Source organism: Lacrimispora xylanolytica (assembly GCF_026723765.1).
Taxonomy (GTDB): Bacteria; Bacillota; Clostridia; order Lachnospirales; family Lachnospiraceae; genus Lacrimispora; species Lacrimispora xylanolytica.
Window position 1 is genome coordinate 632795 of sequence record NZ_CP113524.1, and the last position, 57671, is coordinate 690465.

Genomic DNA, 57671 nt, shown 5'->3' on the forward strand with positions numbered 1-57671 from the left:
TACCCAATTACCCATATGTGCTGTGGCTCATCCCAGGCATAGTACCCTGGTTCTTTTTCAGTGAGGTACTGAACCTTGGAACCGGCTGCCTGCAGGAATATAATTATCTGGTGAAAAAGGTGGTTTTCCGCGTGGAGATTCTTCCGGTCATCAAGCTGATTTCCTGCCTTATGGTACATGGAATCTTTGCTCTTATCATGATCGTAGTATTCTTATGCTATGGCGTGTTTCCAAAAGCAAGCTGGATTCAAATCGCTTATTACTCCTTTGCAAGCTCCATGTTTTCCCTTGCAATTGCTTATTTTACAAGTGCCATACAGGTTTTCTTCAAGGACATGGCACAGATCATCGGCATTTGCCTGCAGTTTGGCATGTGGATGGTTCCTATCATGTGGGCACCGGAAATGTTTAAAAATTTCCCTTCCTGGCTGCCGACTTTGCTTAAATTAAATCCTTTCTATTACATTGTAGCAGGATACAGAGACAGCATGCTGTCCGGAAACTGGCTGGTAGAAAGACCCACCCTTGGACTTTATTTTTGGACCGTGACAATCGTGATCATGCTCCTGGGGTTAAAAGTATTTAAAAAGCTGCGTCCTCATTTTTCAGATGTGTTGTGACAAGCTTAGTATGGAGGATTCAATGTCCGTAGAATCGAACAATCATGCAATATCAGTTAATAACGTAACAAAAATATATAAGCTATACGAAAAGCCCATCGACCGCTTAAAGGAAGCCATGAGCCCGACCCATAAAAACTATCATCGGGATTTCTATGCCTTAAACGGCATTTCTTTTGATGTGAAAAAAGGACAGACCGTAGGCATCATCGGAACCAATGGTTCCGGAAAGTCAACCATTTTAAAGATCATCACAGGAGTCCTGACCCCTACCGCCGGAACTATGGAGGTAAATGGCGTTATCTCAGCCTTACTGGAGTTAGGCGCAGGCTTTAACATGGACTATACCGGAATCGAAAACATCTATATGAACGGAACCATGATGGGATTCTCCAGAAAAGAGATGGATGACAAGCTTAAGGATATCCTGGATTTTGCAGACATCGGCGATTTTGTATACCAGCCTGTAAAAACATATTCCAGCGGTATGTTCGTCCGTCTGGCCTTCGCTCTTGCCATCAATGTAGAGCCGGAGATACTGATCGTCGATGAAGCCCTTTCCGTAGGAGACGTATTCTTCCAGGCAAAATGCTACCGCCGTATGGAAGAAATCCGCCAGAATGGAACCACTATTTTAATGGTTACACACGACATGGGTGCCATTATTAAATACTGTGATCAGGTAGTGGTATTAAACAAGGGTAATTTCATAGCTCAGGGCGAACCAGGAAAAATGGTGGATTTATATAAGAAAATCTTAGCCAATCAGATGGATGATTTGTCTCTGGAACTGGAGGAAATAAGGAGCGGAGAGTTAAATGACTTCTCCGGAGAACATGTGAAATCCAGAAAAGAAGCAAAGGCAGCCCAGGAAGGCTTTATGAAGGATAAGCTGACCGTGAATCCAAACCGTACCGAATACGGAGATAAAAAGGCTGAAATCGTAGATTTCGGTCTCCTTGATGAGCGGGGAAATGTTTCCAATCTTCTTTTAAAGGGCGAGTATTTCACCATCAAAGAAAGAATCCATTTCCACGGAGACATCGAAGCTCCTATTTTTACTTACACCATAAAGGACAAACGGGGAGCCGATTTGACCGGCACCAATACCATGTATGAAGCTTCAGACGTTGAGCCAGTGAAAAACGGCGACGAATATGAGGTGGAATTTAAACAGAAAATGACCCTTCAAGGAGGGGAATATCTGCTTTCCATGAGCTGTACCGGATTTGAAAACGGAGAACATGTTGTTTACCACCGTCTGTATGATATTGTGAACATAACGGTTATTTCCAACAAGAATACAGTGGGTATCTATGATATGGAACCGGAAGTAAGTCTAATGCTGCACCGGGACAGAGTGTGAGGAGGAAGCATCAATGAACGATTTAAGCCCTGAAATCAGAAATTTATATGTAAAATATCAGGGAGACACAAAGGCGATTTTAAAAGACAATCCCAACCTGGATTATATGTATGCCCTTTCCGACATCCGGGAAAATCTGCTGGAATGGTACCAGTTTGAAGAAAACGCCTCCCTCCTGCAGATTGGTTCCGATTACGGCGCTCTTACCGGTTTATACAGCCGCAGAGTAAAAGAGGTGACTGTCTTAGAATCCAATCAGAACAATTTATCCTTTAACCGCCTTCGCCACCAGAAACGGGATAACATCAAATACGTTACCGGAAGTCTTGATACCTTCCCCGAAGAGCATTTTGACTATGTGGTCATGGTGGGATCTTTAGAAGAGCCTTATAAGGAACAGATTAAGAAAGCTAAGACTCTTTTAAAGCCAGAAGGAAAACTGATTCTTTCCCTGTGCAACCGCTTGGGCTTAAAGTATCAGGCAGGAGCTGTCTCCGATCAAACAAAACTTTCCAGACAGGAGCTTTTAGAACTGTTATGTGGAGAGGAAAAATGTCAGGGAAACGTAGAATTCTATTATCCCATGCCGGATTATAAGCTTCCTGTTACCATATATTCCGATTCTTATCTTCCCTCGAAGGGGGATCTGACCCATGCTATTTTAGCTTACGATTATCCCAAATACCTGCGTTTTGATTTAGGAAAGATGTTTGATGAAGTATGTGAGGGAAAACAGTTTCAGACATTTGCCAATTCATTTTTAACCATTTGGAGCCGCCATGAAGAAGATTAACTTTGTAAAATACAATAAAACCCGCAGGGAAGCCTTTCAGATCCGAACCAGTCTGGTGGAGGAAGGCGGAGTTCCCTATGTGGAAAAATCAGCCCTGACCCCGGAAGGCACTGCACATATCCGGTCCCTGGGCGACAAATATAAGAGTCTTATGGAGCAGAACCAGAGGTTAAAGGTGGCAGAGGTTTCTGTAAGCCCTGATGGGCGGACCGCCCGATTTGAATTCTTAAAGGGAGAGACCTTATCTGAAATTTTAGGCAGGGAGATTAAGGACGGAAAGGTTTCCGTCTCCAAGATGGAAGACGCCATTTCCATGATCTTAAGTGTAAAGGAAGATTGTATGCTTCCATTTCACTTAACTCCTGAATTTAAGGAGGTCTTTGGTGACCTATCCCAGGCCGATGAGAAAATCAAAAAAGACTGGACCTTCCAGGCATCCAACATAGACTGTCTCTTTGAGAATATTATGTTAACTGAAAATGGTCCTTATTGTCTGGATTATGAATGGGTATTTACCTTCCCGGTTCCAGTTAACTTTATTAAATTCCGGGTACTCTACTATTTCTATGAGCAGTATAAAAGCATCCTGAACTACGATTCCATGGAAGCATTTTTAGAGGAATTCGGAGTAGATGGGGATCGTCTGTCCCTCTATCAGGAGATGGAACGCAGCTTCCAGGAATACGTCCATGGAGAAAACCAGCAGATTTATCTGGTAAACTACATGCATGAGACCCATGCCATTCCAGATGATATGTTTGAAGTATCCCAGATCATTGATGATACCAAAGAGCAGATTTCCCAGATGGAAATGGAGCTTCATGAAAAAGATGTGACCATCACAAAACAGCAGGAAGTAAAGCGCCTGACGGATAACCATGTGACCAATCAGGATATGATCATCACCACTCTTCGGAAAGACTGCGAAAACATGGAAGAGATCATCAACCGATTAAGACGCCACGAGGCTTTGTTCTACCGGGTGGGAAGAAGGCTGAAACGCCTCTTTAACGAGAAATTCCCGGAAGGCACAAGAAAGCGAAAGCTGCTTTATTATACGAAAAATACATTGCTTCATCCCATAAATTCCATCCGCCTTTATACCACAGAGGAAGGCAGGAATTTAATAGAAGGAGATATGAAGATCGGGGAAGCTTACAGAAAGCATGGAAAGCTGCGGTTCGTAAAAGAAGGCCATCCCATGGTCTCTATCATCATTCCGGTATACAACCAGATTCATTATACCTACGCTTGCCTTGCCTCTATCTTAGAGCATACCAAAGATGTGGTATATGAGGTAATTATCGCAGACGATGTTTCCACAGATGCCACTTCGGAGCTTACCAAATTCACCGAGAATCTGGTGATCTGCAGAAATGAAACAAACCAGGGCTTTTTAAAGAACTGTAACCAGGCAGCCAAGGCCGCCAGGGGAAAATATGTCATGTTCTTAAACAATGACACCCAGGTAACAGAAGGCTGGCTGTCCAGTCTTGTAAACTTAATTGAATCCGACTCCACCATTGGTATGGTAGGCTCTAAGCTGGTGTACCCAGACGGACGCCTTCAGGAAGCCGGAGGAATTCTCTGGAGTGACGGTTCCGGCTGGAATTACGGACGTTTGGATGATCCGGAAAAGCCGGAATACAATTATGTAAAAGATGTGGACTACATTTCAGGCGCAGCCATTTTACTTTCCAATGAACTTTGGAAGCAGATCGGTGGCTTTGATGAACGGTTTGCCCCTGCTTACTGCGAGGATTCCGACCTGGCCTTTGAAGTAAGAAAAGCAGGACTTCGGGTGGTATATCAGCCTCTTTCCAATGTCATTCACTTTGAAGGTATCTCAAACGGCACCGATGTCAATGGTACCGGCCTAAAGCGGTATCAGGTAGAAAACAGCCGAAAGCTTCAGGAAAAATGGGCAGAAGAATTTAAAAAGCAATGTGAAAATGACGGAAACCCAGACCCCTTCCGGGCGAGAGAGCGAAGCCAGAATAAGGACATCATACTTGTGGTGGATCATTATGTCCCCACTTACGATCGGGATGCCGGCTCCAAGACCACCTTCCAGTATCTCCAGATGTTTGTGGAAAAAGGTTACGTGGTAAAATTCCTTGGGGATAACTTCCTTCATGAAGAACCTTATTCCACCGTTTTACAGCAGATGGGAATCGAGATTCTTTACGGCCCAGAATACCAGGCCGGAATCTGGAACTGGTTAAAGGACCATAGCGATGATATTAAGGTGGCTTATTTAAACCGTCCTCATATCGCAGCCAAATATATCGACTTTATTAAAAACAAAACCAACATAAAGGTAATCTACTACGGCCATGACCTTCATTTCTTACGGGAAGGAAGAGAGTACGAGCTGACAGGAGACCCGGAAAAGAGGGAGTCCTCGGAGTACTGGAAATCCATGGAGCTGCGCCTCATGAGAAAGGCATCTGTTTCCTATTATCCTTCCTATGTAGAACGGGAAGCCATTCATGAAATAGAGCCTTCCATTCACGTAAAGGCCATCGTCGCTTACGTGTTTGAAACATTTTTAAGCCGCATTCCCGATGATTTTTCCAAGCGGGAAGGACTGCTGTTTGTAGGAGGCTTTGCCCATCCGCCAAACATTGATGCTGTCTTGTGGTTTGCTAATGACATATTCCCATTAATCCGTCAGGTGCTTCCGGTGAATTTCTACATCGTAGGCTCCAAGGTAACGGATGAGATCAAGGCCCTAGAGCAGCCGGGGAATGGAATCATAGTCAAAGGCTTTGTATCCGATGAAGAGCTTTCCAGACTGTATGCCTCCTGCCGAGTGGTAGTAGTTCCCCTCCGCTATGGAGCTGGCGTAAAAGGAAAGGTCATTGAAGCCCTTTATCATGGATCCCCTATCGTAACGACCTCCATCGGAGCTGAAGGAATCCCTGATGCAGAAAAGGTTATGGCTGTTACCGATGATCCTCAGGGCTTTGCCCAGGAGGTAGTTTCCATGTATCGGGATACAGAACGCTGCAAACAAATCTGTGAAGAGACCCAGAATTACATCCGCAGATACCACAGCATTGATGCAGCCTGGAGCGTGGTTGGGGAAGATTTCTAGACCTGTTAAAATCGGGATAAGAGACTGGACCGCAAAAAAGGTGGCTGAGCCTTTTTGCGGACGGTCTTTTCCAGCTTAATGGGAATTATAGTGGATTGTTCCAAAGGAATTATGATATAATAAGAATGTTTCGACGTTCGAACCAATGATGAGTATAACAGGAGGAATCCGGTATGCAGGCAGTATTGCTGGCAGGCGGTCTTGGCACACGGCTCCGTTCCGTGGTAAATGACAGGCCAAAGCCAATGGCACTGATTGAAGGCAAGCCCTTCATGGAATATGTGGTATTGGAGCTTAAAAAGCATGGAGTCAAAGAGATTATATTTGCCGTAGGCTATAAGGGCTCTATGGTTGAGGAATATTTTGAAGACGGTACAAGATGGGGAATTAAGGTTTCCTATGCCTATGAAGAAGAGCTCTTAGGCACAGCCGGAGCGATTAAGAATGCAGGGCGTCTCGTGACCGACGACCGGTTTCTGGCACTGAATGCAGATACCTTCTATCAGATTGATTATGAAAGACTGACCTCCTTAAGTGAGGAGCGGAATCTCCATATGGCTCTGGTATTGCGGGAAGTACCTGACGTATCCCGGTATGGACAGGCCCTTTTGGAAGATGGCTGGTTAAAATCCTTTGACGAAAAAACAGAAGAATCCGTAAGAGGAACCATCAACGGAGGCGTTTACTACCTTCGCCGTTCCCTTCTTGAAGAAATTCCGGAAGGAAAGGTTTCTTTAGAACATGATATGATACCCAAGTGGCTGTCAGAGGGAAAGAAGCTTGGCGGCTTTGTCAATGACGGCTATTTTATTGATATTGGAGTTCCAGAAGATTATTACCGGTTTGATGAAGATGTAAGGAAAGGAACGGTGACCATATGATTATCAGAGGACGTGCGCCCCTTCGGGTAAGTTTTGGAGGAGGCGGAACCGATGTGGCCCCCTTCTGTGTGGAACAGGGAGGAGCTATCATTGGAAGTACCATTAATAAGTACGCCTATTGCTCCATAGTTCCAAGAGAAGACGACCAGATCATCGTCCATTCCCTGGACTTTGACATGACGGTTAAATACAACACCAATGAAAACTATGTCTACGATGGCAGGCTGGACCTTGTAACGGCAGCCTTAAAAGCCATGGACATCAAACAGGGCTGTGAAGTTTATTTACAGTGTGATGCGCCTCCAGGCTCAGGCCTTGGAACCTCATCTACCGTTATGGTGGCACTTTTGACCGCCATGGCCAAATGGAAGGGCATTGAGCTGGACAGCTATGCCATGGCTGATTTAGCCTATAAAGTGGAACGAGAGGATTTAAAGATCGACGGAGGCTATCAGGATCAGTACGCAGCCACCTTCGGCGGCTTTAATTTCATTGAATTCCACGGTCGTAACAACGTAGTGGTAAACCCACTTCGAATCAAAAAGGAGATCATTCACGAGCTCCAGTATAACCTGCTTTTATGCTACACCGGCAATATCCATGTATCCGCCAACATCATAAAAGACCAGGTATCCAACTATGAAAAGAAAGATCCCTTTGATGCCATGTGTGAGGTAAAAGCACTTGCCTATGCCATGAAAGATGAGCTGTTAAAGGGAAATTTATATAGCTTTGGAAAGCTTCTCGATTACGGCTGGAAAAGCAAAAAACGTATGAGCACCAAGATCACCACTCCCCATATCGATGAGCTTTATGAAGAGGCCTTAAAAGCAGGCGCCCTTGGCGGAAAGCTTTTAGGTGCAGGCGGTGGAGGTTTCCTTTTGGTATACTGCCCATATAACGTGCGCCACAAAGTAGCAGCCCGCATGGAAGCAGCAGGCGGACAGCTCACAGATTGGAACTTTGAATTAAGAGGGGCCCAGGCGTGGATCACCGATGAAGCACGTTGGGACTATTCTGATATCCGGGTGAAGATACCGGGCGGAGAATATAAATTTAACCTGTAAGAACACGGCACCAGGAGAATCAGAACATTATGGATAAAATCGTATTTTTAGACCGGGACGGAACCATCAACAAAGAAGTAGACTACTTATACCGCCCGGAAGACCTCGTAATACTCCCAGAAGTAACAGGAGCTCTAAGACGTCTGAAAGAGCATGGCTTTCGCCTTGTGGTTGTGACCAATCAGGCAGGCGTTGCCAGAGGATTTTACAAGGAAGAGGATGTCAAGACGCTTCATGAAGCATTAAATCGGCATCTGTCAAAGGAAGGCGCTGAAATAGACCAATTTTTCTACTGCCCCCATCACCCGGTACATGGAATCTCAGAGTATAAAACGGAGTGCCATTGCCGAAAACCGGAAACCGGAATGTTTGAAATGGCAGAAGCATATTTCCAAGTGGACAAGGCTAATTCCTATATGATCGGTGATAAGCTTTTAGACACAGAAGCCGGTAACCGGTATGGAGTAAGTTCTATTTTAGTTGGAACCGGATACGGAAAAGACATCTATGACTCCATGAAAGAGGAAGAGAGATCAGCGGCATTTGCTTATTACGCCCCTTCCATGAAGGAAGCAGTTGATTATATACTAGGGCGTGTCTGAAAACTCATTGCTCCATTCTGCACGTCCCGCTTTGCAGTATATTTAATCCAAATTCAGTTGGCGTAGTCCACTACGCCGCCTTCATCTGGAACAAATCTCCTACAAAGTGTAACGCACATCTTGAAACAAGCAGTTTTCAGACACACCCTCGCCAGAGAAGGAGGAAAATAACATGGAACCTATGAAATACTTAGAGGAGCTGATGGAACGCTATCCCAATCTTTCCTGTGTAAGGGAAGAGATTAAAAATGCCTATGAGATTCTTGAAGCCTGTTATGTAAATGGCGGTAAGCTTCTCATCGCAGGAAATGGCGGAAGCTGTGCCGATGCAGAGCATATCGTTGGAGAACTGATGAAAGGCTTTGTAAAGCGCCGCAGCGTGTCTCCTGAGTTTCAGGAGACACTGAAAGAAATAGACCCAGAAATGGGAAGCGCCCTGGCTGAAAAGCTTCAGGGAGGACTTCCAGCCATTGCACTGACCGGACACCCTGGCCTTTCCACCGCCTTTTTAAATGATGTGGATGGAGATATGATATTTGCCCAGCAGACTTATGGGTATGGAAAAAAAGGAGATGTACTCCTTGGTATTTCCACCTCAGGCAATTCAAAAAATGTAATGTACGCCATGACCGCTGCCAGGGCACTTGGCATGAAGACCATAGGACTTACGGGAAAAGACGGAGGTCAGCTAAAAAAGACAGCCGACGTTTCCATAGTAGTGCCTGAGTCAGAGACATTTAAAATTCAGGAGCTTCACCTTCCCGTTTATCATGCACTGTGCCTGATGCTGGAAGAGCGGTTCTTTTAAACGGGTTCGCCCAAAACACAGGAGGATGAGATGAAAGACAGACAATGGATAGGCAAGGAAGCCGCATGGAAAGATGAAATCATAGCAGCCGTACTTTTGCTGGCCTTTGCTTTCTTCATTAACAGGGGCATTGAAATAAAAGGACTTTACATGGATGACCTCTATCTGTGGTCCTGCTACGGAGAACAATCCTTCCGGGAGTATGTCTTCCCATTAGGAAGCACCCGGTTCCGTTTCGTATTTAATCTGATTTCATGGCTGGAGCTTATGATCGCAGGTAATCATATTGGCTGGTTTGTACCAATCAATATACTGGTCAATGTCTGTATCGCCTATACGGTATACCGCTTCGGAAAGCGCTTATCCGGAAGGTGGACCATGGGATTTTTAACAGGTATCCTGTATCTCTTATCCCGTATGTCCTACTATCAGATCAGCCAGGTATACGGCTTAATGGAAACACTTGCTCTTTGGGCAGCCATTGGAATCCTTTACTGCCTGTATCGTTATATCACAGAGGAACCTGCAAAAAAAGCCCTCATTCCTTGTTCCGTGGCTCTGTATTTTGCCATCTGCTTTATCCATGAACGGTATATGGTTCTTCTGCCTCTTTTCTACGTTGCATTTTTGATGAAAAAAGAGCGAAAGCTAGTCCCCTGGATCTCCACCACTCTGGCATTTGCAGCGGTACAGGTGATTCGTTTTTTCACCATCGGCAGCATTTCTCCGGCAGGAACCGGAGGTACTACGGTCGCAGAAACCTTTAAAATAACCGGTGTTTTAAAATATGCCGTAAGCCAGATCCTTTATATCTTTGGTATCAATGCAGGCCCGGAGCATCTAAGCGGATTAAGCTGGGACGCATCACCTGCCTGGATTCGGGTCCTTGTCATGGTTTCCGGCCTTATGCTGGCAATTATGACCCTTATATTTCTTGCCGTGGTAATCAAAGAAAAAAAGGACCGCAAAATCAGGTTAAAAGTCATTGGCCTGTTCCTTCTCTTTATTGCCTTGTGCATCGGATCCTCCAGCGTCACCATACGTGTGGAAACCCGCTGGATCTATGTCTCCATGACAGCCGCCTGGCTGTTTGCCGCCTATATGTGCGGGGTGACGGTGCCGAAAAAAGAGCTGAATGCAAATCTTTCCAAGCCTCTGTTATACTGCGGCCTGTTTGTTCTTTACGGTCTGATCATGTTCCCGGTGGAAAGCTTTTACCGCGGAAAATATGAGAATCTCTACTATTGGTCCAATCAGCTCCGCTACAATTCTCTGGCAGAGGAGACCTACGGAAACTATAAGGATAAGCTTTTCGGTAAGAAAATATATATCATTGGCAATACTTATAAAATGAGTGATTTCACCGCCAATACCTTTTTTAAGACCTTTGATAAAAAAAGGACAGCAGAAGGCACGGAAGTGACATTTATCGATTCCATGGGATCCATTGGACTCATCACTCCTAATATGCTGATATTAAGGGAGGATCCAGCTCATAATGCGTTCCAGGATATCACGGATTTCGTTCGTAACTTAAAGTTTGAAAGAGTCTACGGCTGCTACGAAGACGGCTGGCTTGATGAGAATGCCAAGGCCCGCATCATGGCAGGAAATGAAGGGAAGATAACCTTTAAATTCTATTATCCCGGAGTAATAACCGGAATGGAACACATCATAGTTACCGTCAACGGAAGCGAACAAAGAGTCATTCCAATAGATGCCAGCACCGTAATGGCTGAATTTGATGTAGCCCCCTCCCAGGTATCCGAGTTTACCTTTGAAAGCAACTTTTTCTATGATGCAGCAACGGAACAAAGAGGAGAAGACCGTCTGTCCGTAGTAGCGGATATCACAGCAAACTAAGGGTAAGGTGACGCATGAAACGTAAATATCTGTATTATCTCTTACCCCTGTTAGGAACGGTATTCGGTCTCTGGTATATTTTTTCCTCTACCTGCGACGGAATCTATTCCGATTATGTCCGCCTGGTAAACAGCTATCTGCCAGATGTATGGAACCCAGACAAGTTTTTCGTTCCTGATATCCTGACCAGGGTACCGGCCAATTACCTTGGAAGAATTATAAATATCTATTTGTTTGGCTACAACACCATGTTTGACCGTGTCCTGGGTGTACTTGCCTTAGGATTATCCGGAGGTGTAATTGCCGCCTACTGCCTGAGAAAAAAGGTACCATTCCTTTGGTTTTCCCTCCTTATGGTGGTAGTTTTCAGTCTGAACAAATGGGAAATGCTGACCAATGGAAGCGGCTGGACCCATTTTTTATCCTTTGTATGCTTTTATTATCACTATGAGATTTTAGACCGTGTATGGAGCGGAGAGGAAAAACCTCATGACAAGCGAAAGCTTGTATTACTGCCATTTGCCACCACTCTTTTAGTGGCAGGCCCATACTGCGCAATCTATTCCGTAACAGTGATATTAGCCTGCGGCGTTCTGTTCCTCTTAAAAAAGGGAAGAGGGAAATTGGATTACTGCCTGTATGGAGTAAGCGCCTTTATTTCCCTGGGCTTGTACCTTTGGAGCAATTCCTATGCAATCGAGGATCATGCAGCCCCTGCCACAGGATCCATCCTGGATCAGTTAAAAGAAACCCCAGGCTTTTTTGTTCGATTCTTTGTAAAGTCATTTTCCTCCATGGTAATAGGAGGGGAGAGGGCAGAAGAGATATTTCATACCAATCTGCCGTTTCTGATTCTGGGATTCTTTGTCATAGCCCTGTATCTTATTGCCATCTGGTGGAACTTAAAATATCGCCTCTACCAGAGGACCATATTTCCGTTGATTCTCATTGTATCAGGTGGATTAAACCATGTACTGATTGTCATCTCCAGATGGATCTTTCTTCAGGAAAATTACGGGATAAGCTCCAGATATGCTCTGCAGTTCCAGACCGGCATTCTGGGAATCCTACTTACCTTCTGCTTGATTGTTCAAAGCAGAAAAAGAAGGCCAGAAGAGCTTGTCCGCCTCATGGGAGCTGTTGCGGCTGCGGTATTTCTCATAGGGAACATCTACACCACGTACCATGAAATTAAAAAAGCACCCAACCGTTTGGAAATATATGAAAAAAGAGTAAAACTGGCACTTGATTTTGAGAATCTGTCAGACGATGAGCTTCGGGAGAAATTTGAATATAGAAAAAACCGCGAGGACAGCGGTGCCAAGGTGCGCAGCGCACTTACTATTCTTAAGGAAAATGGCTACAGCATATTTCATTCCCGTGAATCATCGAAAAATTAACAACGCAGCCCTTCCTATTGGGAGTATGAAGGTACCTGCTTGAGGAGCATAAATTATGGAAAAAACACTATCGGTCGTAGTCTCATGCTATAACGAAGAACTGGCTCTCGACCAGTTCTATAAAGAGACGGCCAGTATTCTAAAGAGTCTTGACTGGGATTACGAGCTCATATTTGTCAACGACGGAAGCCAGGATAATACCATGGAGGTGCTGACCCAGCTGTCAGAAGGAGACGAAAAAGTAAAAGTCATCAGCTTCTCCCGAAACTTCGGCCATGAAGCAGCCATGATTGCAGGGCTGGATTACAGCAAAGGGGACGGTATCGTCTGCATGGATGCAGACTTACAGCACCCTCCGGAATATCTGCCTGAAATCGTAAAGAAGTTAACAGAAGGATATGACGTCATCAATATGGTTCGTACCAAAAATGAATCAGCAGGCTGGTTTAAAAATCTTGCCTCATCTGCCTTTTACCATCTCATCAACGTCCTTTCTGACGTTAAATTTGAGCCAAATGCCTCAGACTTCTTCGCCATATCAAAGAAAGCTGGAAAGGTCTTAAAGGACAATTACAGAGAAAAGGTACGCTTCCTAAGAGGCTATGTTCAAAATATCGGTTTTCGCAAAACTACGATTGAATATGAAGCCAGAGTGAGAGTGGCGGGAGAGAGTAAGTACAGCATCAAAAAGCTGATCGCATTTTCTTTAAATACCATTATGTGTTTTTCCAACCTTCCTCTTAAGCTTGGCATTTACGCCGGCTGCGGCGCTGGAGTCCTGGGACTTGTCATGATGATCTACACCATATGGAGCTGGGCCAGAGTGGGAACTCCCAATGGATATGCAACTACCATTGTACTGATCTGCTTTATGTTCGCGGTCCTTTTCCTGATTGTAGGTGTTATTGGAAATTATATTGCAATTCTCTTTGCGGAGTTAAAGGACAGGCCCATATATATTGTGGGAGAGACGAAGAACGTGGAAGAGTAGATATCCGATCTCTGTTGCTATTTTATGCGGGTTATAGGATATTTTTAGAAATCACTTGAATTTGGAAACAGAATTGATTATAATTAATATATAAAGAGGAACAACCACCTCATACAAGAGGTTGGCCTATATTAAATGTACAGAATCGCCACCTGATACCGGTCAAAGTATACAAGGGTGGTTTTTCTGTACCCATTTTTGGGTTTAAAGAAAAACTTTACTTACGATTATTATAAATAAAGGTAAGCAATGCAATGATGAAATACCAAAAGCCATAAGGTCTTTAAAGTCAAAATCCATCTGCATCACCTCCCATCTTATGTAAAATGGAAGGCCACCTCCTTGTATTAACATGATTGTTCCATATGAATATTTTACCATAAGAACTAGTGTTCTTCAAATGTAAAGTTAAAAATATACCATTATTTCCTATTATAGGTGAAATATAGCATATAAGCATTGAATAGCGTTGCTGATGGATTTATTTGGAGCTGTAAGCTGGGCAAGTAGAGTGAAAATATTGTTATAAAAAATACGTCTTAATCGGTGGTTAGCTACGGTTTAATATGCTGCGGTAGCATATCAGACTTAGAACCCCGTCTCAAGACGTATTTTTGTCATCTATATGATATTTTTGTATAGAACTCTGTCATAAATTTATGTTGTGACAGCCTCTTAGTCAAAAGTGGGACTGCAGTCGCCAATGATACAAATTGACTATTTAGACAACCCAACACCAGGACCAACCTCTTTGGAAGTGCCCTGAGCAGGAGCAGTAGTCTCAGCCTGAGTTTCCTGAGTGTTCCCATTCCCTGGCTGATTCGTCTGTGCCTGAGTTTCCTGAGTAGGGGTTCCCTGAGTCTCCTGAGGAGTTACCGTACAAACACCATTGGAATCTACCGTGTAGGAAACACCATTAACATTAATGTTCGTAGAAACCGCCATCTTACCATCAGAAGGATTCAGATAATACTGTTTCCCATTAATCTGTGCCATGCCGGTTGCCATGCCGCCGCCTTCATTGAAATAGTACCATGCCCCGTCAACTTGTCTCCAGCCAACGGTCATTTTACCAGAAGAGGTGCTTAAGTAATACTTAGTGCCCCTGTCATCCAGCCATCCGGTCTGCATTTTTCCTTCTTTGGACAGATAATACCAGGTATTGTCTACATTCGTCCAACCTGATGCCATGCTTCCACCCTGATTAAAATAGTACCAGGTGTCATCAAGCTTTGACCAGCCTGTAGTAACCGCGCCACTGTCACCAAGGTAGTACTTAGAATCACCTTCAGTGAACCAGCCAGTAGCCATCACTCCGTCATTGTTTAAATGATACCGCTTACCGTTAATATCCTTCCAGCCGGTAGACATAACGCCATCGTCCTGAAGGTGATACCATTTCCCATCGTGATTTTTCCAACCAGTAACCATCTGACCGGAGGAATCATTTAAGTAATATTTCTTTCCATCGATGGTAGACCAGCCAGATGCCATGGTACCGTCATTATTTAAATAATAGCGGGATCCATTATCTGTCAGCCACCCAGTATTCATAGCACCGCTTCCGTTAAAGAAATACCAACGGTCAGAAAGCTGTTTCCAGCCAGTGTTCATACGTCCATTGCTTTCATCAAGGTAATATTTCTGGCCATCCTTTTCAAGCCATCCCGTAGACGCCAGACCCTCTCCATTCATATAGAACCAACCAGTTCCATCGTTGATCCAACTGTCTTTTTGCATCGCATAATTCTGGTAGTAATAGGTCTTACCGCCAATGGTTCTCCAGAGATTGCCAGGAAGCTTTGGAGTCAGATCCTTATATAGAAAATCAATGTCAACATTGCCGTTGATGCCTTGAATCGATCCGGTACTGGTTACCTGCCACATAATGGGATCCGGATATTTGTGCTGCGCCTCATAGCGGGCAACCCAGACATCACGTTTCATTTTGGATAGATCAATTTTATTGGTCAGCCAGTAATCGTTTGCATAAACAATTGGATAATATCCGGCTTCCTGAATGCGGTCGCAGAATGCATTGATGATCTCGCTGACCTGAGTAGGAGGAAGAGAACCAAGTGTGGCACTGTCCTCTGCATCGAATGCAATGGGGAAATTAACAGGATAATCCTTGACCAGGTTCAGCACAAAATCAGCCTCTTCCCTTGCCATGTCAGGAGTTGTTGCCAGAGAGTAGATATATGCACCTACTTTAATTCCAGCCGCAGAAGCTCCTCTGATATTGGTATGAAAATTAGGATCTATCACGCCTTTTGACCTGGTACCCAGCATAACAAAGCTGACGTCATTGGCAGCCACGGCTGTCCAATCTACATTGCCCTGCCATCTGGAAACGTCGATACCTCTTGCAATGACCCGGTCTAACACAGTGCCATCTCTCATCTGATAAGAACCATTCACCCGTTCATAACCGGCTGCTGCCCAGGAATTCATAGCAGGATAAAAACCGGTTGAAATGCCCATAAAAGCGCAAAGCGTAGCCGCTGCAAACCGAATAACTATCTTTTTGTGTCTCAAAACAAAACCTCCTTATCGCTTGTAATTCTTTATTTGGTAACTTTTTATGTAATAATGCAAAAAAGTGGGTACCTGCGCCTTGTTGCAGATACCCACACAGATACTAAATCAAATCAATCAGCCAGGACCATTCGTGAGTCCAGGAGACAATTGGTATACGCCGCCGCTGTTGGAAGAATTCGAGGATCCTCCAGGAGTGTCATTGGAGGAGCTGCCCGGAGTTCCGCTTAATGTATTATTTCCGGAAGAAGTACCTCCCGGTCCGCCAGAACCAGATCCAGAGGAGTTAGTCCCGCCTGGTGTTGTATTTGAATTACCAGGAGTGCTACCTGAGGAATTTCCGTTTGACGATGTGGAAGTCGGAGTGCCGTTATTATTCTGGTACGCTCCGTTAGAAGCAAAGGAATAGCTTTTTCCATCAATGGTCAGAGTGGTGTTTGTTGCCATCTTTCCGGTTGAAGGATCAAGATAGTAATAAACATTAGAAAGCTGAACCCATCCAGTCATCATATGACCAGAATCATTAAAATAATACCAGGATCCTTCAATCTGTTTCCAGCCATGGGCCATCTTGCCGTTGCTTGTATCCATATAATACTTATTGGTGCCGTCACTGAGCCACCCAGTCATCATCTTGCCTAATACAGATTTAGAATCACCATTTAAATAATAATAAGAATTCTCAATCTTATTCCAGCCGGTAACCATCTTTCCGTCAGAGCCGAAATAGAACCAGTCATTTCCTACCTGTCCCCAGCCAATGACACATTTGCCATCACCCTTAAAGTAGTACCAGCCGCCGTCCATCTCACGCCAACCGGTAGCCATGGACCCGTCGCCCTTCATGTAATAATAATCATTGCCTATCTTAAGCCAACCCTTAACAAGGATCCCTGTATCATCCATGAGATAATAATATTTTCCGCCATTTTGTATCCACTTGGTCGCCATGGCACCATTGGAATGAAAATAGTACCAACTTCCGTTGATCTGCTTCCATCCAGTTGACATTAAGCCAGTTGAAAGATCAAGGAAATAAAATTTGCCGTCTGATGTCTTGACCCATCCTTTATGAACAGACCCATCCTGGTCAATGTATTTCCACTGGGAACCCTCTGAGACCCAACCGGTGGCAGCCCAGGCTGTACCAGCAGGTATAAGGGAAGCGGTCCCTATAAGCCCAGCTAGTAGAAAAGCTGTTGCCTTTTTTCCATATCGCATACCGTTCTCTTCCTCCTGTTCTAACATAACTATTTACACATAGTGCCATTATAGCATAGGAGCAGATAGAATACCTAAATATTTTATTACGATTTGCAGACAAATTTCCAAAAATGTCATTCTAATACAATTTTACTACATTTTTTATAGTAGTTCTTGGCGTACCGATACATAATTAACGTGTATTCGCCAAACTCCTCTCCAAGAGAAGCCTTATAAATAGCCCAAAGACTCCATAAAAACCCACCAAGAGCCATATATGCATAAACCGTAAACCGCTCCTCCATGGAAGGTTCACGTTCAAAATAAATCTCAATGAGCCGATCCGTTTGCTTTTCATTATAATAGGAATAGATTGCGCACATAGCAATATCCACCAATGGATCGCACATACCTGCATACTCCCAGTCGATCAGTCTGATATCTCCAGTAGGAAGGATGAGGAAATTATCCACTACCGTATCCAGATGAGAGAGCACCTTCTCATGTCCAAGCCCGTCAAGACGATCCAGCAATTCCTTCATACAGCCCCGTACCAGGTTATAATCATCAAATAAAATGTCACCACTCGCTTTACAAAGTTTTTCATAAAACTCGATTCTTTCTTTAAAATCAAAGGAGTGGGAGACCTTTAAACCAGATTGGTGGAATTTGCGTACAAGCTTTAAGCAGCGAATGATTTCATCTTCATTTTCCGCATCCGCATTATGAGCCCCTTCATAAAATTCAGCAATCTTATATCCCGTCTCCCCGCTAAAGTAAACGATCTTTTCTGAAATCCCCAGGTCATGGGTGGCATCATAAACTTCTTTTTCCTGTTGCCTGTTGATTAAAAGCTCAGTACCAGGCCCTGGAATCCGGCAGATATAATGGCGGTCTTTGATTTTAAAGAGGAATGATTTATTGGTCATACCAGCCTTTAAGCAACGGATTTCTGTGATTTCAGATTCCGGAATCTGAAATACCTTAGAAATAAGTTCCATCGCTTCATTATCCGAGTGACGCTGATATTTCACATCAAACCGACGAAGCTCTTCCAGGTTTTCAAACTCATAGACCTCGTCCGCCTGTCTCCGGTTGATATACATCTCAATTTCTTCCTTTGCCTCTGGGAAATCCGGCAGCCGTTTTGCTGCTTCCCCAGACAGCATTTCCATATAGACATTTTCCCAGTAGAACTGTTCTGTTCCTGGAAGATGGTAGTATTCCTCCAGTACTGGTAGAAACTTACTGGAAAATGATTTAGAGAAAAATGCAGGCCCATACATGACCCACTGGTCCTTACCTCCAACAAAAACGTTTAGAATGCGTCCTTTCTTATTATAATCAAGACACCATTCTGAAGTTTCGCCTTCCATATAAGAGGAGGAGTACCACGCACCGCCTTCATAGGCATGGTACATGTTGTGTCTCATCCAGTTATCCGATGATAGAACATACATGTTTTTACCGCGGAAAAGCTCTCTGGCTTGATAAATGGTGGTAAGTGTATTCTTTTTGGAGTATTCCGGATTATATAAAAGCTTGACCTGATATTTATCTATAAGGTATTCAAACTTCTCTTTCAAGTATCCAACTACAATGGTAATATCAGTGATTCCTACTTCATGTAGCTGGCGGATCTGGCGTTCAATCATACGTTCACCAAACACTTCAAGGAGCCCCTTTGGTGTTTCAAAGGTGAGTGGAACAAAACGGGAACCAAATCCGGCTGCAATAATAACAGCACCATCCACTTTATACTTCTCCAGCAGAGCTTGTCCTTCGGGAAGAAGTTCATAAGTCTCATTCCCCTTGTTAATTGCAATCAGCTGTTTATCCAGACATTCCTTAACCAGACTATTGGCAGTTCCCAGGGAAATATGAAGTTCCTTTGCAAGCTCTCTTTGAGTCACAGCAGGATTTTCAAAAATTGAGCGGCAAACAATAACATTACGATCCATAGCAGTACGCCTCCGTATATAAAATAATAAGTAAAATAGTATCAAATGAAATTTAATAGCATGTTCAATCTTGATGACAAATAATGATTATGTGAACATTATACCATTGAAATGGTAAAAATCAATATTAGATTCATAATAAAGAATCAACCTAAATAGACGCATCCAGGCCCTATTATCACCCTAAACACGTACTGTGTATGAAAAAAAGTACAATTATTGAAGGAAAATCCAGTTTCGTAATAATTATGTAAGAAAATGAACAGAGAAAAGTTATAGTAATTTCCCAGAATATGTATTATACTGTTCCATGTGATGGAGGAATTGATAGCTTCTTCCGGAAATGTTAATTTTATTTATATTTTGCAAAATATGCAAAAAATGTAAAAAAAGTATTGATAATTTCCATTTGAGGAAGTATAATTACCTCGTAATGCTATTAGGAATTTCAGAAAAGTATTTCAAGAAGAAAAAGGAGAGTGCATTTATTATGAGAAAGCAGACTAAATTAGTTGCTGTATTATCAACAGCAGCACTTCTTGCTTTAGGCGCTTCCATGTCCTCTTTCGCAGCTACTGGCTGGCAGGAAGAAAATGGTACATGGGTGTACTATGACAAGAACGGCGACAAGGAAACAGAGAAGTGGGAGAAATCCGGTGACAACTGGTTCTACTTAAACGACGATGGCGAGATGGCTACCGATGTTGTTGTTGAATACAATGATAACTACTATTATGTAGATGAGAACGGTTCCATGGTAACTAACAAGTGGGTTTCCATTGAGAATGAGGATTATGATGGAAATAATGAAGATGAACCTGCTAATCACTGGTATTATTTTGGATCCAATGGTAAAGCGTTCAAAGGTTCTGCTTCTGCATCTACAGCTGTTTTTAAATCTGTAAATGGAAAGAAATATATCTTCGATGATGAAGGCAAAATGTTATATGGCTGGATTAATGCAGAGGGTACAAGAGAAACAGGCGATGATAAATGGCAGAATGCTGTTTATTACTGTGGCGATGAGAACGATGGTGCTCAGTCTTTAGGTTGGAAATCTCTTGATATTGTAGATAACAATTATGAAGATGATGATAATGCAGGTATTAGCAGCAGCAATGTGTTCGATGATGAAAATCAGACACGTTGGTTCTACTTCAATACCAATGGTAAGAAGTATGTCAGCAAAGATGCTAAGACTATTAATGGAAAGAAGTACAGCTTTGATAAATATGGCCGTATGAATGCTGAGTGGATTATCTATGATGCTACACCTACATTAGCTACAAATGCTACAGCTGATATTACAGCAACTTATGGTTCAGCAGATTATACCAGCAATTGGAGATACTATGGTTCTCCAGAAGATGGTGCTAGAGTAACTAAAGGTTGGTTCAAGGTAGTTCCAGATTATTATCTTCATACTTCAAAGTATAATGATGATGAAGATTCTTGGTATTACTCAGATCGTAATGGCAAATTAGTTGCTGATAAGATTGAGACAGTTAATGGAAAGAAATATGCATTTGATGAGTTTGGTAGAATGAAGTCTGGCTTACTGTTCATTAAATTTGAAGGAACAAGTAAGACTAAGATCGCATCTATTTTAGCAGATGATAATGATGCCAATCCATTTGATACAGAAGATAACTTTAAAAAGAATGCACCTATATTAGAAGCTGATGGATATTTTGCATACTACTTTGGCGGTGGTGAAGACGGCGCTATGAAGACAAATAAGCAGAATATTTCAATTGATGGCGATTCCTTCACTTTCTTATTAAATAAGTCAGGTGGTTATAAGGGCGCTGGTAAGACTGGTGTTGATAACAAGAAATATTATCAGTCTGGTATGATGTTAGCTGCTTCTAAGGATGACAAATATTCTGTAGTAAAAGAATATACAGAAACTGGCGATGCAGGTTCCAAGACAGTTTATACACTGTTAACAACTGATGACTTCCTTGATGATGCTAATGTTCATGCAAATGAAGATACTACTAAATCAGATAAGTATACAACTTATAAGAATATTACTTTCACAGGTGATGCTAAATTCTATTTGGTAAATACTTCTGGTTCTGTTCAGAAAAATAAGACCAAAGCTAAAGATGGTAATGATCGTTGCTACAAAGTAGCTAATGATGGTACTATCGAAGCTATCTACGAAGAGAACTAATTTAAGGATACTCTTAATGTGGGAGGGAAGGGTGAGATTATTAAAATCTCGCCCTTTCTTTTTGCTATTTACAGTGATATAATGTAACGGAATACTGTAAAGAAAGGATTATCATATGTTAATAAATGATATTAATGAAATTGAAAATAATAAAAACAAGGGTTTTTTATCGATACTCCTAGGAGCATATGTAGTTTCTATTGTTCTTGGGCTCCCTCTAGTCTTTAGAGATCGATATTTTGATATACTCGTTTTTAAATACTATTATTACTGCTTTTGTACGATTGTTATGATTTTACTGCTTTTGCTATATTTTATTGTAAAGAAATTTAAATATAGAAAATCAATTAATTACGTAAAGAAAATAAAAGAAAGTATAAGTAAGTTTACATTTTTGGATCGTTGTATAATAATATATTGGTTTATTGCCTTTATATCTACAATATCTTCAAATTATGTTTATGAAGCTTTTTGGGGAAATGAAGGTAGATTCACTGGACTTTTCTTAATTACATTATACGTATTATCTTATTTTTGTGTTAGTAGATTTTATATATATAAAAACTGGTATTTGGATTTGTTTTTATTGGGAGGGGCAGTTGTATGTCTATTTGGAATCAGTGACTATTTTAATATGGATATACTACATTTTAAAGTTGGTATGGTACCAGAGCAAAAAGATATTTTCACCTCAACAATTGGCAATATAAATACTTATACTTCATATGTTGGTATTCTAACAGCGATATCATCAGTGTTGTTTTCTAAAGAAGAACGGCCCATAAAAAGACTGTTTTATTATTTCTGTATGGTTATAAGCTTTTTTGCTATAATTATGGGGGTAAGTGATAACGCATATCTCTCTTTAATGATATTGTTTGGATTTATGCCATTATATCTATTTAATAAAAAAATTGGTGTACAAAGATACTTAGTTATTATAGCTTCATTTTTTACTGTAATACAATGTATTAGTTGGATTAATAACGCATTTAGTGATAGTGTTGTTGGTATAGATAGTGCTTTTAAGATAATATTAGGTTTTAAGTATTTACACTTGATGTTAATACTATTATGGTCAGTGATTTTAGTATGGATATTTATTACAAAGAAAAAACAGACGGCTACAAAAGATCTTGGAAATACTATAAGATTTGTTTGGTTAGGTATACTTGGATTTGGGGTAATTGTTATGATGTATATATTATACGATTGTAATATAGCTGGTAATGATGAAAAGTATAGTGTGGTTAAAAATTATCTATTAATTAATGACGATTGGGGGACGAATAGGGGCTATATTTGGAGAAATGCAATTGAAAGCTATAACAAGTTGCCATTTTGGAATAAATTAATTGGATATGGACCTGAAACCTTTGGCATCTTACTTTTAAAAGTTACCGCCAATAATAAATATCACCAATTATTTGATAGTGCCCATAACGAGTATTTACACACATTGATTACTGTTGGATTTTTGGGACTTGTAACTTACATTTCTATTATCATAACATTTATAAAAGATTGTTTTAAGTATAAAAAAAATAATCACTATATAATTGCGATTGCATTTGGTGTTATTTGTTATATTACACAAGCAACTGTTAATTTAAGTGTACCGATAGTAACTCCTTTACTCTGGCTACTTATGGGAATTGGATCAACAAAAAAGGTTATGTATTATAACTAGATATATATTATAATTATAATTACTATGTAAAGATAATATAACTATCGCTTTGATAAAGGCGATAGTTATATACATATACAGATTTTTTTATTCCTATGAATTTATAGTGTATATGTACAGTGGAATTAAAAAAAGTCTCGTTTAAAGTAGAGCAATATAAGTGAAATATAATGAAGTTTATCTAAGAGATATTTAATCAATTTTGTAAGTATGTTAATTATGTAGTCTGTCGATTCTACAACTTGAATTACGACAGGAATGCTCAGCAAAGTAGTTAATAAAACTTTAGAAAAATTATGTGTCAGAAAATAAATTTTAACAATACTTTAGATTTAATTTAAATGAAAATCATTAATCATTTTTTAGTTTGAGAAATTCTAAAAATCCCAACTTTTTCATGTTTGAATTATTTTATTTGCTATTTTTTAATTTCAACAAAATATTATAATGGTCTAAAATGGAAGCAATGATTAAATATGTTAATTTTAATAAAAAATTAAAGGTTTTCCATTTCTTTTCAATCCCTCTAAAGTTGCGCATTTAGTCGTTAAATGTTATACTGTACTGAGGTTCTATTTTGGTTAGATATAATATATTAACAAATGAACTAAAACAGATGGGACTGCTACAATACTATATTTGCATTATATGTATTTATGCTAATAAAATCTGTGTTTACGATATTTTTACTTTGGATTATATGAAGGAAATTTTCGCATATAATTATGTTACAATATAAAAGTAATTATTGGATTCAAAAACTGTTCTAAAATTAATTAATAAAATAACACTATGAATTAGTGTTATAGTAAATCATCTGTTTAGTGTAAATGCTTTTACAACCTAAAAGTTTTCTTGAAATTCAATAAAAATCTTTGTTTCAGTTAAAGAAGTTCTTGTATGTTTTAATCTATCAATGGTATGGTCAATTTTCAAGTGATATTGGTTGTTTGAATGACTATAAACAAATGAGTTGTAAGGAAGAGACGGATGACAAGCAGAAATTTTGAACAATACAAGCGCATAGTGAAGTTTTTAAGTTCAGCTATAATTGTATTATTAGAACTTACAATCTATTACTATGTTTGGATAAATTATTATAATAAAAATATGACTATTGCTTTTTGGAGACGGGGCAATTGGTTGATTCTTGGTGAATATGTAATATTATTACTTTTCCTACATCGGATTTATGGCGGTTTGCGGGTTGGCATTTATAAATACTGGAATCTAGTATATTCTCATATGCTTTCATTAGCTATAGTCAATGCCTTTTCGTATGTGCAAGTAGTATTGTTTGATAAAAAAATGCACAATCCTACGGCATTAATAATTATGACCTGTATTGATTTGCTGGTGGTTTTATTATGGGCCTTGGCATTTATTAAACTATATGCAGTTATGTTCCCTAGGAGACGTCTTTTGCTGGTACATGGTGTAAAACCAATGTTTCATCTAATGGATCGAATATATACTCGAGAAGATAAATATGAGATAGCAGAAAAAATATCAATAAATGAGGGCATTGAAATGGTGATGGAACAAGCCCTTAAATATGATGGGGTTATAATAGGTGATATTGCAGTGCAGGAACGTAGTCGTCTGCTTAAGCAGTGTTATGGACAGAATATACGTACATATGCAGTGCCGAAAATTAGCGACATTCTTTTAAGAACGTCTGCTGAACTGAACATTTTTGATTCGCCATTATATCTTTCTAGAAATTATGGTGGTCTTACTATGGATCAGATGTTTGTAAAGCGGCTGGAAGATATTATTGTATCTTCTCTGTTTTTGATAATATCAAGCCCGTTTTTTTTGATAATAGCTGCAATGATTAAGTTTAATGACCGTGGTCCTGTTTTTTATACACAGGATAGGCTTACAAAAGATGGAAAGTGTTTTAAGATATTAAAGTTTCGTACTATGGTTGTAGATGCGGAAAAGGAGACTGGACCTGTAAAAGCGGGTGAGAAGGATCCTCGAATTTTGCCAGTAGGACGATTCCTTAGAGCGACTCGTATGGATGAGCTTCCACAGCTTATTAATATTTTAAAAGGTGATATGAGTATGGTTGGACCAAGACCGGAGAGACCGGAACTAGCAAAGATTATCACCAAAAATATACCGGAATTTGAATATCGCTTGAAGGTAAAAGCTGGATTAACGGGCTACGCCCAGATATATGGTAGATATTGTACAACTAGCTATGATAAATTAAAGCTGGATCTAACATATATTCGAAATTATTCAATTATTTTGGATATGAAACTTATGCTTATGACACCAAAAGTGCTGCTGATAAAAGAGTCTACTGAAGGGTTTGAGGAGGGAAAATGGGAAGATCCGTCGCTTAAAGAATAATGTATAGTCATTGACAGAAAGGCGAGGAGATATGATCCGTGTATTACACTTTGTATCGACTCCTGCAATTTGGAGTGGAGTAATGAGCGTTATTATGAATTATTATCGTCATATTGATCGGACATTAATTCAATTTGATTTTTTGTGTTTTTCCCAATGTGAAGATAGTTATGCTGATGAGATTGCATCATATGGTGGGCGTATTTATTATGTGAAGAAACCAGGAAGCTCCATAGAAGCCATGATAGAAATGAATGCTTTTTTCAAAAAGAATAAGGGACAATATCAATGGTTACATAATCACGAGGTGTATCTTAGCCTTTACCTTTGGAAGTTGGCCGAGCATCATAATTTTGGTAATTTTGTAATTCATAGTCATACTACAAGGTATTCAGATAATTGGTTGAATGCAAGGCGTAACCAGCTATTATGCTACCCTATAGCACTTATGAGAAGTAACAAAATTGCATGTTCCATAGCGGCAGGTGAATTTTTGTATGGTAAAAGGATGGTGCAACAAAATAAAGTGTTTGTGCTTTATAATGCAATTGACTGCCAAAAATATAGATTCAACCATGATAAAAGAGCTGAAATCAGATCTAGCTTGAGTATACAGGACAAACTTGTGGTGGGTCATGTAGGGAGGTTTGAAAAGCAAAAAAATCATGACTTTTTGATTGAGAGCTTTTACTTTTTAAAGAAACAGTACTCAAAAAGTGTGCTATTACTCATTGGAAGTGGGCGTCTGAAATTGACTATGCAACAAAAGGTTAAAGCTCTTGGTCTTGAGGGAGACGTGTTCTTCTTGGGACAGCAAAATGATATACAGGATTGGTATCAGGCAATGGATTTGTTTTGGCTTCCGTCCACTTATGAGGGGCTTCCTATGGCGGCGGTTGAGGCTCAAGCCAGTGGATTACCATGTTTTCTAGCTGATACTATTACCAAAGAAGTAGAGTTGTTGGATACCACGAAGCATCTGACTTTGAAAAAGGGCCCGGAATTTTGGGCGTTAGAGGCACGAGAGAAGGTAAATATTATCAAACGTGAAGATGCATGGCGTAAAGTTGAGAATGCAGGATTTGGGATAGAAAGAGCAAGTGTTGCACTTCAACGATATTACCTAAATGAAGGAGTAAAATGAGCTTACAGATTTTATTATCAACCTATAATGGTGAAAAGTACATACGCACGCAGTTGGATAGTCTTTTGGCACAAACTTATCAGGATTTCAAGGTCCTAATTCGGGATGATGGTTCAATGGATAAAACACCAGAAATTTTAGAAGAATATACTCATCAGGATCCTCGTATTGTCTGGTATGGCTGCGAAAATATTGGGGTTGTATATAGTTTCTTTGATTTAATGAAACATGCAGATATGACATGTGATTATTTTGCTTTTTCTGATCAAGACGATGAATGGCTTCCGGAAAAGTTAGAAAAGGCTGTCAAGATGTTGCAGACGAATAATTCTGATGATCCAGTACTGTATTGCAGTGATAAAATTATTGTAAATGAAGATTTAATGCCAATGGATGTTCATGTGAGGAGAGATATTAGGAGACCATCTTTTGGAAATGCATTGGTGCAAGGAATTTGTACAGGTTGTACCGCTGTCTGGAATCAAAAACTTATGGAAACTCTCATAAAACATATGCCCAATCACATAGAAAATATTGTGATGCATGACTGGTGGTTGTATATGACAGCAAGTTGTTTTGGGAAAGTTTGTTATGATAAAGGTGCATATATTCGCTATAGACAACATCAGAACAATAAACTTGGAGCAATGATAACGAAAAGGCAATTGTTTTTTTATCGCTTGAAACAGCTTAGTGAGCCACGCGGGTTAATTTACCGCCAGGTTAAAGAGTTTGTTGCAACATTTGGCAAGGAGATGTCAAAAGAAAATGTGGCTTTAGCTACGGATTTATTGAAAGCAGAAAAAAGTGTTTTTTCGCGAATTAAAATATTGAAAAGTAAAGATATTTTCAGACATAAAATTGATGATAATTTGGTGTTTCGGATTATATTGATGCTTGGCAAGTTGTAATAATGTCACTATGCTTGATACTGAAAAATGCGAAAAACTGGCTTAAAAAATAAAATATATCTTAATTCCGAAGTAACCTTGTTATGCTGAAAAATGCATTATTTAATACAATTAAGTTTATTGGAGGGCAGCCGTGGATAGAGAAGATATTGAAAAAATGACACCGTCTGAAAGGGAATTTTACAATGATTTTTTTAGTGATTTACCAAAGCTAGAAGAATTTTCAAATATCAGTAGTTTTGAAGATAACCATGACTATGAGGAAGCCTATTTATATTACAAAACAAAATATGAGGCAATCAAAAATGCAACTTTTTGGAGAATGACAAGTCCTATGCGTAAGCTAGTGGACTATTATCGCTGGAAGCGTACGGGTGTTAAAACTGTAGTAGAGGTGGTTGAAGATAATTATAGTACAAATAAAAAAAACGTAGTAGTTGATTGTAATTATAAGCATTTAGAAGGTTACTTTAAATATAATAAAAGAAGTTTAAGTGATTTATTACAGAAAAAATATGATATTATCACCTTTGATATATTTGACACTTTAATAAGCAGATTGGTCTATGAACCAGATGATGTATTTCGTTTTATGGAGCGCAAAATTCTAAATCTTTATAATAGAAGGGTAGACTATTTGTCTATTAGAAAAAAAGCCGAAAAAATTGCATTAGAAGAAAAGGGTGATTCTTGTAACATTCATCATATATATAATAGACTACCAGAGGTATCTGATTTTACAGTGAAAGAGGCCGAAAAATTAAAGCAGATGGAGATAGACCTGGAGTATAAGTTATGCATTCCAAGACAAGATATGCTTGATATTTTTAATCAATTGATAGTAGTAGGTAAAAGAATTATATTGATAAGTGATATGTATCTTCCCGCGGTGATTATTGATAATATGCTTAAGAAGTGTGGATATCAAGGATATGAAGAACTTTGGGTATCCTGTGATAAAGAAAAACGTAAGGATAATGGTGCTATATGGGATGAATTTCTGAGACGCTTTGGTAAATATTCAACCATACACATTGGCGATAACTCCCATTCTGATGGACAAATGCTTAAAAGCCGTGGAAGAGAATATATATTACTTTTATCTTCTACTCAAGCATTTCTTTCATCGGTACAGTACAATAAATTAAGGGGATATTCAAGTAAATCTATAGAAAACTCTCTAACAATGGGGTATTTAGTTAATCAATGTCTTTATAATTCACCATTTTCATTAACAAAAGATGGTATTAGTAAATTAAACACAATTGAGGATGTGGCTTCTGGAATATTAGCTCCTATTATGTTAAAATATATAGATTTTCTTCATAAAACTAGTTGTTTTGATACCGAGTTTTTATTCTTATCACGAGAAGGGTTTTTTTTGGAAAAATTGTATGAAAAATACTGCCATGCATTTAATAAGCATGAACGCAAACACACGTATTTCCTTACATCGCGAAGAGCAACATCTTTAGCACAGATAGAATGCTATGAAGATTTCAAGCAACTTTTTGAAACAAAATACTCCGGTAAGCTTTCTACATTGCTAAAGGAGCGTGTTGGTTTGGAAAATGTAAATTTAAATGTAGATATCGATGTTACTCTTCCAGGTGATATTAGCAAAGTCATGAGAATACTCTTAGATTATGTTCCTGAAATCTTAAAAAATGCTAAGCAAGAAAAGAAAATGTATCTAAAGTATATATCTCAGACAATTGGTGACGATGTAAATTGGGATAGGATTACTTTAGTTGATGTTGGATATTCTGGCACAATACAGTATTATCTTATGAAAATACTACAAAAGAAATTAGATGGTTGTTATATGGTATCAAGATATACTATGAAACCTGAAAAACTTGATGGGACCTATCGTAGTTTATATAATTATAATAGATTTTTTAGAAGTACACAGCTTTTTTTCGAATCTGTAACTGCTGCGCCGCATGGTCAGGTTATAAAATTTTACGAAGAGCAAGGTCAGATAAAAGCACTTTTAAAGCAAGAAAAGAAAAGATATACTATTAAAACAGAGAAAATACAAGAGAGTATATACTATTACGTTGAGACAATGGGTAATTTATTAAAAGATATAAATGCAAGATTTGATAAAGAGCTTGCTGAAAAAATTTTTAGCGAAATACTTCGAGAAGGATTATTAGATAGCGATTTGCAAGGTATCTTTTCGGTTAATGATGATTATTGTATGGATGGTAATTGGGTTTTTGATGAAAAGTTGCAAGATTGGGTGTTAAATAGAGATAGATGATTTAGTAATGAAAGGTGCAAGGTATTATTAATGGATAATAGATTAAATACTATATTAAGACATAAAAGAAAGATAATAAAATTATCTAAAGATGATTTATTCCAAAGATATTCAGGACATACGTTAGGTATATTTTGGGCTTTTTTTCAACCTACTATAACAGTTGCTATATTTTGGTTTGTTTTTTCTAAAGGATTAAGATCGCAACCTGTAGGTAATATACCTTATATTGTGTGGTTTGTATGTGGATATAGTGCATGGTCCTATTTTTCAGAAACATTAATAAGCGCTACAAATACATTTTGGCAATATAATTATTTAATAAAAAAAGTTATTTTTCCTAAGAGTATACTTCCTTTAATTAAAGTGATTTCAGGTTTTTATATACATATTTTTTTCGTATCCATTTCTTTTATATTAGTGTATTCTCAAGGTATTGAATTTTCTATATACAACATACAATTGATATATTATATGTTTGCAATGATAATATATACAATAGCTCTAAGTTATATCTTTTCCACATTAGCAGTATTTTTAAAAGATATGACGACTTTAATTGGTATAATTATGCAGTTGATGTTTTGGACGTTACCTGTTGCGTGGATATCAAACACAATGAGTTTATCTGTTATCAGATTGCTTAAATATAATCCTATGTATTATATTATTGAAGGGTATAGAAACAGTTTTATTTACCATGTATGGTTTTGGGAAAACTCTAGATATACTTTGTATTTTTGGTCAGTTACAATTATTTTAAGTATAATATCTATTGTTTTATATAAAAATGCCAATAAACATTTTGCAGACTTATTGTGAGGAATTAATATGGAATATTCAATTGAAGTTACAAATGTAACAAAAGTTTATAAATTATATAATAAACCCATCGATCGATTGCTTGAATTAATAAATCCTTTTAAAAAATCGTACTGCCGTGATTTTTATGCTACAGAAAATATCTCATTTTCTATTCCTAAGGGTGAATGTTGGGCAATTTTGGGAAAAAACGGTTCTGGAAAATCCACTCTACTTAAAATGATAACAGGAGTACTAAAACAAACAGAGGGTGAGATAAAAGTAGATGGTAAATTGGCTGCATTATTAGAGCTTGGTGCTGGATTCAACATGGAGTATACAGGAATAGAAAATATTGATTTATCTATGGCAATATATGACTATGATAAAATTGCAGCTGATGAAAAAAAAGAAAAGATTATAGAGTTTGCGGATATAGGAAATTTTATAAACCAGCCTGTAAAAACATATTCAAGTGGAATGTTTGCAAGACTGGCTTTTGCTGTAGCAATAAATGTGGATCCAGACATTCTTATAATTGATGAAGCGTTATCGGTAGGTGATATTTTTTTTCAGCAAAAGTGTAATATTTATATGAAAGAAAAGATGGAGGGAACTACAAGAATATTAGTATCCCATGATATGAATGCAGTAACAGCCATGGCAAATAAAGTAATTGTTATGGAAAATGGAAAAATAATTTTTATCGGCAATACTTTAGATGGAATTGAGATGTATACAAAAATAATGCATTCAGAAGTATTTGCTGTGACTAATAAAGATGAAGATATTAAAGATAGTTCAAGTGCTTTGGATGAAATAAATATTGAAGAAGAACATCTAGGTGGTGCTAAGGAATTTATCATTAGATCTTATAAATTTCTTGTTAACGGGGAGAGTTATAAGGGTTTTATCGAAGCGGGAGATAAGTTAAGTTTATCCTTTAATATATATGCCTCAAGGCCATCTAAGAACCTCATATTTGGTTATCTATGCAATGATAAATTTGGCAATAGTATTATAGGAGAAAATACTATTACGTCTATTAAAACGCCAATAGAAATAAGTAGTACAGGTGATTATAAATGTCAAATGGAATTAATATGGCCAGAAGTAAAACCACAGCACTACTTCATTACACTCGGAATAGGTGAAGGTCATCATGAATTTCAGCATACAATTCAATGTTGGCTTCAAAATGTTATAAATATTGAAGCCATTAGTCCTAGAAAAACAATACATGCTTTGATAAATAATCCAATAACGTCTTTTGATATAAAAAAAATATGAGGTGTATAAAATGAATCAAGAAAAAAAAGTCTCAATAATCATTCCTGTTTATGGAACAGAGAAATATTTAGCAAGATGCCTTGACTCTGTTCTTGGTCAAACATATAAAAATCTGGAGGTTATAATTGTCAATGATAAATCACCTGACAATTCAGCAACTATTATAAGTAAATATACTCAATTAGATGACAGAATTAAAGTAGTAAATAATGTTGAAAATCTAGGTTTGTTTAGGGCTAGAATAGAAGGCTATGATGTATCTACAGGAGATTATATATCATTTCTTGATAGCGATGATTATATAGGAATTGATTTCTACCGTCTTTTGGTAAAACGATTAGAGGAAACAGGCTCTGATGTAGTTATATCAAAAATGGTGTTAGACTTTGAAGATAAAAATGAAAAGTTAATATGTAATGCGAATAATCCTTCGGGGCGGCTGCATCTTGAAAATAGTGAGATTTTAGATTGTTTTTATAAACAAGAAGGTCAATTTTATTTTTGGCATGTTGTCTGGAATAAACTATATAAAAGAGAAATTTTTGAAAAGTCAAGACCATATTTTGAAAGAGTAGACACTCATATTATAATGACCGAGGACTTAATTTTTAGTAGTGTTATTATGTATTATGCTAAAAAAATTACTGCAATTGATTATGATGGTATTTTTTATGTAAGTAGAGGAGATGCATCTACAGGAACAAATTTGAACAAAAAGAAAATCATAAAAAATTTGACCGATATTACCTATGTTTTCAGATTTGTAGAGGATTTTCTACAAGAAAAAGGCTTATATATTAAATATGGAAATAATTTTGATGCTTGGAAAGTATTGTATTTAAAAAGTTGGTATTCAAATATTTATTATAATAGCCCCCAAAATTTAAACTTATTGAATGATTTTTCTGAAAATATTGGAGTATCTCTTGATAAAATTCATCAAATAAAAACACCAATTTTAGCCGACTCTCATCATTGCAGATGGGATGATCGCTTAGAACTCTTACGTAGTATGATAAACAACGAAAAATACAATTATATAAGTTTTGATGTATTTGACACGCTTGTTGTTAGGCCATTTTATAAACCAAGTGATTTATTTACTTTAATGAATGAATACTATTTTTCGTTAACTGGTAAGCCTTCTTATCATAAGTTCGATATGATGCGAATACATTCAGAATCTATTGCACGCAAAATTAATAAGAGTGGCGAAGAAGTAAATTTAAATGATATATATAACCAGTTATCTAAAGAATATAATGTTGATGCTAAAATCATAGAACTTCTCAAGTTACGTGAAATATCGCTTGAATTAGAACTATGTAAATATAGGAGAAGTGTTAAAGAATTATACGAAATGGCACTAAGTTTAGGAAAAAAAATAATAATAGTATCTGATATGTATTTGTCATCGGAAATTATTAGTAAGATACTGAGTAAAAACGGATATTCTGGTTATATTAGATTATATGTCTCATCTGAAACTGGATTAACAAAAAGTACGGGAAATATGTATGATTATGTTTTAAAAGATTTAAATATTTCACCTTCGGCAATTTTACATATTGGTGATACTTGGCAAAGTGATATTGAAATGCCTAAAAGGTTCAATATTGATAGTTACTTTTTTCCAAAAACAATTGAACGATTGTTTAACCAAATACCTGATAAAATCACAGGAAATAGTGCACAAGAGTTTATTTGTCATATGGGGAATAAAGTTGATTTCGTGCATGCACTTGATTTCTTTATGCTTAGATGTATGTTAGGAGTTGTTGCAAATGAAATTTTTGATAATGGTTATAAGTCCTTTGATGAATCTACAAATTTCAATGCAGATCCTGATATAATAGGATATTACGCTTTGGGGATGCATGTTTTGTCAGTGATTAAGTGGATTGCAAATGATTTATCTAATGAAAATTATGGAAGGATACACTTTGTGTCAAGAGATGGATTTATATATAAACAGGTCTATGATTTAATTAGAAGAAATATGAATAATTTGCCTCCTTCCAATTACTTGTATATTTCTAGAAAAGCTCTTTTACCTTTAATAGCAATTAATAAAGATAATTTTAAGCATATCCAAGATTTTTTAATAATAACTTCTCTTACACCAGAAAGCTTTCTGAAAAACATATGTTGTCAGGAAATCTCCGAAGAAACAAAAGACGTTCTTCAAAAAAATAAATTTGCTTCAGACCGTAAATTTGTTGATTTAGCTGATTTTAATAGTTTTATTGATTTACTAGATGATATTAATATAGATGTATCTTTATTAAATAGGACATATAAAATAACAAATGAATATTTTGCGGAAAATATAGGTAAGCATGATGCTATGTTTGATATAGGCTATAATGGCACAGCATTACAGTTACTAGCGAATAATAATAATTTAGTTGATTCATATTTGATACATACTAATTATGAAAAAGCTAATTATCATTCTAGAATACATAATATAAAATTAAAAACTTATTATGATTATAAACCGGCTATAACTGGACATATAAGAGAATTCTTTGTATCAAAAACAGACCCATCTTGCTCTGGATATGAGATGTTAAATAATAAAGTATGCCCAACTTTTGAAAACTCTGACTGGAATTATTATGAGAGTTGTGTAGCAAATGTTATTCAGGGATCTGCTTTAAGATTTGCAGAAGACTTTTTGTCTCTTTTTGGGGATTATTTACCTAATATGTATGTAAGAAATACTGATGCAAGCATAGTGTTGGAGAATTTTTTGGCAAAACCATGCTTTAATGATCGTATTGTTTTTAATTATTGCGGATTTAACGATGAAAATTCTAATATTAACAAAAATAAATCATTAAATGATTTATGGGATGTAGAACTAAATACTCATAATATGCTTACTAATAGTCAAAATAATCACGAACATAACTATACGATTGAGAAGTTTTTGTCAAATAAAAATAAAATTTCCAAGGCGATTTTCTACGTTTTTTATGATAGAAGTAGGTTTAAGAATGCTATAAAATGGCGAATAAAAGAAAGACCATATTTGTACAAAATATTAAAATACATGAAAGGAGTTTTAAAAAAATGAGTTATTATGAATATTATTCAAAGTGGCATGATCATACAAATGAAGATTATATAAAACATATGCACGAATATTTTACGAAAATAATTGAAGATCACTTACCGGACAATAAGGACTCCAATATACTCGAAATGGCTTGCTCTAACGGAATGGCGTTATTAACTCTTCGTGATAAAGGATATAATAATCTTACAGGTATTGATATCGATGAAGACTTAGTGAATGTAGCGAGAGGTTTTAATTTAAATGCTAAAAAAATTAATGCTCTTAAATTTTTTGAAACAAATAGAGAGAAATATGATTTTATATATGCTATAGATTTTATAGAGCATTTAAGTAATGAAGAATTTTCACAATTAATGCTTCAATGTAAAAATTCACTAAATAAAAATGGAAAGTTATTGATGGTTACCCCAAATGCAATTTCTCCAGTTTCAATGTATTATAGATATATAGATTATACTCATAAGACAATCTTTACTCCAAGCAGTCTTTCGTATGCACTAAATAATCTGGGATTTAATGATATATTAGTTTCTGATTTAAACGTTTTTTCAGATAAATCAAACTGGTATTTAAAAACGTTTCGTGCTATGATGACAACATTTTTTGAACAGGAGGAGGAGGTTAACATTGTAACCCCTAATTTTATTGCTGTTGCTCAATATAACGAAAATTTGGAAAGACCCGTTACAAAATTTAATTACGAGCAAGATAAGTTTGATATATTTGAGGAAATATCTCAAATCAAATATAATTTACAACAAATCCAAAAAGAGAGTGATGGTTAAGCTCCTTTCTTACAGAAAGAGCTGACAGTTGTATGCTTCATCAACAAATTTACAGAATAAAAATAAAATTTCATATAAAAATCTTTAGTCTGCATTTAGTAGAAATAAAAAACATCTCCAGTAGAACATTTATTGATAAGAAATAGAATACTTCCACTAATCGCTTATAATGCATTAATTATTTACAAGGAGGTGTTAATGGGTGTTTTTGTTAGTTAACTAATAAGCAGGGTGGACTTGTTTATAATGAAATATCTTGTTGTAGATTTATGCTTAGTAATGGCGCTTGTACAAGAATCACTGTAGAAAATACGTGTTATAGAAACCTCCCAGATGGTTTGTATTTTGAGATCATAGAATACTGAAATTGAAAGATATTTTTCGGAACCTCAGGTGGGATATCCAGAATCAAGGGAGGAGGATAAAGGATCTTATAGCGTGTTAGGGCGAAGACACTTGGACCAACCCCAATAATTGCACCCCTACATCCTGAGAATTTAGAACAATTAGTTATACTAAACAGGATAATATGGCAATGTAATATTGGGGAAGCTTGGTCAAGTTTTTGAGAGAAGAAACAAAATTCTATGTTTCTGCAGACCAAATTAGGCGCCAGCTGATGGTTGGTGAGGTGGCGCCTAATCTGCGAAGGTAAATGAAGTATTTTAGATAAATAACTAAAACCTTAGTTTTAAGAAATAGAGTTAGAGAAGAATATAATGTTTGCTCTATTCGTTATTTACTTAAACGATAGAGCTAACAGATTATTAAAAATTGGTAGCGCTGTAAACAAACACTATTACGATGGAGGCTCTTTATAAGAACAAGTAGTTTGAAATAAATGACTTACATAACTATCTGTTGAGTATTTATTCAATATAACTTTACTGAAGGCAGGTTAAAACCACTTAGGCGTATAATTTATTCTTGTTACTTTAATTAAGCTATCATTTTTTAACAAAGCAATTGCTAAACTGTTGGACATTTAGCTGTACCAGTTAAATAATATGAAAGAACCTCACCATAATCTTGTTCTGTTTAAAGAAGTGTGTTTGTTTTTAAATATGATCATCAGAAAATATTAGAAAGGTTATAATTATGAGTAGTGTTTTTTGGAATATGATAGGCCAGTTGATTCGTCACCCTCGCCAGTCACTGCATTATATGAAACCATCGAAGATCATCAGAGTACTTTATTATTTGCGACATGATGGGTTAAATGGTGTATCCAGAATACTAGATGAACGGTTATTAATGGGAGCTGATTTAAAGTTAAATTTGCGTGTTACTAAAGATATTCAGGCTAACGATATAGCAGCATACCCACCAATTGTATTACCTAAGACAGAAGCGCCAATTGTATCAATCATCATACCCGTATATAATCAGTTTGCCTATACGTATAGTTGCTTAAGAGCAATTGCAAAACATTCGGAAGAAATCACTTATGAAGTTATCTTGGCTGATGATTGCTCAACAGATCTGACTTTACAAATTGAAAAAATTGTGAAGAATATACGTATAGTTCGATCAAATAAAAACTTACGTTTTTTGAAAAACTGTAATCATTCAGCCCAATTCGCAAGAGGAAAGTATTATCTGTTTTTAAATAACGATACTCAGGTTCAACCAGGTTGGCTGGCACCGATGGTGCAGTTGATGGAAGAAAATCCGGATATTGGTTTGACGGGTTCTCGTTTGGTATATTCTGATGGGAGGCTTCAGGAAGCTGGTGGAATTTTATGGAGGGATGGTAGTGCTTGGAATTACGGTCATGGCAATAATCCTGCCCTTCCAGAATATAATTATGTAAAAGATGTTGATTATATCTCTGGCGCATCTATAATGGTGCGCAGTGAACTATGGAAACAGTTAGGTGGATTTGATGAACGATTTGCTCCAGCTTATTATGAAGACAGTGACCTTGCTTTTTCCATAAGAAAAGCAGGATATCGGGTAGTATATCAACCCCTCTCAGTAGTGGTACATTTTGAGGGGGTTTCCAATGGTACTGATGTCTCTACTGGATTAAAGGCCTATCAAATGGAAAATCAAAAGAAGTTCTATGAAAAGTGGAAAGAAGTCCTTGAAAAAGAGCATTTGCCAAATGGACAAGACCCATTTCTGACTCGTGATCGAAGTCAAATGAAAAAACGTATTCTCGTTATAGATCATAGAGTGCCATGGTATGATAAGGATGCAGGCGCTAGAAATGTATTTATGTATACTCAAATTTTTTCACAGTTGGGATTAAAAGTTACATTTATGCCAGATGATTATTTTCCTCAACAGCCATATACTCGGGAATTGGAGCAGTCAGGAATAGAAGTATTATATGGTAACTACTATTTTAAATACTGCAAGTACTGGTTAAAAGAAAATGTGCGATATTATGATTATATATATGTGAATCGTCCTCATATTGCTGTAAAATATATGGATTTACTAAAAAAATATGCAAAAGGCAAAATAATTTATTTTGGTCATGATTTGCATTATTTGAGAGAATATCGTCAGTACGAGGTGAGCCATGATGAGGCTTATCTCGAGTCATCGAAAAAATGGAAAAACATAGAGTTTGAGCTAATAAGGAAAGCAGATGTAGTTTACGTAGTTGGAAATTATGAGTATAAGGTATTAAAGAAGGAATTTCCGGAAAAACCATTGCGCAATATTCCGATTTTTACATATGAGGCTTTAGATGAAAATAATGCCCCTGATTTGGAAGGACGAAAAAATCTTCTTTTTGTAGGGGGATTTGGACATCCCCCTAATATTGATGCAGTTTTGTGGTTTGCTAAAGATATTTTCCCAAGAATTCAGAAGGTATATCCAGATATTATTTGGAATATTGTAGGAGCAAATCCAACTGATGAGATTAAGTCTATAGCAAATGATCATATTCATCTACTTGGCTTTGTGTCTGATGAACGTTTGAAAGAGATATATAGTGAATGTCGTCTGGTTGTAGTTCCTCTTCGCTATGGAGCGGGTGTTAAAGGAAAAGTAGTGGAAAGTGTTTATAATCAAAGTCCAATGATTACTACGCAAATAGGTGCAGAAGGATTAAGCCTGGAAGAGGGAGCCTTTGCTGTTGCTGAAGCGGACGCTAGTTTTGCGGATAAAGTAATTTCTTTGTATGGAGATGACGATGCTTTATTAAGGCTGATGAGTTGTTCAAGAAGCTTTATTAATAACCACTTCACCATAAATCGGGCTTTAGAAGTTGTTTTGAAGGATATTCAGCCATAATTATACAATTTTAGTTACGTTTTACTAGATGTTTATATTTGTTAAGACTAAGGAAGAAATAGCATATCCAATAATAGATTGCAGGGATGATGGAAACACCTATATGGCGATAAACGCGGTAGGTCATAATCCCTGCTTTAATTTTATTGCCAGATTTTGACGTAGAGCTAATGCGATATATCAATAGTGGTTGATTGATACCAAAGGCACCTATTTTTTCGTTTTTCAATACTTTTAACCAAGCTGCGAAGTCTTCATGCATCCTTGAGCCATTTTCCATAGGATAACAGAGCAATAATTTTTTATAAATAAGAACAGAGGAACAGGATATTACATTCTGTTTAAGTAGCTCTTTATAATAAATTACTGATGGAACTGATAGATAATAATCCAAAGATTCGCTGTTATCGTTTATAAATGACGATCCTGTAAATATAAAAAGAGCTTGTTTTTCTACCGCAAGCGCCAATTGTAGTTCTAGTTTTTGTGAATGCCAACAATCATCACTGTCAATAAAAGCAATCCAATCGCCTTGAGAGAGTGCTACACCTCGATTTCGAGACTCTGCAACTCCCTTATTAGATTGGTTTCTAAAGTAGTGGATATTTTTATAATGCGCCGTATAGTTTTCACAAATAAGGGGGGTCTGATCCTGAGAGCAATCATCTACGATAATTAGTTCCCAATCAATATAGGTCTGTGATAAAACGGATTTAATAGATTCTTCAATGTAGCGTTCGGCATTGTATGCAGGCATAATTATACTTATCATAAAAGCTCCAATCAATAATATTTTATACTAAATATAAATATTTATATATATTATATCAAAATCATAATTATCTTCAAGAAACTTATACTAATAATTAAACTTTTGTTTGTTGTTTATAAATGAATCAATTAAAAGTTTCTGAGATAAAAGATTTTTTGAACAAGACTTTTACTATGGATTCATTGGTTTTAGTAGTTATGAAGGAAAACTCAAGTTTTTATATTCTAAATATATAATTGTAGAGCAGTAAGCGTCAAATATGTCCTTGAATATTTTTTAACTTTTAATTGTGATATAATGTCTCTAATTCTAAAAGTCTTAAGGAACTTAAGTACCTTAAGGGATTGGAGATTTATCTATGGATTACTTAACCGTAGCAACTGATTCCCGGAAACTCAGTCTTTGAATTGAACGGATTGGGGAATGCAGGGCAAGCACTCAGAAAGTGTCTGATTGGTGCACCGCTCATGATGTCAGTATAAAGTCCTATTATTACTGGCTTCGCAAGATCAAGCACGAAGCGTTTGATGCAATTCCTGCTAAAAGAAAACCTAAAGTTTCAAATGTTTCTTTCCAGCCCTTTATGTTTGCTGAAGTTCCTCATACAAATGCCAAGTTCAGCTCATCAACGGCTGTCATTATTAGGCTTGGAAATTCAACTCTGGAAATCCAGAATGGTGCGGACCAGGAAGCAATCGAAAATACCCTTCGGTACCATCAGGCATCTATGTTAGGCGATATTTCAAAGGCAGAACACATCTATCTTGCCTGAGGTTATACGGATATGCGCAAATCCATTGATGGGCTATCCGCCATTGTACAGCAAAACTTCAGATTTGATTCTTTTTCCAACAGCCTGTTTTTGTTCTGTGGACGCAAATGGAACCGCATCAAAGCTCTCTTCTGGGAAGGTGATGGCTTTGTTTCACTTTATAAGAGGCTTGAGAATGGAACGTTCCAGTGCCAAGGACACTGGCTGAAGTACGACTGATTTCAGGACAGGAGTTTCGGTGGCTTATGGAAGGCCTGTCCATGAACCAGCCCAAAGCAGTGAAGAAATCTTAGCCGGAAAGGATTATATAAAGTATCCTCAAATGCCGTATTTACTGGATTTTACCGTATCCTTATGGCATAATTATGACAGTTAATAAACAAAGGAACCGTCATTAAATGGAGCATAACGATCAGCCTGAAAATTTCGAAAACCGCATCGTTGAGTTAGAAAAAGAGAACCTTCTTCTTCATGAAAAGGTTGCTTTTCTGACCAGAAAGCGTAAGCGCATAGTTTCGGGGTATGACTCATAAATAATTTCCGGATCCTATTGCTAGGATTCGGAAATGAAAGCATTTTACTCCATTTTGTTCTTGCAAAGTTCTTGGACTGTTTTATCCCAAGGCGCAAGTTTTGCTATCTCATCATCTGACATGCCCTTGCTGGGACGATTCTCTAGCAAGAACTTCAGATATTCATATAGATTTAAGTCATACGCCTTTGCCATCTCTATGATAGTGAGATAGAGCGAATTGGCTGTCGCTCCTTCCGGAGTGTCTGAAAAGAGCCAGTTTTTCCGGCCTATAGTTACTGGACGGATTGAATTTTCGCTAAGGTTGTTGCTTAAGCTGCACCGGCCATCTTCCAGATATGTCATAAGAAAGTCTCGACGGTTTTTAATATATGTGATTGCTTTCTTAAGTTTGGCATTATCTCCGGGATTGACTTGGTTTGCCCACGCCAAGAAGCCCTCAACGACTGGTCTTTGGTCTTTGAGGCGACGATTGCCTATCTGTTTGTATGAGAGTCCTTTTTCCTTATAGACCCGTTCATACTCGAACAACTTATTACAATACAAGACTCCCTGTACTGCCGGATGACTGTAATCCTTCTCATGGCCTTTTGGGATAGCCTCCAATAGATATCTCCTGATATGTGCAAAGCAACAACAACGCCTGGCTTCATTCACCTTGTTGTAGCCCTTGTATGCATCTGTCATTAGATAAAATCCAGGTTCCATACCCTTTAGGAATTGTTTGATATTTTCTCCTGCTCTTGTGGGCGTGTAATTATAGAGGACGATAGGATTTAATCCATCTTCACCAGTTCGGACAACCCATAAATAAGATTTTGTCTGTGCCCGCCGGTCTTCCTCTTTTAATACCTGGATTGGTGTCTCGTCCATCATAAGGAATCTGCGTTTTAGCAGTTCCCTATGAAAGTAATCATACAGCGGCGTTATATATTCAATGCCAACTATAATAATCCAGTGTGCCATAGATGTTCGTCCTATTGGAGCGTTCATCTGCTGGAAATCCTGCTCCTGACGATAAAGAGGGATGTACAATCCGTACTTTCGATAAATGATATATGCCAGCAGGGATTCTGAAACATAACTTCCGGGAATCAATGCAGGCGTTCCATTATCCTTTATAAACTGTGGCTCCTCCGTATCCTTGCACTCTGGACATGAATACGTGGTTGCCATGTATTCGATACGCTCCAGCTTTGGCGGAGTATAAACGATTTCGCTTCGGATCAGTTCTGTTCCAATCGGAATCATTTGGGTTCCACAGATTGGACATGTTTTTTCCTCTTTGGTCAGTGTATCTACATTTAGCTGTCTGGTTGGAATATCCTTAAATTGTTCTGCTAAAGTAGGTTTCTTTTTTCGAGATTTCTTTGGAGCGGGGATAACTTCCGGTTCGATTAGTTCCACCGGTTTTTCGTCCTCTGTAAGATTGTCAAAAAGGTTCAATTGACCTGCGACGTCATCCACGCGGCGTTCACTGGAAGCACCAAAATACTTCTGGCGAAACCAAGCCAGTTCAGACTTAAGATTATCATTTTCAGCCTGCTGTTTATTCAATGCTTCCGCAAGTGTTTTGATCGTAGTATTTAGTTGTGAAATCATATCTTTAAGCTCAATGAGCTGGATATCTTTACTACTGTTGGCCACGTTTTTGCTCCTTAGTTTACTATAAAAAGTATACCATAAAAAGAGCGAAAAAGCCAGTAAAATCAAGGGTTTCAGCCGGTTTTAAGAGCTTTTGGCTGCTCGATTTCAAGCCCCGTCATAAGCCAGTCGAATTGTTGCCAGGTAATATTTTTTGCCTCATTGCTATTTCTTGGCCATCGATACTTGCCTTGAACAACGTCAAGCCGTTTATAGAGAAGAACCATTCCATCAGGCTCTCGGAGCAGAACCTTGATTCGGTCACATCGTCTGCCACAGAATAGATAAATTGATCTGGCATCCGGTTCCGCTTTCAACTGGTCTAGAATGATGGCGTAGAGTCCATCTATGGACTTACGCATATCCGTATAGCCTGTAATGATATAGATGTTGATTGCTGTGGAAATATCACCTAGCACAACATAACACCTCCCATGCATTTGAGAGTAGTTTCGATCAGGTTTTTATCTGTGTTATTAAAGAAGCGGATTGTTGCATTGCCAATCAGAATTTCAACCGTAGGCAATTCTTTGGTAGCAAGATCCGGAACAATGCAAGTATTTTGCTCTACTTGCAAAGGAGCAGGCATTGATGCCGAATCCGGCATTAAGTTAACCTTTACCACTTCCTGCAAAGGAGCAGATGTTTTCTTTCCTTGATCATCTAACATGGGGATCACCATTCCACGCTTACGAAGTCTACTGATCCAGTTATAAAAGGTGCCTGGATTAATATCATTCATTTGGCACCATTGATAGTCGGAGAGGCCGCTTTGTCGGCACTCCATGATGAGCAGAAACTGCTCATCGGCAGAAATTCGTTTTGATCTCATAATTGCTAGTCTCCGAAATAGAGTAAAATGCTTGCATTCTCGCAAAGGCTTAGAGTAAAACGCTCGCATTTCCTGATAACAATTATAAAGAAAAACGGTGCAATTTAAAATCCACCCTTAGATTAGGCGCTTACCAGAAAGCTTTATGTCAGGACTACGGAGCAGACATCATCTCTCGGACTCGAGGGACAGATGTCTCTTTTTGATGAAGCGGAGGCTTCAGCAGATTCGAAGGCTGCAGAACAAGATTTAAAAGACGTTGCCTCCTATCGCCAACGGAAGCATAAAGGGCAAAAGGAAGGACTGTTAAAGGATCTCCCTCATGAAAAGAAACTCTGCACGCTTGCGGAAGAAAACCGTTTCTGTGAGACTTGCGGCACTCCCCTTGTATCTGTTGGGGAAGAATTCGTCCGTACAGAGATTGAATTCATTCCTGCTAGCGTGCGTGTCATAGATTATTGCCGTGAGACCTTTGAATGCAGAATGTGCCGTAAAGAAGGAAAAGAATATATGGAGAAATACCCAATGCCTTATCCGGTCATCCAGCAGTCCTATGCTTCCTCCGGAGCGGTTGCATGGGTTATTCATCAAAAGTATGAGTTGGCTGTTCCTTTATATCGTCAGGAAAAGGAATGGGGAAACCTGGGAGTAGCCTTAAGCCTTGCAACAATGTCAAACTGGATCCTTAACAGTTACCGGGACTGGCTTTCGCCGGTGGTTGGTCTTCTTCATAAAAACTGTTAGAGCAGCAATACCTTCACATCGATGAAACGCCGGTACAGGTCATGAATGAACCGGATTGAAAAAATACAACGGATTCTTATATGTGGGTGTACTGCTCTATCAAAAACTTCGGGCGACCAGTCCGCCAGTTTGTTTATCAGCCAGGGTGGAGCGGAACATATCCCCAGAAATATTTAAAGGGATGCCATGGATTCATTCATACCGATGCTTACAAAGGTTATGAAAAAGTATCCGGTATTACCCGGTGCATCTGCTGGACTCATCTGAGGAGATATCTTATTGAAGCATTTCCCAAGGAGGTCGATAGCCCGGAAGCAACCATTCCAGCCCAGGCAGTCAGATATATCAATCAGCTTTTTGAGATTGAGAAAAAACTGGAAGTTCTATCCCCAGCAGGACGGAAGGAACAGCGTCTGGTACAGGAAAAGCATGTACTTGATGCTTTTTTGTCGGGAGTAAAAGAGGCCTCATCGAAAGTCCTTGCGAGTTCCAGACTGGGCAAAGCCTTTCAGTATGCGAATAACCAAAAAGAATGACTGATGAATTATCTTCTTGATGGCAACTGCAGCATATCAAACAATTTGGCAGAGAATATCAACCGTCCATTTAAAAATTGGCCGGAAGAACTGGCTATTCTCAGGAAGTCACAAAGGAGTAGAAGCAAGTGCGAGGATCTATACTTTAATTGAAACAGCCAAAGCCAATGGATTAAATCCATAGAAGTACATAAAGTTCATTCTCAGCGATATTCCCAGAACTTCATTACTTGAATATCCAGAATACCTGGAAGAATATATGCCATGGGATCCTATGATTCAAAAACTTTGCCGTTAACAGACAGCCTTAATTATAAACAAAGGCTGTCTGTTTTTCCATACACCAACTTATTTGACACTTACTTTTTAGAAAACTATTTATAATAAATTACAAGAAATAAATAAAAAATGCATATAAAAACATTCTGATTAAGTCTCACTTTAAAATCCTGTAAAAATTCACCAGTATTTCTCTGGTCCTCGTAATTAATTACATGTAAAATACCCTAATGTACTGATAAAATAAAATAATATATGACAAGAAAGGAGGCAATTAATATATACAGATAAATTGCAGGAGAAGGGATTATATACTCTCTGAAATCTAAAAGTCCACTAACACATAGATTATCCTGTAATAAATTTTGCAACAAGCTCATTTATAAAAACATAACACAAAGCTAAATGAATCAAAAATAGTACAAAACCTTGACTTGTACATCACAAACCACCAAATCAAAAAAATGAGCTCAAATCCAATTTATCAAATCAACATTGGGGAGGAACGAAAATTGGGAATTAAAAAATTAGCCCGTAAGTCCATCTGCCTGCTACTCAGCACCGGAATGGTAGCAACTGGCTTCCCGGGAACCGGATTACTGGAAGGATATGCAGCCCAGTATACAATTCAGGCAGGAGAGATACCCACCAAGGCATCTTCCATCGAACAACTGCCCTCCATTGTAAACTGTGTAGCAGAAGGGGCATCCATCCAAACGCCTAAAGAAATCTCCTGGGAGATCAACAACAACGGATCCTTTAACAACGCAGGAAGCACAGTAAACGTAACCGGCACCATAAAAGAGAATGGACAACAGGAGAAGGCATCCATTCTAGCAGTGCCTGAGCAAGTAATATATCTGGTAGATTCCAACATACCATCACCAGATTCCTCAGCAGATTACAAACGCTTCAAAGAAAATGGAAACACGTCAACCCTAAAGAACACAGTCCCCGACCAGGCCTACACCGCCGGTTCCTGGGGATACACCAGCGTACTTAACACAGACATGTCTGCCAAGGGCGAATACACCCCCCTAAAAGATACCAAAGGAAAAACAGGCTATTACGCCAAAGCAGGCAAAGCAATCACCTACAAGCTCCCTCTAGACCCGGGAACCTATCTTGTATCCGGAGAATTTGCCGAATGGTGGGCATTGCAGCGATCGGTAGACATGAAAATCACCTACAAAGATAAAGACGGCCAAACGAAAACCGATCTCCTTGACACTGCCGAATTAGGAAACGGCAGAAATACAGATACAGCCCAAGGAAGCTTCACCATAACAGCCAGCCAGGAAGTCACCTTATCCTTTCAAAAAAGCTCTACAAGCACCCAGGAAGCCGTCCTTTCCGGCTTCACCATCATCAAAACAGATAAGGACCTTCCAATAGACAGCCACATCCCAGTCACCCTGGACGGAACCCAAATCGACAAAGCCAATACCTTCGGTGGCTTCGGTTCCGTAACGTGCAATAACACCTCCAGACTCTTAATGGACTACAAAGCCCTCCACGAAGATAAATACTGGGAAATGATGACTCTCCTTTTTGACAAAGAAAAAGGCGCCGGCTTAAACCATGTAAAAATAGAAATGGGTGCCGACGTAAACTCATCATCAGGAACTGAACCAGCCACCATGCGTTCCCCTGACGAGTCTCCCAATGTAAAACGTGGCGCTGGCTTTGTGTTTGCCGCCGACGCAAAAACCATCAACCCCGACATCTCAGTAGAAATACTACGATGGGGAGAGCCAAGATGGACACAGGAAGGCATTGGATACGAGGAATATGACAAGCCAAAGTATGAAGCCAGATACCAGTGGTACCGCAAAACCATTGATGCGGTATACGAAACCTACGGCTATAAAATCACAGAAGTAAGCCCGGGACAAAATGAAAGAAGAAAAGATTATCCCGATGATTTTGCCTGGATCAAATATTGTGCAAAGCGGTTTAACGAAGATGGTGTCAACGGAGTCGGAGCCTTCGATTACAGGGAAATAAAAATCGTAGCGGCGGATTTATACCGTGGCATGAGTACAACCGTAGATTATCTGATGAAAGACGCAGAGCTAAGAGACTTGGTAGATGTCATATCCGATCACTATCAGATCTGGATGGGAAGCCCAGACTTAACGAAACTAAACCAGGAATACGGAAAAGAGGTCTGGTATGGCGAGTCTACAGCTCCTATGATCAATGCTTATTACAGAGCCAATGTAGATCCCGCCCGGGGAGGCGTGGGCGGTTCTGCAAGCATTGCAGCTATGGCAGAGCGCTTTATATCAGCCTATGCCTATAAAAATAGCAGCGGCTACCCCAGCCACATGACAGAGCTTTTATTTCAGCCTGCCATTGGAGCCTTTTATGAGGGAAGTGCCTATAGCCCTAAGCAGTTGATTGGAGCCTTTGACCCATGGTCCGGCCATTACGAAGCAGATGGAGGAATCCAGATGGTTCAGCATTTCATGCAATTTGCAGACAGTGACTGGAACTATTTACCGGAAGCCTGCTATAGCGACGGTACAACTGGAGACGGTGACATTACGGTAGATACATCAACAGATACCCGTCTGGCAGTAAAGGATCCAGAAACCGATGATTACTCCGTAATGTTTGCCAACAATACAGCCAAAGAAAGAAAATACCGCATCAAGCTGAAAAACCTAAAAACATTTTCCCAGCCCTATAATGTATGGGAAACAAGAGGACCAGATACAGGAGAAGCCTTTGACGCCAACTGGTTCCAGAACGTAACAAAAGAAGCTGCTCCAGTGGACAATGGAGACGGAACCTCTACCATTGAAGTAACCGTAAAGCCCTACTCCGTCATGACCTTAACAAGTCTCCTTGACCGTGGCACTGTCTATGAAAGCGGCCAGAATGACTCCGGAGTAGAACGAACCGTATTAAGCCTTCCTTACCGGGATAACTTTGATTATGAAGATTCCTTTGTAGAGGAAAGGGGAGGGACTCCCTTATTTACCACAGATATTGAAGGCGCTTTTGAGGTCACAAAATCAGACGATACCGGATATGTTTTAACCCAGAGAATCAATGGGGATAACCGTCCCTACAATTGGAATCCATGGGGAAGCGGAAGCGATGAAAGCAGTCAGACCACCAATATTCCTTGGACCGTTATGGGAGATCACCGATGGGCCAACTATACCGCAGGAATTGACGTAAAGCTGGACACCAAAGGAAATGGCTACGGAGATAATTTTGCCGTCCTGGGTGTTCGAGAGGTGGTCCACTCAAGTGGAGCTCCCTATCGTGCTAAAATTTATGACAGCGGGAAATGGGAACTGCTAAAATACAACACTGTGAAAAAGTCAGGGAAAATAGAAAACTTCGATGCCGCCATATGGCATAAGCTGCAGCTGAAAGCGGACGTAAATGTTCTTACCATGTATCTCGATGGGGAAGAAACCGGAAGCTTTACCGACACATCAAGTCCGGTCATGACTGGAAGAATCACTTTAATGAGCGGCTTCTGGAATACCAGCTTTGATCAGCTTGAAGTAATGCCAGTGGAAGGAAAAACAGCATTTGCCTCAGCCAAGCTTGACGACACCTCTTCCCTTATTACCTGGAATGGAAATGTAACCCACAACATTGGTCAGGGATTTGCCTATTATAATAGAAGCTTCACATCAATGCCAGCAGGCAGCAGCATGGAGTTTGAGATCCCTAATGGCATTGGATTCGATCTATTTGGCAATTCAGGTGCTTCATCAATCGAAGTAACAATCGATGGGAAAGCAGCGGAAACAGCGGCAACCAATGCAGCCGGAGACAGGGAAACTTCTTATTGGAGAGAAGATCTTGAAAATAAGCCCCATACGGTTAACATAAAGGTGACTCAGGGAACCTTTAAGGTTGACGGAATTAATCTGCTGGCAGAACCATTTGATGAGGAAATCCCGGTTCGCACCCAGGAGCTGGCAGAGCTTACTGCCTACATAAAGAATTACACCTTTGATCTAGGGAAATATCCACAATCTTTATTAGAACAGCTTGAGAATGCTCTTTTGAATGCGGAAGAGACTATTAATCAACCAAAAGATCAAAAAACGATTGATGCAAGTAGAATCAGACTTAGAAATGCATTTTTAAGTGTAGTACCATCTGACACAGTCATATCCGTGAAAGATCTGCCAGAATCTATTTCTGTCATTCAAAACAGTACACCTGATCTCCCTGAAATGGTTACTGTTGTCAATGCAGCAGGAGAAGAAACGCAGAAAGAGATTGAATGGATCATCAACGAAAAAGAGTTTGAAGCCTTATGGAACACAGTGACCATAACGGGTAAAATCAAAAATACGACCTTAAAAACAAGTATTAAGGCTGTCGTAATCCCTTATGGCCTTGATTGGTTTATTGACAGCGGCGTGGAACATGTAACAGACAGCAGCGGAGAAGCTGGTCATTCAGCCTTTTATGATCTGGTGGCCGAATCGGTGCCTCTTAAAAACCAGGCTGCAGATAAGAGATATGAAGAAGGTTCCTGGGGCTATGTTCCAGATGGGAATATCTCCATAAAGAGCAGTGACAGTGTTTCCTATGGGACCGGTATTTATGAATCAGGGCTATTTGTAGATAATTTTAAGGACACAGATATCGTATATAAACTCCCTATGGATGCAGGAAAGTATCGGTTCATGGTAGGAGCCCAGGCTTATTGGAGCGAAACTCATTCCAGTGCCATTTCAATAAGATATCAGACGGATAATGGAGAATGGAAAACAACAGAACTTGGAACCTCCACAGTAAGCGCCTCCACTGGAAATGTTTCATTTACTAAATCCCTTGAAATTCCAACAAGCGGAGTCGTAGAGGTGAGGATTAAAAAGGCAGATACCAAGATTCATCTGCTCAGCTGGCTGGCCGTTTCAAAGGAGGCCGGAGTAGAAATGCCTTCTGCTGTGGTAACCTCTAAAGACACATTGCCGGAATTACCGGAAACAGTTCTGGTAGACGGAGAAGAAAGGAGTGTTACATGGAAATATCCAAACAAGGAAGCCTTTAGCACCTTGTGGAGCACCGTAACAATCAAAGGTGTGGTTGATAGTCTAAAGATTCCGATATCCATGACCGTAGAGGTAGTTCCAAAGAATCTTGTCTACTTCGTGGATTCAGGGGCTGATTCCCTGGAGGAATCCCCTTATTACACCATGGTAAAGGAGGCCGTAGGCATTGAGAATGAAGTGCCTGATAAGCAGTATGAAGAAGGCTCCTGGGGATATACGGATCCAGATGCTCTTGGTGGTTCAATGGGATCTGGCAGCGGCAGCAGGAGTAAGACCGGATGGTGGGCGAAATCTGGAAAAGAAATCGTATACCGATTGCCATTAAAAGCAGGAAGATATCAGTTTAGCAGCGGTTTTTATGAATGGTGGAATGTCAATCGTCCGATGGAAACCTATGTGGTTTACCAGGACCAAAGCGGCCAGGAAATGACACAGACATTGGGATCCGTAACTATTTCTAAGGCAGAGGAGACCATTTTAAATTCAAAAGCAGTCATTGAACTAACTAAAGATCAGACCATCGAATTTCATGTGAAGAAAACGGGAAGCAGTGATCCGGTAATCAGCTGGCTGGCCGTCTATGAGGAAAAGGAAGATGCACCGGAAGAAATTCCTTACCATACCACTGGAATCAAAGTAACAAGAAAGCCGGATAAAACAGAATACCAGGTAGGCCAGACTCTTGATCAGGCTGGAATGGAGGTACGCCGCTATGAGAAGGCAACTCCAAGCAATGCAGTAAGAGAAACCGTTATGAACGATACTCAGTATGAAGTGGAATATGATTTCTCAAAGCCAGGCAAGGCTGATGTGATGGTTACCTATAGTGAATGGGATGAAAACGGGGAGGATAAAACCTTTACGGATTCCTTTAAGGTCACAGTAAAAGAGGAAATCATAGAAGAAGAATATTACACGACTAAAATACAGGTGACCAAAAAGCCGAGGAAAACAGTTTACACCGTGGGAGAGGAGCTGGATACCGGCGGCCTTGAAGTGACAGAATATCGGAAGGCAAGCCCCTCCAATGCGGTGAGAAAGAATCTTCTTACAGAAGATGAATACGATCTGATTTATGATTTTTCATCAGCGGGCAATCAGAACGTGAAAGTCATTTATTATGGACTGGACAAACGAGGGGAAGAAAAGCGGTTTACCGATCTTTTCACGGTCCGTGTCATGAATGTATATAAAAATGAGGACTCAGATGATGACAGTCATGATATCGTTACACCAGGCTATAAAAATCCAAAAGATGATAATCGCGCAGAAGGTACTTGGGTGGAAGATGAGAACGGCTGGAAGCTGATTGCAAAGGACGGAAGCCAGCCGATAAACCGGTGGGTAATCGTCAGCTGGAACGGAACAGACAGTTGGTATTTCTTTGACCCTAAAGGCTATATCATAACAGGCTGGTTCCAGCATGAGGGTATTGTCTATTATCTAAACCCTAATACTGGTACCAATAAAGGGAGAATGATGACCGGATGGCAGGAAATCAGCGGCAAATGGTATTATTTCCAAGAAAAGTCAGATGGGAAAATGGGATCCATGCTAATTAACACCGTTACGCCTGATGGCTATAAAATAGGAGCTGATGGAGCCTGGATCCGTTAAACCTCCAAAAGATATCGAATGAGAGCAGATAAAATTATTACCCAATTTGCTTGTGCATCAGTAAATCTACCAGTAAGCGTATGTTATAATGTGAACATGTAGAAGCTGCCAATATGCGCCCTGTCAAATTAAAAAATTAGCTGAATGAAAATTTCACAGGATAAAAGCTTAAATTCGTAATATTCAACCTCCAAATAGGACGTAATAATTTTAGTCCTGTTTGGAGGTGTTTTCATGTGATTCATAGAATATTATAAAATTCTGAATAAAAAGGTTTACGTATAATAGGGTTCCAGTTTATGTCAGGTGCTACTTTCCCGGCATATTTTGTTCATCTTAATTCTCTCAACAGAAATTTCAGGCAAATGGGGATTGTTTGAGGTCTTCAAATCCTGTATAATAGTCTTTGCAGGTGTTTCATCTATTATCACTTTCTTCAAACAGCTCATGAAAAAACAGCAAATCATCATTAATAAATTATTCTACTTGATAAATTGACTCCCTTAAAATTGACCTTATTGTTTTATATTCATCATTAAAAAATATATAATTTTAATTAAATAAACAGTTAAAACAATAGAAAAATTTCATGTCGTTTATTGTTAGTTACACACTTCTTATCCAGTTAAATTCGATTCATAGTTGTGTCCACACTTAAAAGTTGCTATACTTAAAATTATATATAAGCATACAGAATAATTAGAAAAAAAACAATGGGTAATCTTATAAATGCATACGTAATATCTAACTAGAGAGTCATTAAATACTTATACAAAAATATCATACAAAACTCAGGATACTACCAACCCCATTTGCAAGAAGTAATTGAGACAATCTAACAAGATTTGTACCTCTACAATCAATAAGATAGTGGCATATGGTAAATGCCTAAGATCCATACAGATAGCTTCTAAGTGCTGAACTACAACAAAAAGAGCTCTCATCCATGACAAAACAATACCAAAATCCTAATCTTCAAACCGGTATCTCCAAGGATAGATATGCCTCACAACACTCATTCAAAGGTTTGCGGTTTAAGACCTTTTAAGGCGTAAATGTGGAAGTAATGATATGCCTCAATTATAGTTAAAATCTTATCAAGTTTAATTAAATACAAAATAGTCTCATATAGTTCGAAAAAAGCAAAATTTGATACATAATTTATCGACAATAATATAACAATCCCAAAAGCATATCTTGTGTTTCACGTTTGCACTGTTAATACATATAGTACTTTGACTACTTTTTCATCAAAAAATATAATAATTTATACAAAATAAACAAATTCGTGTCGAATTTTGCGATTAATTTCGCTTTTCAAACTGTATGAAACAGCTTATAGTGGTTACTAGAAAAGCAGATAAAAAGGAGGGTTTTCTATATGACAGACGCTGAGAAGCTGCGGATTATAGAGCTTGAGAATGAAAGGTTAACGGAAGAGAATATGAAGCTCCATAGAGTGATTGAACGGTTGAACCAAACCCTCAACAGATTACTCGGTCGGTACATAAGCGTTGATAAGATTGCCTGACAGGGGATAGTCAGGGGAGTGCCCGGCACTCCCGGGAGTATCCCTGTCAGGGGTCTATCCCTTGATCCGGGTTTATTTTGTCGTCTGGAACCATTCCTTTGTTTTTGCGAACGAGTTCCCATATTGTCTGATGCATCCATTCGATGGTTTGATTCAGTTTTTCATTCTCTATCTCTAATTCAGTAATGCGGTCTCCCATGCGGGCGATAACTTCCCGACTGTTATTTTCCTTGTGTGGCGCCAAGAGGCGTTGGACATAAGGAGAAGAGGAATCAATTATATGCTGGGAAAGCAACTCATCCCTATCTTCGCAGGAAAGATCCATAAAGGCCTGGTAGCTGATTGATAGCGGAGCCATCTGGACCCTGCATTTAGGGCAAACCGCATTGCGCTGAAGCTGATAATATCCATAGTAACCGCATTTAGAACAGTAGTACACGGACAATTCTCTCATTAGTCTCCTCCTTTTTTCTTGATTTATAGTAAAGACAGTCTACTTCTATAATATATAACGTATTTTAAAGGAAAATGTAACGCTAAAATCATCAAAATTAATAATTATTATAGAAATGGCACAAAAAGAGCCCGCAACGCGTATCGCGTGCGGGCTTCTTTACATTGAACGGATGAATCTTTTGTAATTTATTTATAATGATTATCTTACTGAATGATACCGTTTGTGTTGACAACAAATACTTTTTCGTTGGCATCCTTGTAATCTCTGTATCCTGCACCAAGCTCTGGTTTAACGATAGACTTGGAAGTAGAAGATGCGGTCTGAAGAACTCCGCTTGTATTTACAAGGTAATTTACACCGTTAAGAGAAACAGGAGCCACTCTTAAATCAGTAGATGCTTCTTTTCTTAAACCGTATTCATACACTGTATTATCGAGGATTCCGGTATAACCCTGTCCCTTTTTGGAACCTGAGGTATAGAAGTACCAGATCTCGTTCTCATCTAAAGTTTCGTTAAAAATTGTCTGCTTGCCTGTATCCATAGTACCGTTAGAGGAGAAGTGGAAGTTTGCAACATCTCCGTCTCCTAAAGTAACGACTTTAAGACCAGTCTGCATTTCACCTTTTGTATTAAATCCATATTTCTGAGAGTTAATGGTAAATAACGCGATTCCCTTTTTTGCAAAGTATGGAGCGCCATCTTTAAAGAAGAACCAATGAGTCTCGTCTTCTACGCTAACACCTGTGATACCTTCGATTTCTCTCCAGCCATCAACTCTTGTTCCGTTGTCAGGATCATAGTACTGGTACCCTGCAGCAGATCCAGCGTTGTCAGTTGTATTTTCGGCCGCTTCAGATGGGGTTGCTGTAACTGGAAGCTTGTACCAACCAGTCTGCATTTCTCCATTTACGAACGTATAGTAAGCACCGTTGATCTTCTTATCAACCTGATCTTTTACCATAACGCCGTCTTTATCAAAGTAGTACCAGGAGAGAGGCTTCTCAGAATCCTCTTTTACGCTGTCAAGTTCAAACCAGCCGGTTTTCTTAGCACCGTCATTTTCATCACCAAGATAGAAGGTAGAGCCTTCGATCTCAACTTTACCAGTGAGCATCTGACCCTGTTCGTCAAAGTAATACCACTGATCGTTAATTTTCTGCCATTTGGATACAACAGCCTTGCCGTCTTTTCCATAATAATGCCAGAAAACTTCTGGTGCGTCAGGGGAGTCCCAGTAGTTGTCATTCTGTACAGAATTCCAATAGTTGGTAACTCTCTTACCGCTGTCGTCTACATAATATTCATCGACTTCCTGACCTTTTGCGATTTCGCCATTCTCGTCTAAGTAATACCAATCCTCACCGTATTTCTTCCAGGAATCGGTCGCATAGTAGTCGCCCTCTTCATAGAATTTCCAGGAACCGTTCTCTTCTACCCAGCCATTTGCTTTCGCGAAAGCAGTGGTGGCGTTGCTTAAAATACCCAGCTCTGGAGCTGCGGCAGCTATTACACCGGCAGCGGATAATACAGCCATCAATTTTAAGTGCTTTTTCATAAATATGTTCTCTCCTTTTTTGCAATAAGTTGTATCGTGGCCGAAAATCCATAGTTGCATTACTCTGCGATTATAACCTATTTAAAAGTCCCAAAGATAGTGAGGTTTCATGGCAGATATGGAAGGAGATAACATAATAAGAAAAAACATGAGAAAGTGCAGGGGTTTCCCGTGGATCCAAAGGTTTAAGAAAGTAAGAAAACTTTAATAGGAAAATAAAGGTTGGTGTGGTATAATCACAGACAGATAAAAACATTCCTTCAAAAAGGAGCGAAGAAACATGAGAATGAAAGTATCCAACTATATCTCCCAGAAGCTTTTAGAGTCAGGGATCACCCAGGTATTTACCGTAACAGGCGGAGGTGCCATGCATTTAAATGATGCTCTTGGTCATCAGGAAGGGTTAAGATGCCTCTATAACCATCACGAGCAGGCGTGTGCCATAGCAGCAGAAGCGTATACAAGAATCCATAATGAGCTTGCTGCTGTCTGTGTGACTACGGGTCCCGGGGGGACCAACGCCATTACCGGTGTGCTTGGAGGCTGGCTGGATTCTATTCCTATGTTGATTTTGTCCGGTCAGGTCCGTTTTGACACCACAGCCAGATGGTCTGGAGTGGACATTCGTGCCATGGGAGACCAGGAATTTGATATTGTAAAGGCCGTGGACTGTATGACCAAATATAGTGAGATGGTCATTGACCCAATGAGAATCCGGTATTGCCTGGAAAAAGCCATTTATCTGGCCTGCTCCGGCCGTCCGGGACCTGCCTGGCTTGACATCCCACTCAATGTCCAGGGAGCGTATATTGAGACAGAAGAGCTGGCAGGATTTTCTCCGGAAGATTATGAACGTGGCGGAGATGGCTGGCTGACGAAAAGCAGCGCCAGGATAAAGGAAGATGAGGCAGGGCAAGGAGAAAAACGCCAGGTCCTTCCAGGGCCTGTGAAAAGGGAAACGGCAAAGGAAATCCTTGAAAAAATTAAGAACGCTTCACGTCCCGTTATCAATGCGGGGAATGGGATACGCATCGGACAGGCCCATGAAGCATTTCTTCGTGTGGCTAAAAAGCTTGGAGTCCCGGTGGTAACAGGCTGGAACAGCCAGGACTGTATCTGGGATACCCATCCCCTTTATACAGGACGAGGTGGCGGAATGGGAGACCGGGCCGGTAATTTTGCCATTCAAAACAGCGATCTTGTATTGTCCCTTGGCAGCCGCTTAAGCATTCGTCAGGTGGGCTATAATTATAAAACATGGGCAAGAGAAGCCTTTGTGATCGTCAATGATATTGATCAGGAAGAGCTGAAAAAGCCGTCGGTTCATTCCGATATGCGGGTTCATGCTGATGTAAAAGAGTTACTCAGGGCATTGGAAGAAGTTCTTGACTTAGAATATAAGGCGACGGAGGAAAGTCCTCTGTTTAAAGGTGGCAAAGGAATTCAGGATATGACCTGGAATGAGACCTGCCGCATGTGGAAGGAGAAGTATCCTGTTGTCCTTCCAAAGCATTTAAAACAGGACGAGCATGAGCTTACCAATGTATATGCGCTCATCAAGGAGCTGGGAGAGAAGCTTAAGGAAGACCAGATTACAGTGGTAGGAAACGGATCTGCCTGTGTGGTAGGCGGACATGCCTGCATCATCAAAAAGGGCCAGAGATTTATTACCAACTCAGCCGTGGCTTCCATGGGCTATGATCTTCCGGCGGCCATCGGTGCCTGTATGGCAGATTCCTCCGAAGATATTATCCTGATTACCGGTGACGGAAGTATCCAGATGAATATTCAGGAACTGCAGACCATTATCCATCACAAGATGCCGATTAAGATATTCCTTATTAACAACGGAGGATACCATTCCATCCGTCAGACCCAGAAGAATTTCTTTGGAGAGCCATTAGTAGGTGTTGGTGATGACAGCAGGGACTTAAGCTTCCCTGAGATGGAGAAGTTATCCGCTGCCTATGGTTATCCCTATGTATCCATTCACCACAACAGTGAATTAGGTGAAAGGCTTTCAAAAGTTCTTTCCATGGACGGACCAGTAATTTGTGAGATATTTGTAAGCAGGGACCAGAATTTTGAACCAAAGTCTTCGGCAAAACGGCTTCCAGATGGAACCATGGTTTCTCCTCCCCTTGAGGATTTATCTCCATTTCTTTCTGAGGAAGAGATGGAAGAGAACATGATTATCAAAAGACTTGCGGATTAAACTTTGATGAAACTAGGTATGGAGGAAGCACCTTGAATGCAGTTGTAACAGGAGCTACAAGCTTTTTAGGAAGAGCGTTGGTGGATCAGTTATTGGAAGACGGTAATAAAGTATACGCAATTGTCCGTCCGGGCTCTTTAAACAGAAGCAGTCTGAAAGAAGACCGGAACGGGCTTATTATA

General features: G+C 39.0%; 36 protein-coding genes and 2 pseudogenes (2 of these 38 running past the window's edge). 29 read left to right on the plus strand and 9 right to left on the minus strand.

The features are described 5' to 3' along the window. From OW255_RS03105 to OW255_RS03155, 12 genes and pseudogenes are all read left to right on the plus strand, one after another. Positions 1 to 620, plus strand: the 3' portion of a protein-coding gene (locus tag OW255_RS03105) for an ABC transporter permease (protein WP_024837361.1). It extends 193 nt beyond the left edge of the window; the window shows 620 of its 813 coding nt (coding positions 194–813); its start codon lies off the left edge, out of view; the stop codon is at positions 618 to 620. Positions 621 to 642: 22 nt separating this feature from the next. Then, a complete protein-coding gene (locus OW255_RS03110; protein ID WP_268115602.1) occupies positions 643 to 1986 on the plus strand; it encodes an ABC transporter ATP-binding protein in 1344 nt (447 codons plus the stop codon). A gap of 13 nt (positions 1987 to 1999) precedes the next feature. Then, a complete protein-coding gene (locus OW255_RS03115; protein ID WP_268115603.1) occupies positions 2000 to 2779 on the plus strand; it encodes a class I SAM-dependent methyltransferase in 780 nt (259 codons plus the stop codon). Then, the gene (locus OW255_RS03120) at positions 2766 to 5879 is read left to right on the plus strand and encodes a glycosyltransferase (protein WP_268115604.1); all 3114 of its coding nucleotides are present in this window, start codon (positions 2766 to 2768) and stop codon (positions 5877 to 5879) included. The genes OW255_RS03115 and OW255_RS03120 overlap by 14 nt, the downstream gene beginning before the upstream one ends. Positions 5880 to 6052: 173 nt before the next feature. Beyond that, positions 6053 to 6760: a nucleotidyltransferase family protein gene (locus OW255_RS03125; RefSeq protein ID WP_268115605.1), complete on the plus strand. Its 708-nt coding sequence runs from the start codon at positions 6053 to 6055 to the stop codon at positions 6758 to 6760. After that, positions 6757 to 7827, plus strand: coding sequence for a GHMP family kinase ATP-binding protein (locus OW255_RS03130; protein WP_026892728.1), 1071 nt, complete (start codon positions 6757 to 6759; stop codon positions 7825 to 7827). The genes OW255_RS03125 and OW255_RS03130 overlap by 4 nt, the downstream gene beginning before the upstream one ends. Positions 7828 to 7856: 29 nt before the next feature. Continuing rightward, complete coding sequence (locus OW255_RS03135) at positions 7857 to 8429, plus strand: D-glycero-alpha-D-manno-heptose-1,7-bisphosphate 7-phosphatase (RefSeq protein ID WP_268115606.1); 573 nt, start codon at positions 7857 to 7859, stop codon at positions 8427 to 8429. A 38-nt stretch (positions 8430 to 8467) separates the two neighbouring features. Continuing rightward, positions 8468 to 8524: pseudogene (locus tag OW255_RS20950) on the plus strand (hypothetical protein); the annotation flags it as partial. A 77-nt stretch (positions 8525 to 8601) separates the two neighbouring features. Further along, positions 8602 to 9237: a D-sedoheptulose-7-phosphate isomerase gene (locus tag OW255_RS03140; RefSeq protein WP_268115607.1), complete on the plus strand. Its 636-nt coding sequence runs from the start codon at positions 8602 to 8604 to the stop codon at positions 9235 to 9237. 30 nt (positions 9238 to 9267) lie between these two features. After that, positions 9268 to 11100, plus strand: a complete 1833-nt coding sequence (locus OW255_RS03145; protein ID WP_268115608.1) for a hypothetical protein — start codon at positions 9268 to 9270, stop codon at positions 11098 to 11100. A 14-nt stretch (positions 11101 to 11114) separates the two neighbouring features. Continuing rightward, a complete protein-coding gene (locus tag OW255_RS03150) occupies positions 11115 to 12500 on the plus strand; it encodes a hypothetical protein (RefSeq protein ID WP_268115609.1) in 1386 nt (461 codons plus the stop codon). A 55-nt stretch (positions 12501 to 12555) separates the two neighbouring features. Further along, positions 12556 to 13491 carry a glycosyltransferase family 2 protein gene (locus tag OW255_RS03155; RefSeq protein ID WP_268115610.1) on the plus strand — a complete coding sequence of 312 codons (936 nt, stop codon included), beginning with the start codon at positions 12556 to 12558 and terminating at the stop codon, positions 13489 to 13491. 717 nt (positions 13492 to 14208) lie between these two features. Here the strand turns inward: OW255_RS03155 and OW255_RS03160 are convergent. The 3 genes from OW255_RS03160 to OW255_RS03170 form a co-directional block, all read right to left on the minus strand. Continuing rightward, positions 14209 to 16029: a GH25 family lysozyme gene (locus tag OW255_RS03160; RefSeq protein ID WP_268115611.1), complete on the minus strand. Its 1821-nt coding sequence runs from the start codon at positions 16027 to 16029 to the stop codon at positions 14209 to 14211. 117 nt (positions 16030 to 16146) lie between these two features. After that, positions 16147 to 17250 (minus strand): PspC-like choline-binding domain-containing protein, encoded by a 1104-nt coding sequence (locus OW255_RS03165; protein ID WP_268115612.1) that lies wholly within the window; start codon positions 17248 to 17250, stop codon positions 16147 to 16149. A gap of 116 nt (positions 17251 to 17366) precedes the next feature. Next, positions 17367 to 19193, minus strand: a complete 1827-nt coding sequence (locus OW255_RS03170; protein ID WP_268115613.1) for a sugar phosphate nucleotidyltransferase — start codon at positions 19191 to 19193, stop codon at positions 17367 to 17369. A 490-nt stretch (positions 19194 to 19683) separates the two neighbouring features. Between OW255_RS03170 and OW255_RS03175 the strand changes: the two genes are divergently transcribed. From OW255_RS03175 to OW255_RS03225, 11 genes are all read left to right on the plus strand, one after another. Further along, entirely contained in the window at positions 19684 to 21372 is a 1689-nt protein-coding gene (locus OW255_RS03175) for a PspC-like choline-binding domain-containing protein (RefSeq protein WP_268115614.1), read from the plus strand. Between the two features lie 115 nt (positions 21373 to 21487). Beyond that, a complete protein-coding gene (locus tag OW255_RS03180) occupies positions 21488 to 23062 on the plus strand; it encodes an O-antigen ligase family protein (protein WP_268115615.1) in 1575 nt (524 codons plus the stop codon). Positions 23063 to 24052: 990 nt separating this feature from the next. Then, positions 24053 to 25426: a sugar transferase gene (locus OW255_RS03185; RefSeq protein WP_268115616.1), complete on the plus strand. Its 1374-nt coding sequence runs from the start codon at positions 24053 to 24055 to the stop codon at positions 25424 to 25426. 31 nt (positions 25427 to 25457) lie between these two features. Beyond that, positions 25458 to 26570, plus strand: a complete 1113-nt coding sequence (locus tag OW255_RS03190) for a glycosyltransferase (protein ID WP_268115617.1) — start codon at positions 25458 to 25460, stop codon at positions 26568 to 26570. Next, positions 26567 to 27481: a glycosyltransferase family 2 protein gene (locus tag OW255_RS03195; RefSeq protein WP_268115618.1), complete on the plus strand. Its 915-nt coding sequence runs from the start codon at positions 26567 to 26569 to the stop codon at positions 27479 to 27481. The genes OW255_RS03190 and OW255_RS03195 overlap by 4 nt, the downstream gene beginning before the upstream one ends. A 133-nt stretch (positions 27482 to 27614) precedes the next feature. Then, on the plus strand, positions 27615 to 29750 hold the full coding sequence (locus tag OW255_RS03200) for a hypothetical protein (protein ID WP_268115619.1): 2136 nt from the start codon (positions 27615 to 27617) through the stop codon (positions 29748 to 29750). A gap of 30 nt (positions 29751 to 29780) precedes the next feature. Continuing rightward, positions 29781 to 30572 (plus strand): ABC transporter permease, encoded by a 792-nt coding sequence (locus OW255_RS03205; protein ID WP_268115620.1) that lies wholly within the window; start codon positions 29781 to 29783, stop codon positions 30570 to 30572. A gap of 9 nt (positions 30573 to 30581) precedes the next feature. Beyond that, entirely contained in the window at positions 30582 to 31841 is a 1260-nt protein-coding gene (locus OW255_RS03210) for an ABC transporter ATP-binding protein (protein WP_268115621.1), read from the plus strand. 10 nt (positions 31842 to 31851) lie between these two features. Next, complete coding sequence (locus tag OW255_RS03215) at positions 31852 to 34923, plus strand: HAD-IA family hydrolase (protein ID WP_268115622.1); 3072 nt, start codon at positions 31852 to 31854, stop codon at positions 34921 to 34923. Then, positions 34920 to 35711 (plus strand): class I SAM-dependent methyltransferase, encoded by a 792-nt coding sequence (locus OW255_RS03220; RefSeq protein WP_268115623.1) that lies wholly within the window; start codon positions 34920 to 34922, stop codon positions 35709 to 35711. The genes OW255_RS03215 and OW255_RS03220 overlap by 4 nt, the downstream gene beginning before the upstream one ends. A gap of 1098 nt (positions 35712 to 36809) precedes the next feature. Further along, complete coding sequence (locus OW255_RS03225; protein ID WP_268115624.1) at positions 36810 to 38963, plus strand: glycosyltransferase; 2154 nt, start codon at positions 36810 to 36812, stop codon at positions 38961 to 38963. Between the two features lie 10 nt (positions 38964 to 38973). Here the strand turns inward: OW255_RS03225 and OW255_RS03230 are convergent, their stop codons facing one another. Continuing rightward, entirely contained in the window at positions 38974 to 39735 is a 762-nt protein-coding gene (locus OW255_RS03230; protein WP_268115625.1) for a glycosyltransferase family 2 protein, read from the minus strand. 445 nt (positions 39736 to 40180) lie between these two features. Between OW255_RS03230 and OW255_RS03235 the strand changes: the two genes are divergently transcribed. Both OW255_RS03235 and tnpB (OW255_RS03240) read left to right on the plus strand, forming a co-directional pair. Continuing rightward, a complete protein-coding gene (locus OW255_RS03235) occupies positions 40181 to 40507 on the plus strand; it encodes a hypothetical protein (RefSeq protein WP_268115626.1) in 327 nt (108 codons plus the stop codon). 12 nt (positions 40508 to 40519) lie between these two features. After that, on the plus strand, positions 40520 to 40726 hold the full coding sequence (gene tnpB / locus OW255_RS03240; RefSeq protein WP_268115627.1) for an IS66 family insertion sequence element accessory protein TnpB: 207 nt from the start codon (positions 40520 to 40522) through the stop codon (positions 40724 to 40726). Between the two features lie 358 nt (positions 40727 to 41084). Here tnpB (OW255_RS03240) and tnpC (OW255_RS03245) read toward each other — a convergent pair whose 3' ends face one another. From tnpC (OW255_RS03245) to tnpA, 3 genes are all read right to left on the minus strand, one after another. Then, positions 41085 to 42686 carry an IS66 family transposase gene (tnpC, locus tag OW255_RS03245; RefSeq protein WP_268115329.1) on the minus strand — a complete coding sequence of 534 codons (1602 nt, stop codon included), beginning with the start codon at positions 42684 to 42686 and terminating at the stop codon, positions 41085 to 41087. Positions 42687 to 42757: 71 nt separating this feature from the next. After that, positions 42758 to 43102: an IS66 family insertion sequence element accessory protein TnpB gene (gene tnpB, locus OW255_RS03250; RefSeq protein WP_268115330.1), complete on the minus strand. Its 345-nt coding sequence runs from the start codon at positions 43100 to 43102 to the stop codon at positions 42758 to 42760. After that, entirely contained in the window at positions 43096 to 43515 is a 420-nt protein-coding gene (tnpA, locus tag OW255_RS03255) for an IS66 family insertion sequence element accessory protein TnpA (protein WP_268115331.1), read from the minus strand. Before tnpA ends, tnpB (OW255_RS03250) begins: the two co-directional genes overlap by 7 nt. Positions 43516 to 43644: 129 nt before the next feature. On the opposite strand from tnpA, the pseudogene tnpC (OW255_RS03260) reads away from it, so the two are divergent. Both tnpC (OW255_RS03260) and OW255_RS03265 read left to right on the plus strand, forming a co-directional pair. Then, positions 43645 to 45093 (plus strand): annotated as a pseudogene (gene tnpC / locus OW255_RS03260) (IS66 family transposase); the annotation flags it as partial. 493 nt (positions 45094 to 45586) lie between these two features. Next, on the plus strand, positions 45587 to 51730 hold the full coding sequence (locus OW255_RS03265; RefSeq protein WP_268115628.1) for a bacterial Ig-like domain-containing protein: 6144 nt from the start codon (positions 45587 to 45589) through the stop codon (positions 51728 to 51730). Between the two features lie 1577 nt (positions 51731 to 53307). On the opposite strand, the gene OW255_RS03270 is transcribed toward OW255_RS03265, so the two are convergent. Then, positions 53308 to 53715 carry a hypothetical protein gene (locus tag OW255_RS03270; RefSeq protein WP_024837312.1) on the minus strand — a complete coding sequence of 136 codons (408 nt, stop codon included), beginning with the start codon at positions 53713 to 53715 and terminating at the stop codon, positions 53308 to 53310. A gap of 206 nt (positions 53716 to 53921) precedes the next feature. Further along, positions 53922 to 55274 carry a PspC-like choline-binding domain-containing protein gene (locus OW255_RS03275; protein ID WP_024837311.1) on the minus strand — a complete coding sequence of 451 codons (1353 nt, stop codon included), beginning with the start codon at positions 55272 to 55274 and terminating at the stop codon, positions 53922 to 53924. Between the two features lie 280 nt (positions 55275 to 55554). On the opposite strand from OW255_RS03275, the gene OW255_RS03280 reads away from it, so the two are divergent. Together OW255_RS03280 and OW255_RS03285 are read left to right on the plus strand one after the other, a co-directional pair. Next, positions 55555 to 57489 (plus strand): thiamine pyrophosphate-binding protein, encoded by a 1935-nt coding sequence (locus OW255_RS03280; protein ID WP_268115629.1) that lies wholly within the window; start codon positions 55555 to 55557, stop codon positions 57487 to 57489. Positions 57490 to 57521: 32 nt separating this feature from the next. Next, a protein-coding gene (locus tag OW255_RS03285) for an NAD-dependent epimerase/dehydratase family protein (RefSeq protein WP_268115630.1) crosses the window boundary here: on the plus strand, positions 57522 to 57671 show its start. 792 nt of this gene lie beyond the right edge of the window; the window shows 150 of its 942 coding nt (coding positions 1–150); it begins with the start codon at positions 57522 to 57524; the stop codon falls past the right edge of the window.

Coding starts and splice junctions, on each gene's coding strand:
- OW255_RS03110 (WP_268115602.1), top strand. CDS start 643: ATGTCCGTAGAATCGAACAATCATGCAATATCAGTTAATAACGTAACA.
- OW255_RS03115 (WP_268115603.1), top strand. CDS start 2,000: ATGAACGATTTAAGCCCTGAAATCAGAAATTTATATGTAAAATATCAG.
- OW255_RS03120 (WP_268115604.1), top strand. CDS start 2,766: ATGAAGAAGATTAACTTTGTAAAATACAATAAAACCCGCAGGGAAGCC.
- OW255_RS03125 (WP_268115605.1), top strand. CDS start 6,053: ATGCAGGCAGTATTGCTGGCAGGCGGTCTTGGCACACGGCTCCGTTCC.
- OW255_RS03130 (WP_026892728.1), top strand. CDS start 6,757: ATGATTATCAGAGGACGTGCGCCCCTTCGGGTAAGTTTTGGAGGAGGC.
- OW255_RS03135 (WP_268115606.1), top strand. CDS start 7,857: ATGGATAAAATCGTATTTTTAGACCGGGACGGAACCATCAACAAAGAA.
- OW255_RS03140 (WP_268115607.1), top strand. CDS start 8,602: ATGGAACCTATGAAATACTTAGAGGAGCTGATGGAACGCTATCCCAAT.
- OW255_RS03145 (WP_268115608.1), top strand. CDS start 9,268: ATGAAAGACAGACAATGGATAGGCAAGGAAGCCGCATGGAAAGATGAA.
- OW255_RS03150 (WP_268115609.1), top strand. CDS start 11,115: ATGAAACGTAAATATCTGTATTATCTCTTACCCCTGTTAGGAACGGTA.
- OW255_RS03155 (WP_268115610.1), top strand. CDS start 12,556: ATGGAAAAAACACTATCGGTCGTAGTCTCATGCTATAACGAAGAACTG.
- OW255_RS03165 (WP_268115612.1), bottom strand. CDS start 17,250: ATGCGATATGGAAAAAAGGCAACAGCTTTTCTACTAGCTGGGCTTATA.
- OW255_RS03170 (WP_268115613.1), bottom strand. CDS start 19,193: ATGGATCGTAATGTTATTGTTTGCCGCTCAATTTTTGAAAATCCTGCT.
- OW255_RS03175 (WP_268115614.1), top strand. CDS start 19,684: ATGAGAAAGCAGACTAAATTAGTTGCTGTATTATCAACAGCAGCACTT.
- OW255_RS03180 (WP_268115615.1), top strand. CDS start 21,488: ATGTTAATAAATGATATTAATGAAATTGAAAATAATAAAAACAAGGGT.
- OW255_RS03185 (WP_268115616.1), top strand. CDS start 24,053: ATGACAAGCAGAAATTTTGAACAATACAAGCGCATAGTGAAGTTTTTA.
- OW255_RS03190 (WP_268115617.1), top strand. CDS start 25,458: ATGATCCGTGTATTACACTTTGTATCGACTCCTGCAATTTGGAGTGGA.
- OW255_RS03195 (WP_268115618.1), top strand. CDS start 26,567: ATGAGCTTACAGATTTTATTATCAACCTATAATGGTGAAAAGTACATA.
- OW255_RS03205 (WP_268115620.1), top strand. CDS start 29,781: ATGGATAATAGATTAAATACTATATTAAGACATAAAAGAAAGATAATA.
- OW255_RS03210 (WP_268115621.1), top strand. CDS start 30,582: ATGGAATATTCAATTGAAGTTACAAATGTAACAAAAGTTTATAAATTA.
- OW255_RS03215 (WP_268115622.1), top strand. CDS start 31,852: ATGAATCAAGAAAAAAAAGTCTCAATAATCATTCCTGTTTATGGAACA.
- OW255_RS03220 (WP_268115623.1), top strand. CDS start 34,920: ATGAGTTATTATGAATATTATTCAAAGTGGCATGATCATACAAATGAA.
- OW255_RS03225 (WP_268115624.1), top strand. CDS start 36,810: ATGAGTAGTGTTTTTTGGAATATGATAGGCCAGTTGATTCGTCACCCT.
- OW255_RS03230 (WP_268115625.1), bottom strand. CDS start 39,735: ATGATAAGTATAATTATGCCTGCATACAATGCCGAACGCTACATTGAA.
- tnpB (WP_268115627.1), top strand. CDS start 40,520: ATGCGCAAATCCATTGATGGGCTATCCGCCATTGTACAGCAAAACTTC.
- tnpA (WP_268115331.1), bottom strand. CDS start 43,515: ATGAGATCAAAACGAATTTCTGCCGATGAGCAGTTTCTGCTCATCATG.
- OW255_RS03270 (WP_024837312.1), bottom strand. CDS start 53,715: ATGAGAGAATTGTCCGTGTACTACTGTTCTAAATGCGGTTACTATGGA.
- OW255_RS03275 (WP_024837311.1), bottom strand. CDS start 55,274: ATGAAAAAGCACTTAAAATTGATGGCTGTATTATCCGCTGCCGGTGTA.
- OW255_RS03280 (WP_268115629.1), top strand. CDS start 55,555: ATGAGAATGAAAGTATCCAACTATATCTCCCAGAAGCTTTTAGAGTCA.